The 57,068-nt window shown below is 68.9% G+C and carries 48 protein-coding genes, 1 tRNA gene and 1 pseudogene; 30 read left to right on the forward strand and 20 right to left on the reverse strand.

The genetic code is table 11. From position 1 onward, the window contains the following. Positions 1-213 precede the first annotated feature (213 nt). The 3 genes from V5F48_RS07210 to V5F48_RS07220 all read right to left on the reverse strand — a co-directional run bounded on the left by V5F48_RS07210 (position 214) and on the right by V5F48_RS07220 (position 1,827). The gene (locus V5F48_RS07210; RefSeq protein WP_394108312.1) at positions 214-501 is read right to left on the reverse strand and encodes a helix-turn-helix domain-containing protein; all 288 of its coding nucleotides are present in this window, start codon (positions 499-501) and stop codon (positions 214-216) included. A gap of 197 nt (positions 502-698) precedes the next feature. Next, complete coding sequence (locus V5F48_RS07215; protein ID WP_394258149.1) at positions 699-1,394, reverse strand: SDR family NAD(P)-dependent oxidoreductase; 696 nt, start codon at positions 1,392-1,394, stop codon at positions 699-701. A gap of 100 nt (positions 1,395-1,494) precedes the next feature. Further along, the gene (locus V5F48_RS07220; RefSeq protein WP_394258150.1) at positions 1,495-1,827 is read right to left on the reverse strand and encodes a Rieske 2Fe-2S domain-containing protein; all 333 of its coding nucleotides are present in this window, start codon (positions 1,825-1,827) and stop codon (positions 1,495-1,497) included. A gap of 180 nt (positions 1,828-2,007) precedes the next feature. Between V5F48_RS07220 and V5F48_RS07225 the strand changes: the two genes are divergently transcribed. Both V5F48_RS07225 and V5F48_RS07230 read left to right on the forward strand, forming a co-directional pair. Next, positions 2,008-2,826 (forward strand): indole-3-glycerol phosphate synthase TrpC, encoded by an 819-nt coding sequence (locus V5F48_RS07225; protein ID WP_394258151.1) that lies wholly within the window; start codon positions 2,008-2,010, stop codon positions 2,824-2,826. 277 nt (positions 2,827-3,103) lie between these two features. After that, positions 3,104-3,331 carry an FmdB family zinc ribbon protein gene (locus V5F48_RS07230; protein ID WP_394108316.1) on the forward strand — a complete coding sequence of 76 codons (228 nt, stop codon included), beginning with the start codon at positions 3,104-3,106 and terminating at the stop codon, positions 3,329-3,331. Positions 3,332-3,390: 59 nt separating this feature from the next. On the opposite strand, the gene V5F48_RS07235 is transcribed toward V5F48_RS07230, so the two are convergent. Next, positions 3,391-5,028 carry a PEP/pyruvate-binding domain-containing protein gene (locus V5F48_RS07235; protein WP_394258152.1) on the reverse strand — a complete coding sequence of 546 codons (1,638 nt, stop codon included), beginning with the start codon at positions 5,026-5,028 and terminating at the stop codon, positions 3,391-3,393. After that, positions 5,025-6,965 carry a hypothetical protein gene (locus tag V5F48_RS07240; protein ID WP_394258153.1) on the reverse strand — a complete coding sequence of 647 codons (1,941 nt, stop codon included), beginning with the start codon at positions 6,963-6,965 and terminating at the stop codon, positions 5,025-5,027. Before V5F48_RS07240 ends, V5F48_RS07235 begins: the two co-directional genes overlap by 4 nt. A 239-nt stretch (positions 6,966-7,204) precedes the next feature. Here V5F48_RS07240 and recQ point away from each other — a divergent pair, with 239 nt between their 5' ends. Further along, positions 7,205-9,028, forward strand: coding sequence for a DNA helicase RecQ (gene recQ / locus V5F48_RS07245; protein ID WP_394258154.1), 1,824 nt, complete (start codon positions 7,205-7,207; stop codon positions 9,026-9,028). A gap of 30 nt (positions 9,029-9,058) precedes the next feature. Here recQ and V5F48_RS07250 read toward each other — a convergent pair whose 3' ends face one another. Next, complete coding sequence (locus tag V5F48_RS07250; protein WP_394258155.1) at positions 9,059-9,547, reverse strand: CinA family protein; 489 nt, start codon at positions 9,545-9,547, stop codon at positions 9,059-9,061. Positions 9,548-9,782: 235 nt separating this feature from the next. Between V5F48_RS07250 and yajC the strand changes: the two genes are divergently transcribed. Genes yajC through V5F48_RS07275 form a run of 5 tightly spaced genes read left to right on the forward strand, consistent with a single transcriptional unit; the run spans position 9,783 to position 14,203 of the window. After that, positions 9,783-10,130, forward strand: coding sequence for a preprotein translocase subunit YajC (gene yajC, locus V5F48_RS07255; protein WP_138398576.1), 348 nt, complete (start codon positions 9,783-9,785; stop codon positions 10,128-10,130). 37 nt (positions 10,131-10,167) lie between these two features. Next, complete coding sequence (gene secD / locus V5F48_RS07260) at positions 10,168-11,775, forward strand: protein translocase subunit SecD (protein WP_394258156.1); 1,608 nt, start codon at positions 10,168-10,170, stop codon at positions 11,773-11,775. 13 nt (positions 11,776-11,788) lie between these two features. After that, positions 11,789-12,901 carry a protein translocase subunit SecF gene (secF, locus tag V5F48_RS07265; RefSeq protein ID WP_394258157.1) on the forward strand — a complete coding sequence of 371 codons (1,113 nt, stop codon included), beginning with the start codon at positions 11,789-11,791 and terminating at the stop codon, positions 12,899-12,901. 4 nt (positions 12,902-12,905) lie between these two features. Continuing rightward, on the forward strand, positions 12,906-13,286 hold the full coding sequence (locus tag V5F48_RS07270) for an Mth938-like domain-containing protein (protein ID WP_394108323.1): 381 nt from the start codon (positions 12,906-12,908) through the stop codon (positions 13,284-13,286). Between the two features lie 8 nt (positions 13,287-13,294). Further along, complete coding sequence (locus V5F48_RS07275) at positions 13,295-14,203, forward strand: phytoene/squalene synthase family protein (protein ID WP_394258158.1); 909 nt, start codon at positions 13,295-13,297, stop codon at positions 14,201-14,203. Between the two features lie 23 nt (positions 14,204-14,226). Here V5F48_RS07275 and V5F48_RS07280 read toward each other — a convergent pair whose 3' ends face one another. The 4 genes from V5F48_RS07280 to uvrA all read right to left on the reverse strand — a co-directional run bounded on the left by V5F48_RS07280 (position 14,227) and on the right by uvrA (position 20,875). Next, positions 14,227-15,330: a serine/threonine protein kinase gene (locus tag V5F48_RS07280; RefSeq protein ID WP_394258159.1), complete on the reverse strand. Its 1,104-nt coding sequence runs from the start codon at positions 15,328-15,330 to the stop codon at positions 14,227-14,229. A gap of 9 nt (positions 15,331-15,339) precedes the next feature. Continuing rightward, entirely contained in the window at positions 15,340-16,755 is a 1,416-nt protein-coding gene (gene trmFO, locus V5F48_RS07285; protein ID WP_394258160.1) for a methylenetetrahydrofolate--tRNA-(uracil(54)-C(5))-methyltransferase (FADH(2)-oxidizing) TrmFO, read from the reverse strand. A gap of 216 nt (positions 16,756-16,971) precedes the next feature. Beyond that, entirely contained in the window at positions 16,972-17,133 is a 162-nt protein-coding gene (locus V5F48_RS07290) for a DUF1127 domain-containing protein (protein ID WP_394108327.1), read from the reverse strand. Positions 17,134-17,719: 586 nt separating this feature from the next. Continuing rightward, positions 17,720-20,875 (reverse strand): excinuclease ABC subunit UvrA, encoded by a 3,156-nt coding sequence (gene uvrA, locus V5F48_RS07295; protein ID WP_394258161.1) that lies wholly within the window; start codon positions 20,873-20,875, stop codon positions 17,720-17,722. A gap of 551 nt (positions 20,876-21,426) precedes the next feature. Between uvrA and ssb the strand changes: the two genes are divergently transcribed. The 3 genes from ssb to V5F48_RS07310 all read left to right on the forward strand — a co-directional run bounded on the left by ssb (position 21,427) and on the right by V5F48_RS07310 (position 25,767). Further along, positions 21,427-21,972: a single-stranded DNA-binding protein gene (gene ssb / locus V5F48_RS07300; RefSeq protein ID WP_394108329.1), complete on the forward strand. Its 546-nt coding sequence runs from the start codon at positions 21,427-21,429 to the stop codon at positions 21,970-21,972. A 319-nt stretch (positions 21,973-22,291) separates the two neighbouring features. After that, complete coding sequence (gene gyrA / locus V5F48_RS07305) at positions 22,292-25,036, forward strand: DNA gyrase subunit A (protein ID WP_394258162.1); 2,745 nt, start codon at positions 22,292-22,294, stop codon at positions 25,034-25,036. A gap of 113 nt (positions 25,037-25,149) precedes the next feature. Beyond that, positions 25,150-25,767, forward strand: a complete 618-nt coding sequence (locus V5F48_RS07310) for a LysE family translocator (protein ID WP_394258163.1) — start codon at positions 25,150-25,152, stop codon at positions 25,765-25,767. A gap of 37 nt (positions 25,768-25,804) precedes the next feature. On the opposite strand, the gene glk is transcribed toward V5F48_RS07310, so the two are convergent. Continuing rightward, complete coding sequence (gene glk / locus V5F48_RS07315) at positions 25,805-26,773, reverse strand: glucokinase (RefSeq protein WP_394258164.1); 969 nt, start codon at positions 26,771-26,773, stop codon at positions 25,805-25,807. Positions 26,774-26,983: 210 nt separating this feature from the next. Here glk and V5F48_RS07320 point away from each other — a divergent pair, with 210 nt between their 5' ends. From V5F48_RS07320 to V5F48_RS07330, 3 genes are all read left to right on the forward strand, one after another. Beyond that, the gene (locus V5F48_RS07320; RefSeq protein ID WP_394030446.1) at positions 26,984-27,232 is read left to right on the forward strand and encodes a hypothetical protein; all 249 of its coding nucleotides are present in this window, start codon (positions 26,984-26,986) and stop codon (positions 27,230-27,232) included. A 115-nt stretch (positions 27,233-27,347) separates the two neighbouring features. After that, on the forward strand, positions 27,348-27,710 hold the full coding sequence (locus V5F48_RS07325; RefSeq protein WP_394258165.1) for a hypothetical protein: 363 nt from the start codon (positions 27,348-27,350) through the stop codon (positions 27,708-27,710). Next, the gene (locus tag V5F48_RS07330) at positions 27,707-28,237 is read left to right on the forward strand and encodes a hypothetical protein (RefSeq protein WP_394258166.1); all 531 of its coding nucleotides are present in this window, start codon (positions 27,707-27,709) and stop codon (positions 28,235-28,237) included. Before V5F48_RS07325 ends, V5F48_RS07330 begins: the two co-directional genes overlap by 4 nt. A gap of 44 nt (positions 28,238-28,281) precedes the next feature. Here V5F48_RS07330 and V5F48_RS07335 read toward each other — a convergent pair whose 3' ends face one another. The 3 genes from V5F48_RS07335 to V5F48_RS07345 are packed head-to-tail and all read right to left on the reverse strand — an operon-like array spanning position 28,282 to position 30,934. Beyond that, positions 28,282-28,788, reverse strand: coding sequence for a GDYXXLXY domain-containing protein (locus V5F48_RS07335; protein WP_394258167.1), 507 nt, complete (start codon positions 28,786-28,788; stop codon positions 28,282-28,284). Further along, positions 28,785-29,897 carry a DUF4401 domain-containing protein gene (locus V5F48_RS07340; RefSeq protein ID WP_394258168.1) on the reverse strand — a complete coding sequence of 371 codons (1,113 nt, stop codon included), beginning with the start codon at positions 29,895-29,897 and terminating at the stop codon, positions 28,785-28,787. The genes V5F48_RS07335 and V5F48_RS07340 overlap by 4 nt, the downstream gene beginning before the upstream one ends. Positions 29,898-29,908: 11 nt before the next feature. Next, on the reverse strand, positions 29,909-30,934 hold the full coding sequence (locus tag V5F48_RS07345) for a DUF2157 domain-containing protein (protein WP_394258169.1): 1,026 nt from the start codon (positions 30,932-30,934) through the stop codon (positions 29,909-29,911). Positions 30,935-31,009: 75 nt separating this feature from the next. Between V5F48_RS07345 and V5F48_RS07350 the strand changes: the two genes are divergently transcribed. The 5 genes from V5F48_RS07350 to V5F48_RS07370 all read left to right on the forward strand — a co-directional run bounded on the left by V5F48_RS07350 (position 31,010) and on the right by V5F48_RS07370 (position 39,879). After that, positions 31,010-31,585 (forward strand): hypothetical protein, encoded by a 576-nt coding sequence (locus tag V5F48_RS07350; RefSeq protein ID WP_394258170.1) that lies wholly within the window; start codon positions 31,010-31,012, stop codon positions 31,583-31,585. Positions 31,586-31,732: 147 nt separating this feature from the next. Next, positions 31,733-34,060, forward strand: a complete 2,328-nt coding sequence (locus tag V5F48_RS07355) for a caspase family protein (protein ID WP_394258171.1) — start codon at positions 31,733-31,735, stop codon at positions 34,058-34,060. Next, complete coding sequence (locus tag V5F48_RS07360) at positions 34,060-35,760, forward strand: CHAT domain-containing protein (protein ID WP_394258172.1); 1,701 nt, start codon at positions 34,060-34,062, stop codon at positions 35,758-35,760. The genes V5F48_RS07355 and V5F48_RS07360 overlap by 1 nt, the downstream gene beginning before the upstream one ends. Further along, positions 35,757-38,204 carry an ATP-binding protein gene (locus tag V5F48_RS07365; RefSeq protein WP_394258173.1) on the forward strand — a complete coding sequence of 816 codons (2,448 nt, stop codon included), beginning with the start codon at positions 35,757-35,759 and terminating at the stop codon, positions 38,202-38,204. Before V5F48_RS07360 ends, V5F48_RS07365 begins: the two co-directional genes overlap by 4 nt. 439 nt (positions 38,205-38,643) lie before the next feature. After that, positions 38,644-39,879, forward strand: a complete 1,236-nt coding sequence (locus tag V5F48_RS07370) for a serine protease (protein ID WP_394258174.1) — start codon at positions 38,644-38,646, stop codon at positions 39,877-39,879. Positions 39,880-39,882: 3 nt separating this feature from the next. On the opposite strand, the gene V5F48_RS07375 is transcribed toward V5F48_RS07370, so the two are convergent. From V5F48_RS07375 to V5F48_RS07385, 3 genes are read right to left on the reverse strand one after another with little or no spacing between them, the layout of a single operon-like run. Then, positions 39,883-42,024, reverse strand: coding sequence for a caspase family protein (locus tag V5F48_RS07375; RefSeq protein ID WP_394258175.1), 2,142 nt, complete (start codon positions 42,022-42,024; stop codon positions 39,883-39,885). Further along, positions 42,021-42,911: a hypothetical protein gene (locus V5F48_RS07380; protein WP_394258176.1), complete on the reverse strand. Its 891-nt coding sequence runs from the start codon at positions 42,909-42,911 to the stop codon at positions 42,021-42,023. The genes V5F48_RS07375 and V5F48_RS07380 overlap by 4 nt, the downstream gene beginning before the upstream one ends. 11 nt (positions 42,912-42,922) lie before the next feature. Further along, the gene (locus V5F48_RS07385) at positions 42,923-44,347 is read right to left on the reverse strand and encodes a CHASE2 domain-containing protein (protein WP_394258177.1); all 1,425 of its coding nucleotides are present in this window, start codon (positions 44,345-44,347) and stop codon (positions 42,923-42,925) included. 223 nt (positions 44,348-44,570) lie between these two features. On the opposite strand from V5F48_RS07385, the gene V5F48_RS07390 reads away from it, so the two are divergent. Next, entirely contained in the window at positions 44,571-44,948 is a 378-nt protein-coding gene (locus V5F48_RS07390; protein ID WP_394258178.1) for a hypothetical protein, read from the forward strand. A gap of 111 nt (positions 44,949-45,059) precedes the next feature. Here V5F48_RS07390 and V5F48_RS07395 read toward each other — a convergent pair. Further along, positions 45,060-45,149: transfer RNA gene (locus V5F48_RS07395), tRNA-Ser, on the reverse strand. 245 nt (positions 45,150-45,394) lie between these two features. Here V5F48_RS07395 and V5F48_RS07400 point away from each other — a divergent pair. The 7 genes from V5F48_RS07400 (at position 45,395) to V5F48_RS07430 (ending at position 52,594) form a co-directional block, all read left to right on the forward strand. Continuing rightward, complete coding sequence (locus V5F48_RS07400) at positions 45,395-46,348, forward strand: septal ring lytic transglycosylase RlpA family protein (protein WP_394258179.1); 954 nt, start codon at positions 45,395-45,397, stop codon at positions 46,346-46,348. A 225-nt stretch (positions 46,349-46,573) separates the two neighbouring features. Next, entirely contained in the window at positions 46,574-47,803 is a 1,230-nt protein-coding gene (locus tag V5F48_RS07405) for a D-alanyl-D-alanine carboxypeptidase family protein (protein WP_394258180.1), read from the forward strand. After that, positions 47,800-48,453 carry a dTMP kinase gene (gene tmk, locus V5F48_RS07410; protein ID WP_394258181.1) on the forward strand — a complete coding sequence of 218 codons (654 nt, stop codon included), beginning with the start codon at positions 47,800-47,802 and terminating at the stop codon, positions 48,451-48,453. The genes V5F48_RS07405 and tmk overlap by 4 nt, the downstream gene beginning before the upstream one ends. A gap of 55 nt (positions 48,454-48,508) precedes the next feature. Next, the gene (locus tag V5F48_RS07415) at positions 48,509-49,540 is read left to right on the forward strand and encodes a DNA polymerase III subunit delta' (RefSeq protein WP_394258182.1); all 1,032 of its coding nucleotides are present in this window, start codon (positions 48,509-48,511) and stop codon (positions 49,538-49,540) included. A 61-nt stretch (positions 49,541-49,601) separates the two neighbouring features. Then, entirely contained in the window at positions 49,602-51,158 is a 1,557-nt protein-coding gene (metG, locus tag V5F48_RS07420) for a methionine--tRNA ligase (RefSeq protein WP_394258183.1), read from the forward strand. Positions 51,159-51,340: 182 nt separating this feature from the next. After that, positions 51,341-51,847 (forward strand): hypothetical protein, encoded by a 507-nt coding sequence (locus tag V5F48_RS07425; protein WP_394258184.1) that lies wholly within the window; start codon positions 51,341-51,343, stop codon positions 51,845-51,847. A 204-nt stretch (positions 51,848-52,051) separates the two neighbouring features. After that, the gene (locus V5F48_RS07430; RefSeq protein ID WP_394258185.1) at positions 52,052-52,594 is read left to right on the forward strand and encodes a DUF2087 domain-containing protein; all 543 of its coding nucleotides are present in this window, start codon (positions 52,052-52,054) and stop codon (positions 52,592-52,594) included. A gap of 10 nt (positions 52,595-52,604) precedes the next feature. Here the strand turns inward: V5F48_RS07430 and V5F48_RS07435 are convergent, their stop codons facing one another. After that, complete coding sequence (locus V5F48_RS07435; RefSeq protein WP_394258186.1) at positions 52,605-53,186, reverse strand: biotin transporter BioY; 582 nt, start codon at positions 53,184-53,186, stop codon at positions 52,605-52,607. Between the two features lie 178 nt (positions 53,187-53,364). Here V5F48_RS07435 and V5F48_RS07440 point away from each other — a divergent pair, with 178 nt between their 5' ends. From V5F48_RS07440 to V5F48_RS07450, 3 genes and pseudogenes are all read left to right on the forward strand, one after another. Then, entirely contained in the window at positions 53,365-54,147 is a 783-nt protein-coding gene (locus V5F48_RS07440) for a TatD family hydrolase (RefSeq protein ID WP_394258187.1), read from the forward strand. 19 nt (positions 54,148-54,166) lie between these two features. Beyond that, the gene (locus V5F48_RS07445) at positions 54,167-54,706 is read left to right on the forward strand and encodes a CoA-binding protein (protein WP_394258188.1); all 540 of its coding nucleotides are present in this window, start codon (positions 54,167-54,169) and stop codon (positions 54,704-54,706) included. Between the two features lie 80 nt (positions 54,707-54,786). Then, positions 54,787-56,077, forward strand: a pseudogene (locus tag V5F48_RS07450) (O-acetylhomoserine aminocarboxypropyltransferase). Between the two features lie 10 nt (positions 56,078-56,087). Here V5F48_RS07450 and V5F48_RS07455 read toward each other — a convergent pair. After that, the gene (locus V5F48_RS07455; RefSeq protein WP_394258189.1) at positions 56,088-56,981 is read right to left on the reverse strand and encodes a LysR family transcriptional regulator; all 894 of its coding nucleotides are present in this window, start codon (positions 56,979-56,981) and stop codon (positions 56,088-56,090) included. Positions 56,982-57,068: the final 87 nt, after the last annotated feature.

Here is a 57,068-nt window from a genome sequence, read left to right on the forward strand (position 1 = left end):
AAGCTCTGCCCAGCCTCTCCGCGTGGATGGCCGGGTCAAGCCCGGCCATGACGGTGATAAAGCGCTTGCGAGGGCAACAGGCGCTCATGCGAGCGAATTTTCAAACAGGCTCTCAGGACCAGCTGCCGAGATAGGCGAGCGTGGCGATCACCAGGATGATCGCGACGAGAATCCAGTGCCGCGCGGCGACTTTGTGCAGGATCATGGCTTGGCTCAATCGTCGTTGGAGGCGTTGAGGTCTTCGGTGCGCAGGCCCTCGTCCTTCGGGGTGATCTGCACGCCGATGGCGCCGCCGTTGAGGAAGGCCACCCCCTCCGCCGCGAGCACGTTGCACAGGCGGGCACGGGTCGAGGCCAGTTCGTCCAGCACGCCCGAATCACGCTCCACCACCTTCACCGTCGGAGCGGTGACGCCGGCGCGGTCCGCCAGTTCGCTGCGCGGCCAGCCGAGCAGGGCCCGCGCGGCCTTGATCTGGCGTCCGCTCACCAAGGAATACGCCAAGTGTCCTCTCCCCCTTCACGCCGGCGCTTCGCAGGGTCCGCCGGCCACGCCCGTTCGGCGCGTGCTCTCGATCAAAAGAGACCCGGATGCGTCAGCAAACCCGGGATCTCCTGCAAGAGGGGGAAGATGGCACGCCCGCAGGCCGCTCACAACGCTCGGCAAGAGGGGGTGGCAAGAGGGGCTAGCGGGAAGGCCGATCAGAAGGTCTCGACCCAGGGGCGCAGTTCCATTTCCGAGGTCCAGGCGGAGCGATGCTGGCGGTGCACGGCCAGGTAGGTCTCGGCGATGGCGGCGGGATCGAGCCACTTGTCCGGCGGCCCGGCCTCCCCCTGCGTCGCCCAGGATGAGGCGATGCCGCCGTCGATGATGAAATGGGCCACGTGGATGCCGCGCGGTCCCAGTTCCCGGGCGAGGCCCTGGGCGAGGGCGCGCAGGGCGAACTTGGCCATGGCGAAGGGCACCGAGTGGGGCATCGCCTTCACGCTGGCGGTGGCGCCGGTGAAGAAGATGGACCCGGTGCCGCGCTGGAGCATGCGCCGCGCCGCCGCCTGCGCGGTGACAAAGCCGGCGAAGGCGCCGACCGCATAGGTGTCCATCACGTCGACGGGATCCAGCACCTCGATGGGGCCGCGATAGCGCATGGCGGCGTTGAAGACCACGAGGTCGGACGTCCCGAAGGTCCGGTCCACCTCGGCGAACATGGCTTCGACGGCCGGCGGGCTCTGCGCATCGGCGGAGATGGCATGCCCCCCGGTCTCCGCCACGAGGGGGGCGAGCTTCTCCACGTCGCGGGCGACGAGAACGACGCGAAAGCCGTCCTTGGCGAGACGACGGGCCAGGGCGGCGCTGAGGCCCTTGCCGGCGCCGACGATAACGGCGGTTTCCTCTGTCACGGCTCAAACTCCGGCTTGGACCGTTCCGCCCCGGAGCGGTACGCTCCCGGCAGAAGGACGGCCTCTGTCTCGATCAGGTCAGGGACTGCCCGGACCCCGCTCAGGGGGCCGCAAAGAGGGGCGTGACGCCCTCGGTGTCGATATAGACGACGCCGTCCTCCACCTTCACCGGATACTGGGCGAGCGGGCATTCCTTCGGCTCGATAGGATCGCCGCTGTTGAGGTCCCAGGTCCAGAAATGGAGCGGGCAGGTGATCACGGTGCCGTCGAACTCGGCCTCGTTGAGCGGCGTGTTGGAATGGGGGCAGACGCCTTGGAACGCCTTGATTTCCCCATCCTCGGGCCAGGCCAGGACGATGAGGTGGCTGTCGGCGATCACGAGCCGCATGCCACCTTCGGGCAGGGTTTCTGCTTTGCAGACGCGGGTGAACATCTCAAAAAATCTTTCGGGCGAACAATATCAACCACGATCGCTCATCATGGCGCCCGAGGGAAGAGGAAACCATGCCGCGCCCCAACCGCGACGGTGGCGAAGCGCGGCAAAATCTGGGAAGTTCAAGGGGCTTTTTTCGCGCCGGGGCGCCTTTGCCCCGTAGGAGACGGACGTTCCTTCATGATTTTGCCAGACCTCAGCCCGCTCAAGCCGTTCATCCTCCAGCGCCGCGACCAGCTCGCGAAGGCCAAGGTCCGCCGCTCCCTCGGCCAGATCCAGGGCAAGGTCGGCGACATGCCCATGACCCGCGGCTTCCAGGGCGCCCTTGCCGCCTCCTTCAAGACCAACGGCGCGCCGGGCATCATCGCCGAACTGAAGGGCGGTTCGCCGTTCGATCCCTCCTTCCGCACCATGGTGCCCTACAAGCCGCTGGCCGAGGATTTCGAGGCGGTCGGGGCGGCGGCGCTGTCGGTGGCGGTGGAGCGGCAGGCCTTCCGCGGCTCCTATTCGGACCTCGCCACGGTGCGCGACGCCGTGAATATCCCGCTGCTGGCGCAAGACATCATCTTCGACGTCTACCAGATCCTTGAGGCGCGGCTGGCCGGCGCCGATGCGGTGATGCTTTCCGCCGCCCTGCTCGGCCCGCAGCTTGCCGAATTCCGCGAGCGCGCGGCCTCCGTCGCCATGGATGCGCTGGTGCAGGTCCACACCCCGCAGGAGGTGGAAGCCGCGCTGGCCGCCGGGGCGGATTTCATCTGCGTCAGCAACCGCAACATCCACACCTTCGAGCTTAAGCCCGGCACCTGCGAGACGCTGATCCCGCTCATTCCCGCCAACAAGGCGCTGGTGGTGGCGGAAGGCGGCCTCGGCACCGCCGCCGACCGCGAGCGGCTCGGTGCCGCCGGGGCGAAGGCCCTGCTCATCGGCACGGCGCTGATGACGGACGCGGACCCCGCCGGCGTGCTGGAGCAGGTGCTGGGCATCGAGACCGAAGAGTGAAGCCATCGGCCCGGTCTGTGCGACCGGCGCCGTGCGGGTTTCGCTGAAGCGCGGCGCGGGCTGAACCAGGGTCCGGCGAACGAGGCTCGCCGGACCCTGGCTAGATCCGTCCTTGGCCAGATCTGGCCCGTTTCCTGCTTCTTGGACACAAGGCGCAGCCGCACCGGGCGACGACGGTGTGGCGCGCGACCGCGCGTCCTTGGTGTAATCGCACGTCAAATCAATGATTTGCGGGCGTTGTGCCGGACGTGAACGTGGCAGGAACGGAGGTTCGGCGGTGCCGCTCTACAACTTTCATTGTCCCGATTGCGACAAGGGTACCGAACTGCTCGTGGGCGCGTCGGAAACGCCCGTCTGCCCGTCCTGCGGCGGCCAGAAGATGGAACGGACCATCGGTCGCATCGCGCCCGACGGCAAGCTGGCCGCCGCCGCCAAGGTGTGGCGCGCCCAGGCGGCGCGGGAGGGGCACGCGAGCAATTTCAGCCCATCCGAACGCAAGCGCTAGCTAGCGCCGATCAGCCCGCACCGCGAACTGATCGGATCGCGCTCTCGGCTGAACGGCCGCTATCCCGCGCGCGCCGTCCAGCCCGCCACCGTGGCGAGGTCCGCCTCGGGACGGTCCACGACACTCTCGCGGCGGCCGACGAAGACCGTTCCTTCGTCGCCGTCCAGCGACAGCCAGTCCCCTTCCCGGACCTCAATGGATCCGAGGCGCGCGCTGCGGGCGTCGAGATCGATGGCGAGGGCTGAACACCCCACCACGCAGACCCGCCCGAGCTGACGGGCAACCACCGCCGCGTGGGCGGTGCGCCCGCCGACGCGGGTGAGCACGCCGGCCGCCAGTGCCATGCCGGCGATGTCGTCGGTCGCCACGTCCGGCCGCACGAGAATGACGGGCTCGCCGCCTTCCGACAGGCGCTTGGCAGCCTCGCCGTCGAAGGCGATCTGCCCGCTGACCGTGCCCGGCGAGGCGGCGACGCCCCGCGCGGCCACCTCCGCCGTCCCGGTGAAGTGCGTGGTCCCCACCTGCGACAGGTCGATGCCGTCGAGCAAGGCGAGGCCTTCCGCTTCGGTCCGCATCCCCTCGGCCACGAGGTCCACCGCGATTTTCAGCGCCGCGCGGGGCGTGCGCTTGGCGGAACGGGTCTGGAGGAAGAACAGGCGGCCGTCCTCGAAGGTGAATTCCACGTCCTGCACGTCGCGATAGGCCGATTCCAACGCGCCGACGCCATCGGCAAGCTGTGCCGCCACATCCGGCAGCATGGCCTGGAGCCGGCCGAGCCCCACCGGCTGGCGGCGGCCGGACACCACGTCCTCGCCCTGGGCCTCGAACAGCATGTCCGCATAAAGGCCCGGCGCACCGGTGGCGGGATCGCGGGAGAAGGCGACGCCGGAGCCCGAGCGGGCACTGGCATTGCCGAACACCATGGCCTGCACCGTCACCGCCGTGCCGGACAGGTCCTCCAGATGGTTGAGGCACCGATATTCCTGCGCCTTGGGCGCATCCCAGGAGCGGAACACGGCCTCGGCCGCCGCCCGCAGCTGGTCCATGGGCTCCTCGGGGACAGTGGCATCGAAGCGCTCGCGGGCGAGATCGAGATAGCGGCCGCCCAGCCGGTCCAGCGCCTCGGGATCCAGCTCCCGGTCGGATGCGACCTCCTCCGCCGCCAGGACGGCGCGCAGCACCTCTTCGAACGGGCCGCGCGGCAGGCCGGCCACCACCTCGCAATAGCCCTCGATGAAGCGGCGCCGGCAATCGGCCGCAAGCCGCGGATTGCCGTAAAGGCGCATGAGGCCGCGGGTGGTCGCGGCGGTCATGCCCACGTCCAGCACCGTCTCCAGCATGCCGGGCATGGACTTTTCCGCCCCCGACCGCACCGAGACGAGCAGCGGCCGCCGCCGGTCGCCGAAGCCGCGGGCGGTGACGCGTTCGAGATAGGCGATGCCCTGTTCCAGCAGGGCGCCGATGCGCTTTTCCGCGTGCGCCTTGCCGCACAGGGCGGTGGAGAGCACGAAGGCCGGCGGCACGTTGAGGCCGAGGGCGTTCATGCGCCAGAGCTGCGCCGCCTTGGAGCCGAAGGCGTGGGCGGAAAGGGGCGCGGTATCGCCGCCGGGACCGATGAAGCCGATGAGGGGTGAGGCCGCCCCGTGGGAGCCGTGGGGGTGGTCCGCCTCGGACAGGCGCGCGCTAAGGGTCGTCACGATCCCACCTCCTCCAGGACACAGGCTCGCAGCGCCAGGGCGGCGCGGGCGAGGTGGTCGGTGCCGGCCTCCATGGCGCGGGCGACCTCCATGGTCGCCACCAGCGCGGACGCCGGCACCGGTGCCGGTTCACCGAGGGCCGCCGCCAGAACCCGGCGATGGGCGGCATCGGCGCGGCGTTCGCCTTCCATCACCGCGTCGATGGCTTCAAGGGCATCGGTGATGTCCTCGCGCCGGCCGGCCGGTCCCTCGCAGGCGGCGGCCACGGCGCGGACCAGATCGCCGCAGCAGGCCATGGCCACGGTCACCAGCTCGCCGAGGGGCGCGGCGGTGTTCGTGGCCTCCCGCCGGGATTGGGTGCCGAGCAGGAAGGCGGCTTCCTCGAAAGCGTCGGTCGCTTCTTCCACCGATTCGGTGAGCGGCAGGAAGCGTCGGCCCCGGCCGAAGGGGCCGCTCGCCAGATCACGCGCCGCCAGCACCTGCCGGTCGGCCTTTTCCTCCAGCTTCTTGGCCCGCCGCTGGAAGGCGGCGCGGATGCCGACGTTCCCGTCTGCAGGCTCGTCGAGGGCTTCGGCCACTTCGGCGGCCAGCATGCGGGCAAGGCCGAGCTGTGTGAGCGCCAGGGCCAGCACTTCCTGCTCGGCCGAGCCGAAGCTGCGGGCCAGTTCCGCGCGGACCTCGTCCTTGATGAGCCGGACCGAGCGCTGGGCGCCGAGCCCCTCGCTGGTGAGGCGCAGCACCTCGCCCAGCAGCCGCGCCACCGCGCCGGCGCCCAGCACCCGGTCGAGGCGGGCGCCATAGGGCACTCGGCCCTCGGCACTGCGCCGGACCGCATCGAAGATCAGCTCCGCCCCGCCCAGCTCCAGGAAGGCCCGGTGGCCGAAACGGGCGCGCGCGGCATCGGTGAGGAGGCGGATGGCCGTGGCCTTGTCCACGAAGGTCTGGAGCGCCTTGCGCGCCTTGTTCCAGTCGATGAGGAAGACGAGGTGCGCGCCCACGGCGGTGAGGAAGGCATCGAGATCGGCCGCGTCGCGCGCCGCAAACCGCCCCGTCACCAGGAAGAAGCGCCCGCCGTCGGCAAGGCCTTCCACGCTGCGCTCGGCCAGCGGCGTCCAGGTGGCGGAAAAGTCCCGGAACAGGGAGATGAAGAATTTCGCCCGAGAGCGGTGCACGTCGGTGTAGGTGACGGTGGCGTTGAGCCCCTCCACCGCCACGATGATCACATGGGCATCGGTGGTGCCGATGTCGTTCTGCAGGATCAGGCGCGCGCCCGAGCGGCTGGCCGTGGTGTCAAGCCCGGGATGGCCGAAGGCGAGGCGGCGGGTGCGGTTGAGGCCGGCCATGAAGGCTTCGATGCGGCCATGGTCTTCCGCCAGCACGCCGAGCGCGCGGGCCCCGGCGATGGTCTCCGCGGCAATGGTTGCGGACAGCTGGTTGAGCGCCTTGTGCAGGTCCATGACGACAAGGTGGGCGCTGTCCTCGCCGCCGCGGCGCGCGGAGGTGAGGCGCACCAGGGCCGGCTCCTCCAGCACGTCACCGGCGATGCCGGCGAAGGCCGCATGCAAGGCGGCGAGGCGCCCGGAAAAGCCCGACGCCGCAGGACTGCGCGCCGCGTCGAGGGGCGCGGCCATGGCGGAGATGTCGTCAAGGATAGCGTCCATCAGCCGGCGGGCGCCGGGAATGGCGTAGCCGCCGCCCTCCACCAGCTGGGCGCCGGCGACGGTCGCATCAAGCCCGTCCTCGGCGGCGCCGGCGGCGCGGGCCTCCGCATCCATGGGACGGACCGGACGCAGCGGTGCCTTGGCGTGGGCCACGGCTTCCTGCAGCGCGGTCATGCGCAGCTTGGCGCGGTCGTTGGCCTGCAGCGCCGCCTCGATAAGGGCGGGAAGCAGCAATTCGCCTTCGCCAAGCTCTTCGACGATCTGGGATTTTCGCATGGCACCGCCTTCCCCTGCCGGATCGGGGTCCGGCGCGCGACTTGGGAATCCGGCTCGCATGGGGCGGCACGGCCGTTTCGGGCCGATGGAGCCGGATCGTCAACCCCGCTGACTACGACCTGATCGCAACAGTTCGAAGACAGTGCCGCGCAGCCTTGCCTGCCTCAAGCTGCGGCGCGGCAGCTGCGGCGCGGCCTTGGCCCGCATTGCCCGCACGGCCGACGGGTCTATAAGGCGCCATGCCCGCCTTTGAAGCTGCCCCCGATTCCGATCCGCTCCGCATCCTGCGCCAGGTCTTTGGCTACGAGGCCTTTCGCGGGCATCAGAAGGAGATCGTGGAGCACGTGGCCGCAGGGGGCGATGCCCTGGTGTTGATGCCCACGGGCGGCGGCAAGTCCCTGTGCTATCAGGTGCCGGCGCTGGTGCGGCCGGGCACCGCCATCGTCGTCTCGCCGCTCATCGCGCTGATGCACGACCAGGTGCAGGCCCTGCGCCAGCTGGGCGTGAAGGCGGCCATGCTCAATTCCTCGCTCGCCCCCGGCGAGGCGCGGCAGGTGGAGCGGGCGCTCGCCATGGGCGACCTCGATTTGCTCTATGTGGCGCCCGAGCGGCTCCTGACCGACAGCTTCCTCACCCTGCTGGACGGTGCGCGCATCGCCTTGTTCGCCATCGACGAGGCGCACTGCGTGTCCCAGTGGGGGCATGATTTCCGGCCCGAATACCGCCAGCTCACGATCCTGCACGAGCGCTTCCCCGGCGTGCCGCGGCTCGCGCTCACCGCCACGGCGGACGGCCCCACCCGCCGCGAGATCATGGAGCGGCTGGCGCTGGACGAGGGCAGGGTCTTCCTTTCCTCCTTCGACCGGCCCAACATCCGCTACCGCATCGAGCCGAAAGCCAATCCGAGGGCCCAGCTGCGGGCCTTCCTCGACGCGCACGCGGACGAGGCGGGCATCGTCTATTGCATGAGCCGGGCGAAGGTGGAGGCCACCGCCGAAATCCTCTCCACCGAAGGCCGCACCGCGCTGCCCTACCACGCCGGCCTCGATGCCGACACCCGCGCCCGCCACCAGGACCGCTTCCTGAAGGAGGAGGGGGTGGTGATGGTGGCCACCGTCGCCTTCGGCATGGGCATCGACAAGCCGGACGTGCGCTTCGTGGTCCATCTCGACCTGCCCAAAAGCATCGAGGCCTATTACCAGGAAACCGGCCGCGCCGGCCGCGACGGCCTGCCCTCCGAAGCCCTGCTGCTCTACGGCGTGGAGGACGTGGCCAAGCTGATCCAGTTCGTGGAATCGTCCGATTCGCCCGAGGCGAGGAAGCGCGTGGAGCGCGGCAAGCTCGATGCGCTGCTCGGCCTGTGCGAGACCGTCAGCTGCCGCCGTCAGGTGCTGCTGAAATATTTCGAGGAAGACCTCTCCGAGCCCTGCGGCAATTGCGACACCTGCCTGTCGCCGCCGCGCACCTTCGATGGGACCGAGGCGGCGCAGAAGCTGTTGTCCTGCGTCTACCGCACCGGCGAACGCTTTGGCGCCGGCCACGTCATCGACGTGCTCAAGGGCGAGGCCAACGAGAAGGTGCTGAAGTTCGGCCACGAGAAGCTCTCCACCTTCGGCATCGGCAAGGATTTCTCGCGGGACGAGTGGCGCGCCATCGTCCGCCAATTGGTGGCCATGGGCCATCTGTGGGTGGACGTGGAGGGCCACGGTAGCCTCGGCCTCACCGAGAAATGCCGCGCCGTGCTGCGCGGCGCCGAGAAGGTGGAACTGAAGGCGGAGGCGCGCCCCCGCCCGGCCCGCGTCACCGGCGGTTCGCGCGGGCCGGGGCCGGTGCTGTCGGACCCGGCGGACGAGGCCTTGTTCCGCAAGCTCAAGGCGCTGCGGCTGGAGATCGCCCGCGCCCAGGGCGTGCCGCCCTATGTGATCTTCCACGACACCACGCTGATGGCCCTGGCCGAGCTGAAGCCTGAGTCCATGAAGGCGCTGGGCATGATTTCCGGCATCGGCGAGGCCAAGCTCACGCGCTACGGCAGCCAGTTCCTCGGGGCCATCAAGGACGGGTAGGGGACCTGCGCAAATGCCCGCCTGTCCGCGTCAGGACGCCGCGCGGGCGAGGAGGTCCAGCGCTTCCAGCACGGAGAAGCGGCGAATCTCCCCGCGGCCGATTTCGCCGAAGCGCTTTTCAAGGTGCTCCACGGTGCCATCCTTGCGGGCGCAGGCGAAATGCACCAGGCCCACCGGCTTTTGCGCCGAGCCGCCGCCCGGCCCGGCGATGCCGGTGATGGCCACTGCCGCGTCCACGCCGGCCGCCTTCAGCGCACCCTGCGCCATGGCGCGGGCGGTTTCCTCGCTCACGGCGCCATGGGCGGCGAGGATCGCCTCGCTCACGCCGAGCATGGCCGTCTTGGCGGCGTTGGAATAGGTGACGAAGCCGCGGTCCACCACGTCGGAAGAGCCCGGCACCTCGGTCAGCGCCCCGGCCACAAGGCCGCCGGTGCAGGATTCCGCGGTGGCGAGGGTCAGGCCGCGGGCGCGAAAGGCTGCGAGCACGGCGACGGCGCGGCCATAGGTTTCCTCGTCCATGGGCTGGTCTCCTTCGCGCCGCACAGGCCGGCGCCTCGTCCCGGCAGGTGGTATCAGCCTATCTCGAGGCTGCGCGGCACGTCGGTCCGGCTTGCTGCGCGCCTCGCCTTTTCAACAGTTCCGTGATTGCCCCGGCCCCTCGTTTGCATTCGACGGGCCGGCCGCTATAGTCCCGCCGCCCTGCCGGAGCCCCGGTGCGGCACGGATTCCCACCACCGACTGAACGAGGACGCAAATGTTCATTACGCCCGCTTTCGCCCAAGGCGCCACGGGAGCCGGCGGCGGGGCCGACATGCTCATTCAGCTTGCTCCGTTCCTGCTCATCTTCGTGGTGATGTATTTCCTCATCCTGCGGCCGCAGCAGAAGCGCGCCAAGGCCCACCAGGAAATGGTCGGTGCCCTGCGTCGTGGCGACGTGATCGTCACCGCCGGCGGCCTCGTGGGCAAGGTGACCCGCGTGGTGGACGAGGCGGAGATCGAGCTTCAGATCGCCGACAACGTCCGCGTGCGTCAGCTGCGCACGCAGATCGCCACCGTCCGCGCCAAGGGCGAACCGGCCAAGGACGAAGCGCCCGCGGCGTGAGCTGCCGCCCGATTCCTTTTTGAGATAAACGCGCGACATGCTGCACTTCTCCCGCCTCAAGACCACGGCGATCCTCCTCACCATCGCCGTGGGACTCTTGTTCGCGCTGCCCAACGTCCTGCCCCAGAGCGCGCTGGCGTACCTGCCCACGTGGCTGGCCTCCAGCCGCGTGACGCTGGGGCTCGACCTTCAGGGCGGCTCGCACATCCTGCTCGAGGTGGATGGATCGGCGCTGCGCAAGGAGCGCACCGAGCAGGTGCGCGACGAGATCCGCCGCGTCCTGCGCGACCAGAAGATCGGCTATTCCAATCTCGCCTTGCGCGACACCTCGGTGAGCCTGCGCCTGCGCGATCCCGCCGACACCCAGAAGGCGGTCGCAGAATTGCGCAAGCTGGCGGCGCCGGTGACCAACGCGCTGTTCGGCAATTCCTCCGGCGAGATGGACCTGCTGGTCTCCTCCAGTGCCGATGGCGCCGTGACGGTGCAGCTGAGCGAGGCCGGCCTCAACGCCCGTATGCGCTCGGCGGTGGAGCAGTCCATCGAGATCATCCGCCGCCGTATCGACCAGCTCGGCACGGTGGAGCCCAATATCCAGCGCCAGGGCCTCGACCGCATCCTGGTGCAGGTGCCTGGCCTTCAGGACCCGCAGCGGCTGAAGAACCTTTTGGGCCAGACCGCCAAGCTCTCGTTCCGCATGGTGGACCAATCCATGTCGCCGCAGCAGGCGCAGGAAGGCCGCCCGCCACCGGAATCCGAAGTGCTGCAGGGCCAGGACGGCCAGCCCTATCTCGTCGAGAAGCAGGTGCGCGTCTCCGGTGAGGACCTGGTGGACGCCCAGCCGGGCTTCGACCAGAACACCCGCGAGCCCATCGTTTCGTTCCGCTTCAACAACAATGGCGCCCGGCGCTTCGCCGCCACCACCCAGGACGCGGTGGGCCGGCCGTTCGCCATCGTGCTCGACAATCAGGTGATTTCCGCACCGGTGATCCGCGAGCCCATCCTCGGCGGCTCGGGGCAGATCTCCGGTTCCTTCACCGTGCAGCAGGCCAACGACCTCGCCATCCTGCTGCGCGCCGGCGCGCTGCCCGCCCCGCTCCGGGTGGTGGAAGAGCGCACCGTGGGTCCGAGCCTGGGCGCTGATTCCATCCATGCCGGCAAGGTGGCCGCCTATGTGGCGACCGCGCTGGTGGCGGTGTTCATGGTCGCCGTCTACGGCCTGTTCGGCCTGTTTGCCCTGGTGGCGCTCGCCGTCCACATCATGCTCATGTTCGCGCTCCAGTCGGTGCTGGGGGCGACGCTGACCCTGCCCGGCATCGCCGGCGTGGTGCTCACCATCGGCATGGCGGTGGATTCCAACGTCGTCATCTTCGAGCGCATGCGCGACGAGGCGCGGGAAGGCCGCTCGGCCATTTCCGCCATCGACAAGGGGTTCGTGAACGCGCTCGGCACCATCCTTGATGCCAACATCACCTCCCTCGCCACCGCCGTCATCCTGTTCCTCATGGGCGGGTCCGGCCCCGTGCGCGGGTTCGCGGTCACCTATATCCTCGGCCTTCTGACCACCATGTTCACTGCCTATACCCTGACGCGGCTGATGATCGCCTATTGGGTGAAGTGGCGGCGGCCGGCAAAGCTGCCTATCTGAAGGTCCGCCGCACATGCCCTTGATCGATTACATTCCGGCGCAGACCAATATCCACTTCATGCGCCTGCGCCACTGGACGTTCCCGTTCTCGGCGGCGCTGTCCATTATCGCCGTTGTGCTGTTCGCCACCTATGGCTTCAACCTGGGCATCGATTTTCGGGGCGGCACCCTGATCGAGGCGCAGACCAGCCAGCAGGTGGCCGACATCGGCGCCCTGCGCGAGCACCTGACCGACCTCGACGTGGGCGACGTGCAGATCCAGGAATTCGGCTCGCCCCGCGATGTGCTGATCCGCGTCGGCGCGTTCGGCACCACCGACGAGGCCCAGCAGGCCATCATCACCAAGGTGCGTGACGTGCTGGGCACCGAATACACCGTGCGCCGCGTGGAAACCGTCGGCCCGAGCGTGTCCGGCGAACTGGTGCGCCAGTCCATCCTCGCCCTCGTGCTCGGCGCGGTGGCGGTGCTCGCCTATCTGTGGTTCCGCTTCGAATGGCAGTTCGCCGTGGGCGCCATCGTGACGACGATGCACGACATCTTCGTCACCCTGATGATCTATTCGGCCTTCGGCATCGATTTCGACCTCACGTCCATCGCCGCCATCCTCACCATCATGGGCTATTCGCTCAACGATACGGTGGTGGTGTACGACCGTATCCGCGAGATGCTGCGGCGCTACAAGAAGCTGCCGCTGCCGGAACTGCTCGACATCGCGGTGAACGCGACCTTCTCGCGGACCATCATCGTTTCCACCACCACCTTCTTCGCCACCCTCGCCCTCTATTTCTTCGGCGGCGAAGTGTTGCGCGGCTTCTCGTTGGCGATGACCGTGGGTGTGGTGATCGGCACCTATTCCACCATCTTCGTGGCCGCGCCCATCCTCATCCATCTGGGCCTGCGCTCCTCGACGGTCGCCGGCCCTGCCAAGAGCGAGCCGGAAGCGGTGCTGGGCGTGGACGAGGCGGCCAAGCTCGCCGAGGTGGAAGCCGAGGTCCTGGACGAGCCGGTGCCTCCGGCCCCGGCCAACGCTCCGGCCAGGACCGCCGGCAATAAGTCCGGCAAGGGTCCTGCGAAGGGCTCTGCCAAGGGCAGCAAGGGCCCGCCGGCCCGCCCAGCCAAGGCGTGATGCGGTGGCAAGCCCGGCCGGCGCGCCCTTCTTCCCCCGGCAGGTCACCATAGACGGCTATGGGGACAGCTTCTTCCACTTCGCCAGCATGTCCCATGCCGGCTCCATCCTCGCGCTGCCCTCGGGCATCCGCCCCTGGGCGCCGGCGCGAATGGCGGAGGTGGATCCGGCCGCGCTGGCACCGATCCTCGCCGAGGCAGGGGCCTTCGAGCTGTTGCTGCTGGGTACCGGCCGCGATCCCGCGCACCTGAAGGAGCCGCTGAAGCAGCTCCTGCGCGAGAAGGGCCTGCGCTTCGAGCTGATGCCCACCGCAAGCGCCGCCTCCACCTACAATGTGCTGCTCGGCGAGGGCCGCCGCGTCGGCGCGGCCCTCATCGCCGTCTGACCCCGGCCATGCCGGAGGACACCACGCCGGAGGAGATCGCGCCCGACGCCGCCGCGCTCGCCGCCTATGCGTATTGCGCCGAGCAGGTGCGGGCGCAGGACCGCGACCGCTTCCTCGCCGCCTTGTTCGCGCCCGAGGACAAGCGTCGCCACCTCTTCGCCCTCTATGCCTTCAACCTCGATGTGGCGCGTGTGCGCGAGGTGGTGCGGGAGGCGCTGCCGGGCGAAGTGCGTCTCGCCTGGTGGCGGGAGGTGATCGAGGGGCAGGGGCGGGGCGAGGTGGAAGGCCATCCCGTGGCCGCGGCCCTGCTCGACACGGCGGAGCGCTTCGCCTTGCCGCGCGCCAGCCTGACCGCGCTGGTGGATGCGCGCATCTTCGACCTCTACGACGATCCCATGCCCACGGTGGCGGACCTGGAGGGCTATGCCGGCGAGACCGCATCCGCGCTGCTCCAGCTGTCGGCGCTGGTGCTGTCGCCGCAGGCCTCCGCCGCGACCGGCGACCTTTCCGGACACGGCGGCGTCGCCATCGCCATGACCGGGCTCATGCGTGCCTTCCCCATCCATGCGGCGCGGGGCCAGTGCTACCTGCCCCTCGACCTTCTGGCCCGCCACGGGATCGGGCGGGACGAGGCCGTATCGGGCAAGGTCTCGCCCCCACTGCTGGCGGCGCTGGCCGAGTTTCGCGCCGAGGCGACGCGCCACCTTGCGGCGGCGCGGGCGGCTGCCGAACGGCTCGGTCCGTCAGTCACCATTGCTGCGCCCTATCTCCCGCTGGCCCTGGTGGCGGGCGATCTCAAGGCACTGGCGCGGGTGAACGACCCGTTCGGCGCCGTGGCCGGGCTGTCACCCTTCCGCCGCCAGTTCGCGCTTTGGCGCGGGGCGCGCCGTGCCGCGGCCGGCAAGGTCTGGTTCTGACCTTCTCTTGAGGCGCGTCCGCCTCACGCCGCCGGGCGGGTGATCCGATCCGTCAGGTTGAGTCGCCCGCGGGCGATCTCGGCCACCTGGAGCCGCACCGCCTCCGATCCCGCCAGCACGTCGAGCATCTCGATCTGGTTGCGGGCGATGAGCAGCAGCAGGTCGTCCCGCACCGCGCCGTCGGCGCCATGGGGCAGGGCCGCCACCAGCTGGAGCTGGTCGAGATGCGGCCGGTCTGGGAGCGCCTGCGCCAGATGCGCGCGCAGATCCTCCGCAGTCACCGCCCCGCGGGGGGCAACGAAGGCATAAAGCCCCACCTTGCCGCCCAGGGTCTGGAAATCGGCCATGTGCACCTCGGCCACGGCCGGGTGGGCGGCCAGCGCCGCCGCAATGCGCGGGGCCACCTGCGTCACCCGCGGGCCGCGCCCTTCGGTATCGGAATAGGACATGAGCCGCCGCGTGACGAAGCGGTAGACCTTCTTGCCCGTGGCCATCCACACCCGGGTGGGCAGGCTCTTGGTGGCCAGCACCTTCTTTTCGCGGGGGGTGAGCGCCTGCGGGCAATAGGTGCGCTTGTGCTTCAGCAGGTGGCGAATGTCCTCATAGGCCAGCACCCGGCCGATCTTCCAGCGCCGGCTGATGGGCAGGGCGAGCTGGAAATCCATGAGCCAGGCTTCGCCATCGGCCCCGCGCAGCCAGTTCTGCTGCTTGGCGAGGTCGTTGTGGACATAGCCGGCGGCATGCAGCGTATGCAGTGCCGCGCGGGCAGACTGGAAAAAGTGAAGGTCGCCCGTGGGCCGCGCGATCTGCAGCGGCGCGCCCTCCACCCAGCCGCGCACCAGGAAGCGGTGGCCCACGGCCAGCAACGGCGTGGTCACGCCGGTCCTGGTGACACGCTCCAGCGCATGGACCTCGAAGGCCGCGAGGCGCCGGGCCAGCGGCCCGAGCCAAAGCGACACCTCGTTCCAGCGCCGGCGCACGGCAGGCCAGTCCCGCCCGTCCCTGTCGGTCCACACGCCGCGCTCGACGGTGGAGAAGACGTCGCGCTTCAGCACCGTGTCCACGGCGAAGCGGGCCGGATCGGCGTGGTATTCCACGGGGGGCGGCGGGCTCGAAATGCGCGGCATCGGCGCCTCTTAAGCCGCCCGGGCCGGCGTGTCGAGCCAGGCCGCCATGTGGGCGAGGGCGCGGGCGGCCATGGCCTTCTTCTTGGCCAGGGTCTTCTCCGCGCCACGCAGGCGCTTGCCGGGCTCGCCGCGGGGGGCTTCCTCCAGCGGCGGGAACAGGCCGAAATTGATGTTCATGGGCTGGAACGAGCGCGGCGATCCAGCCTCCTCCGCCTCCACATGCCCGCCGGTGATGTGGGCGAGCAGCGCGCCATGGGCGGTGGTGAGCGGCGGCGGGACGATCATCTCGCCGTGCCGCTCGGCGGCGGCGAAGCGCCCGGCCATGAGGCCCACGGCCGCGCTTTCCACATAGCCCTCGCAGCCGGTGATCTGGCCGGCGAAGCGCAGGCGGGGGTCGGCCTTCAGCCGCAGCGTGCCGTCGAGCAGGCGGGGGGAGTTCAGATAGGTGTTGCGGTGCAGGCCGCCGAGCCGCGCGAACTCGGCATTCTCCAGCCCCGGAATGGCGCGGAAGACGCGGGCCTGCTCGCCATGGCGCAGCTTGGTCTGGAAACCCACCATATTGTAGAGCGTGCCCAGCTTGTTGTCCTGCCGCAGCTGGACGATGGCATAGGCCTTCACCGTCGGGTTATGCGGATTGGTAAGGCCCACGGGCTTCATGGGGCCGAACCGCAGGGTCTCGCGGCCGCGCTCGGCCATCACCTCGATGGGCAGGCAGCCGTCGAAATAGGGGGTCTTGGCCTCGAAGTCGCGCATGGGAGCCTTCTCGCCGGCGATGAGCGCATCCACGAAGGCGTGATACTGCGCCTCGTCCAGCGGGCAGTTGATGTAGTCCGCCCCGGTGCCGCCCGGTCCCGGCTTGTCGTAGCGCGACTGGAACCAGGCCTTGCCCATGTCGATCGAGTCGAAATGCACGATGGGCGCGATGGCGTCGAAGAAGGCCAGCGCCGTTTCCCCGGTCAGCGACAGGACCGCTTCGGCCAACGCCGGGGAGGTGAGGGGGCCGGTGGCAAGGATCACCTGGTCCCACTCGGCCGGCGGCAGGGTGGTGAGTTCCTCGCGCCGGATCTCGATGAGGGGGTGCTCTCCCAGCGCCTGAGTCACGGCGCGCGAGAAACCGTCCCGGTCCACCGCCAGAGCACCGCCGGCAGGCACCTGATTGCGGTCGGCCGCGGAAAGAATGAGCGAGCCGGCCTGCCGCATCTCGGCATGAAGCACGCCCACCGCATTGCCTTCCGGATCATCGGAGCGGAAGGAATTGGAGCAGACCAGCTCGGCGAGGCTGTCGGTGAGGTGGGCATCGGTGGTGCGCTGGGGCCGCATCTCGTGCAGCACCACCGGGACGCCGCGGGTCGCGAGCTGCCACGCCGCCTCGGATCCGGCGAGACCGCCGCCGACAACGTGGACGGGGTCGGCTGACTTGGGCATTGCTCCTCCGCTCCGCCGGGGAAGGGGGGCCTTGGGGCCGGGGGCGCGACGGGAGACGCCATGTGCCACAGGCGCGCCGCCAACTTCAACCCCTGCGGTCATCATCACCTGCGACGGCGGGTGGGCCGTGGAGCCGGACGGAAAACGAAAATGGCCCCGAAAGGGGCCACTATCGACGTCCGGCCCCGTGGGCCAGACTATATCGGCGTCGTCAGATCAAACGGCGCCGGAGGCGTGCCGGGCGAGAGAACGAATCTCGCTGCGCGACACGTTGATGTCCGCAAGGCTGCGATCGTCGAGCTTGGACAACTCAGTGACAGTGCGATTGTACGTCTGCCACCGGCGGAACTGGCGAGCCAGGAAACCCCAGAGCAACATTGGTCTTCTCCACATTGCGGAAGCTTCTCTTTTGCTTCCGCGACTTTCCCCCCCTAGATACGCCCTCTCGCTGCAACGCAGTAGGGTCGATCATGCATTGCAGCATTGCGGGGTGTGCATGGAGCATGGCCGGCTGAACTTTCCCGCAGGAAGGCCGAAACCGGCTGCGGGTGGCCTTACAGCGCATGTGCGCGGGACCGATGGGCAAAACATCCAAACACAGAGAAGCTTTATACCATCAGCCTCGGTCTTCGACCGATGCCAAGTGGGTACGCTCAAGTGCCGCGCGGGCTTGACCAATGGCCCATGAGGCAAGCGCGCGGGCCATTGGTAGTACATCTCGCGCTGTCTGCGATCGGTTCAGAGCGCAGCCGTTGACGAGGGCTTACCGGCGTCCGTGAGCTCGTCGCGGAATGGGAGGCCGCTCCGGATTTCAGCATGCGCGCCGCCGTGCTTGCACATCCGGCTTGTTCAGACGGGTCCCCGGCAAAGGCTGTAGGGCGGAATGTCCCGGCAATCGCCGGCCTGAAACACCGGGCCGCCCGGTCCTACGGGAGCGCGGCGCCGAGCCGCTTCCCAAAGGAAACTACTCCGCAGCCTGCCGACGCCGGCCACGGGCGCGGGGACCCGCCTTGGTCGGTGCTGCGCTGACCTCGACAATGGCCTCTGCGACCTTTGCCCCAGGTTGAGCATCTGCCCCCGGTTCAGCATCCGCCGGTTCCACGCCTGCCGGTGCGGATCTGGGATTCGTTTTACGGGCTCCAGCTTTCCGCAAGGGCACCTTTTCCGTCGATTGTGCCTTCACCGATGGCGCAATCGGGGCAGCCTTGGCCATGGGGCGACGCGCCAGGACTTCCGCGAGGAAGTGCCCGGTGTGGGAACGCGGGTGCTGCGCCACCTGCTCGGGCGTACCCGCCACCACGATCTCGCCGCCCCCGTCTCCCCCCTCCGGACCGAGATCGAGAATCCAGTCGGCGGTCTTGATGACCTCCAGATTGTGCTCGATCACCACCACGGTGTTGCCCTGCTCCACCAGTTCATGCAGCACTTCGAGCAGCTTTTTCACGTCGTGGAAGTGCAGGCCCGTGGTGGGCTCGTCGAGGATGTAGAGGGTGCGTCCGGTGGCGCGCTTGGACAGTTCCTTGGAGAGCTTCACGCGCTGCGCCTCACCGCCGGAGAGCGTGGTCGCCTGCTGGCCCACCTTGATGTAGTCGAGCCCCACGCGATGCAGCGTTTCCAGCTTTTCGCGAACAGAAGGCACTGCCTTGAAGAATTGTGCGCCCTCCTCCACAGTCATGTCCAGAACATCGGCAATGGACTTGTTCTTGAACGTGACATCAAGGGTTTCACGATTGTAGCGCTTGCCCTTGCAGATATCACAAGTGACATAGACATCCGGCAGGAAGTGCATCTCGATCTTGATGACGCCGTCGCCCTGACAGGCTTCGCATCGCCCCCCCTTCACGTTGAAGGAGAAGCGCCCGGCGCCGTAGCCCCGCGCCTTGGCCTCCGGCAGGCCGGAGAACCATTCGCGGATGGGCGTAAAGGCGCCGGTATAGGTGGCCGGGTTCGAGCGCGGGGTGCGGCCAATGGGGGATTGGTCGATGTCGATCACCTTGTCGAGGTGCTCCAGCCCCTCCAGCCGATCGAACGGGGCCGGGGCCTCGCTGGCGCCGTTCAGCCGCCGCGCCACCGCCTTGTAAAGCGTGTCGATGAGGAGGGTGGATTTGCCTCCCCCCGATACCCCGGTGATGCAGGTGAACACGCCGAGGGGGATTTCGGCCGTCACATTCTTCAAGTTATTGCCTCGTGCGCCCGACAGCCTGAGCATGCGCTTCGCATTGGGCTTGCGCCGCGCCGGCACGCCCACGGACAATTGGCCGGTGAGGTACTGGCCGGTGAGGGAATTGGGATCGGCCAGGATCTGCGCCGGGGTGCCCTGGGCGACGATGCGCCCGCCATGGATGCCCGCGCCAGGGCCGACATCAACCACATAGTCAGCGGCGAGGATGGCGTCCTCGTCGTGCTCCACGACGATCACGGTATTGCCCAGGTCGCGCAGGTGCTTCAGCGTGTCCAGAAGGCGCGCGTTGTCGCGCTGATGCAGGCCGATGGAAGGCTCGTCCAGCACATAGAGCACGCCGGACAGGCCAGAGCCGATCTGCGAGGCGAGGCGGATGCGCTGGCTCTCGCCGCCGGACAGGGTGCCGGCGGCGCGGGCGAGCGTGAGATATTCAAGCCCCACATCCAGGAGGAATATCAGCCGCTCGCGGATTTCCTTCAGAATCCGGCCGGCGATCTCGTTCTGCTTGTCGGTGAGTTCGCCCGGCAGGGCCTCGAACCACGCCGACGCCGCCCGCACCGAGAGTTCGCCCACCTTGCCGATATGCATGCCGGCCACCTTCACGGCAAGGGCCTCCGGCTTCAGGCGATAGCCTGAACAGGCCTTGCAGGGGACGGTGGAGAAATACTTGGAGATCTCCTCCCGTGCCCAGTCGCTGTCCGTCTCCTTCCAGCGCCGGTCCAGGTTGCGCACCACGCCCTCGAAGGTCTTGGACGTCTCATAGGCGCGCATGCCGTCGTCATAGGCAAAGGTGATCTTCTCGCCGCCCGAGCCGAACAGCAGCACATCCCTCGCCTGTTCCGGCAGGTCGGCAAAAGGCACATTGAGCTTGAAATGATAGTGCTTGGCCAGGGCGTCCAGCGTCTGGCCATAATAGGGCGAGGTGGATTTTGCCCACGGGGCGATGGCGCCCTGCTTCAGCGAGCGCATCCGGTCCGGCACCACGAGGTCTGGATCAATGGTCTGCTCGACGCCCAGGCCGTCGCAGGCCGGGCAGGCGCCGAACGGATTGTTGAAGGAGAACAGGCGCGGCTCGATCTCCGATATGGTGAAACCGGAAACCGGGCAGGCGAACTTCTCCGAGAACAGGATGCGCCGCGGCGCCCCCGCCTCGTCCTTCTCGTCGGCATATTCTGCCACCGCGATACCGTCGGCCAGGCCAAGCGCCGTCTCGAAGCTGTCGGCAAGACGCGCGGCGAGATCGGGACGCACTACGATGCGGTCCACCACCACGTCGATGTCGTGCTTGATCTTCTTGTCGAGGGTCGGCGCTTCCGCGATCTCGTGGAAGGTGCCGTCGATCTTCACCCGCTGGAAGCCCTTCTTCATCCACTCGGCGAGTTCCTTGCGGTACTCTCCCTTGCGGCCACGTACCACCGGCGCGAGCAGAAAGAGCCGCGTGCCCTCGGGAAGGGCCAGCGTGCGGTCCACCATCTGGGAGACGGTCTGGCTCTCGATGGGCAGCCCGGTAGCCGGGGAATAGGGTACGCCCGTTCGCGCCCACAGAAGGCGCATGTAATCGTAGATCTCGGTCACCGTGCCCACGGTGGAGCGCGGATTTTTGGACGTGGTCTTCTGCTCGATGGAAATGGCCGGTGAAAGACCATCGATCTGGTCCACGTCCGGCTTCTGCATCATCTCCAGGAACTGCCGGGCGTAGGCCGAGAGGCTTTCCACATACCGGCGCTGGCCTTCGGCATAGATGGTGTCGAAGGCCAGCGAACTCTTGCCCGAGCCCGAAAGCCCGGTGAACACCACGAGGCTGTCTCGCGGAATCTCGAGGTCCACGTTTTTCAGGTTGTGCTCGCGCGCGCCGCGCACCGTCAGGGTGCGGGCGTCCCGGCGGCCGGCGATATCAGGGGCGGAAGCCGCCCGCTTGGGAAATGCGCGATCTGACATGGAATTCCGGTGCCGCCGATGGGCGCAAAAGGATCAGGATAGAGCGGTGGTCACATGACCGAGGGCGTTGAAGGGCGATACACAGAGCGCGGCGTGAGCGATCACTAAAGGCTCCAGCTTACACCCTTCACCTGCCGCAACCCGGTCGCTGCGCCGATCCGGCGTGGCTGCAGAAAGCGCGTGGCCGGGCGAGCGGCCACCGATACCCGCCCGTACGGTGATGATATCCGATCGCAGCATTTTCGAATTCGCTCGTGGTTATAATCGAAGATGTAGGCAGTCGCGTGCAATGCGGTAGGGAACATATCAGGAACCAATTCGGTGGGCCAGCCAAAATGCAGACGCGCGCGCCACATCCTGTCGCAAGATCGCACTTGCGTCCCGTCGGCGAAATAGATAGGAACACATCATGAACATCAGGCAGCCATCCATCACGGCGCTCGCGTCGGCGCGGTTCATGATGGGGACAAGTCGGCTTTGGGCTGGCCCCCCGCGCTGCGGGCGCTAGGGTGCGGGCGGATGATTGGTGACCACGAGCGAGGAGCAGCGGGATGGCCGGCAGCGTCAACAAAGTGATCCTGGTTGGCAACCTCGGCCGGGATCCTGAGGTGAAGTCTTTCCAGAGTGGCAATCGCGTTTGCAACCTCACGGTCGCCACCTCCGAAAACTGGAGGGACAAGGCCTCTGGAGAGCGGCGGGAAAAGACCGAGTGGCACCGCGTCGTGATTATGTCTGACAATCTTGTGGGGATCGCCGAGCGCTATCTCAAAAAGGGGTCCAAGGTTTATCTCGAGGGCCAGCTCGAAACCCGCAAGTACGAGAAGGACGGGCGCGAGGTCTACACCACCGAGGTGGTGCTGCGGCCCTATCGTGGCGAGTTGACTTTGCTCGACGGGCGTGGCGAAGGGGCAGGCGCGGGTAGCGACGACTATGCCGGCGGCGCCGATTTTGGGTCGGCCAGCCCCATGGGCGGGAGCTTCGGCGGCGGATCGGGCGGCGGTCGCCGCGTGTCCGGCGGCTCATCGGCGGGTGCTTCGGGCGGCGCTTCCGGTGGGGGCCGCCCGGCGGCTGATCTCGACGATGAAATTCCGTTCTGAAGCCACCTGACACCCCGCTGCCGCACGGGAGCGAGCAGGGTTGTGGGGCGATCGAGGCTCGGTCCTGAAGCTTTCGTCCGACGGGCCGAACGCGGATGGTGGTGGCTTTACGGCTCGTCGCCGCGGTGCGTTGTCCGCCACTCCTGGAGGTGACATCGACGCAAAAGGGTCAAATTGTGGGTCAGTCGCGCAATAAGCCTTCGACAAGTCATTGACGTAAAAAGGGAAAAAAACATTGCGCGGCGGTGGTTTCGCTGGCGTCGCGGGGGTGAATCGGCTAGAAGGAAGCACCGCGTTCCACGATTGAGAGTGTTGACTTTTGGCCGATTCCGAGACGCCGAAACCCGGCGGCGAGCCGCCGTCCGATATCAGGCCCGTTTCCATCACGGAGGAGTTGTCGCGCTCCTACCTCGACTATGCGATGAGCGTCATCGTCGCCCGGGCGTTGCCCGACGTGCGCGACGGCCTGAAGCCGGTGCATCGGCGCATCCTGTTCTCCATGCACGAGAACGGGTACGAGTGGAACAAGTCCTATCGCAAGTCCGCCCGCGTGGTGGGCGACGTCATCGGCAAGTATCATCCGCACGGTGACCAGTCGGTCTATGATGCCCTGGTGCGCATGGCGCAGACATTCGCCATGCGCCTGCCGCTGGTGGACGGCCAGGGCAATTTCGGCTCGGTGGACGGCGATGCCCCGGCGGCCATGCGCTACACCGAGGTGCGCCTGGAGAAGGTGACCAACGCCCTTCTCGACGACCTCGACAAGGACACGGTCGACTACCAGGACAATTACGACAATTCCGAGCACGAGCCGACCGTCCTTCCGGCCAAGTTCCCGAACCTGCTGGTGAACGGCGCCGGCGGCATCGCGGTGGGCATGGCCACCAATATCCCGCCGCACAACCTCGGCGAGATCGTCGACACCACGGTCGCCTTGCTGGACGACCCGATGCTGGAGCCCGAGGCGCTGCTGGATCTGCTGCCCGGCCCGGATTTTCCCACCGGCGCGCTGATCCTCGGCCGCACCGGCATCCGCCAGGCCTATCTGACCGGGCGCGGCTCCATCCCGATGCGGGCCAAGGTCGCCATCGAGACCATTCGCAAGGAGCGCGAGGCGCTCATCGTCACCGAGATTCCCTATCAGGTGAACAAGGCGACGATGATCGAGAAGATGGCCGAACTGGTGCGCGACAAGCGCATCGAGGGCATCTCCGAGATCCGCGACGAGAGCGACCGGGACGGCATGCGCGTGGTCATCGAGATCAAGCGCGACGCCCAGGCCGATGTGGTATTGAACAACCTCTACCGGCTGACGCTGCTGCAGACCTCGTTCGGCGTGAATATGGTGGCGCTGTCCGGCGGCAAGCCGGGCGTGCTCACGCTCCACGACGTGCTCACCGCCTTCATCGCTTTCCGCGAGGAGGTCGTCAGCCGGCGTACCAAATTCCTGCTACGCAAGGCCCGCGACCGGGCCCATGTGTTGGTGGGCCTTGCCATCGCCGTGGCCAATATCGACGAGGTGATCCGCCTCATCCGCACTGCGCCGGACCCGGCGAGCGCCCGTGAGTCGCTGATGGCGCGGGACTGGCCGGCCAAGGACATGGCCCCCCTCATCGCGCTCATCGCCGATCCGCGCCACAAGCTTGGCCCGGACGACACCTACCGCCTGTCCTTCGAGCAGGCCCGCGCCATTCTCGACCTGCGCCTGCAGCGCCTCACCGCCTTGGGCCGCGATGAGATCGCCGAGGAACTGGACAAGCTGGCGGTGGAAATCGCCGACTATCTCGACATTCTCGCCAGCCGTCCGCGCATGCGCGCCATCATCCGGGCCGAGCTCATCGCCATCAAGGAAGAGTTCGGCACGCCGCGGCGCACGGAGATCGTGGAAGGCTTCGGCGATCTGGAGGACGAGGACCTCATCCAGCGCGAGGAGATGGTGGTGACCGTCTCTCACGCCGGCTACATCAAGCGCGTGCCGCTTTCCACCTACCGGGCGCAGCGGCGCGGCGGCAAGGGCCGCTCGGCCATGCAGACGCGGGACGAGGATTTCGTCACCCGCCTGTTCGTCGCCTCCACCCACGCGCCGGTGCTGTTCTTCTCCTCCAAGGGGCAGGTCTACAAGCTGAAGGTGTGGCGCCTGCCGCTGGCGGCGCCGCAGGCGCGCGGCAAGGCGCTCATCAATATCCTGCCGCTGGAGCAGGATGAGCGCATTACGTCGGTTGTGCTTCTGCCGGAGGATTCGGACGAGAACGAGCGGCTGCAGATCCTGTTCGCCACCACCGGCGGCACCGTGCGGCGCAATGCGCTGACCGATTTTGCGCAGGTGAACCGCAACGGCAAGATCGCCATGAAGCTCAACGAAGGCGAGGCCATCGCCGAAGTGGGGCTGTGCACGGAAGACGACGACGTGCTGCTGACCACGGCGGCCGGCGCCTGCATCCGCTTCCCGGTCACCGATGTGCGCGTGTTCAAGGGCCGCGACAGCGTGGGCGTGCGCGGCATCCGGCTGGAGGACGGCGACACCATCATCTCCATGGCCATCATCGGCCACGTGGACGCCTCGGCAGAGGATCGCCTCGCCTATATCAAGCGTCGTCGCGCGCTGGCGGGCGAAGCCACCGAGGCCGGCGAAGTGGAGGCCGAGGAGGGTGCCAGCGGCAATGGCCATCTCGGCCAGGACCGCTACGCCGAGATGGGGGCGAAGGAGCAGTTCATTCTCACCGTCTCGGAGAACGGCTACGGCAAGCGCACCTCGTCCTACGAGTATCGGGTGACCGGACGCGGCGGCAAGGGCATCGTCGCCATGGCGGTGAACGAGCGCAACGGCCGCCTCGTGGCCTCCTTCCCGGTGGAGGACCAGGACCAGATCATGCTGGTGACCGACGGCGGCCAGCTCATCCGCTGTCCGGTGGACGGCATCCGCATCGTCGGCCGCGCCAGCCAGGGCGTCATCGTATTCGACACGGCGGAGGGCGAGCGCGTCGTCTCCGTGGAGCATATCAGCGACGATGCCGGGGCCGAGAACGGCGACGGCGATGAGACGGGCGAGGTCTCCGAGGCGTAGAATCGGGAGTTGTTCCGGCATCGGGCGATGCCGGAACAATGCCGAGCTGGTATATTGACACCAGTACCTTGCCAAAGCGTCAGAGGGCGACGGGGCTGCCGGCGGATCGGGGAATGGCGATGATAGCGGCGGATAGCCTTGCCCTGTTCGTGCTGGCATGCGTTGCGCTTGCCGCGACGCCGGGGCCGAACGTGGCCCTCATCGTGGGTACCAGCCTCAAGCACGGCCGGCGCGCCGGCATTCTCACCGCCACCGGCGTCAATGTGGGGCTCATCGCCCAGCTTGCGCTTGTGGCGGCGGGCCTGGCCTATGTGGTGGAGACTTTCTCCCGCCATTTCGATCTGGTGCGCTATGCCGGCGCCGCCTATCTCGTCTGGCTCGCCGTGCTGCAATGGCGCGGGGCTGGGGCGGGACGGCAGGCGCCCACGCCATCGGCCCGCGCGGCTTTCGGGCGGGGGCTGGCGGTGGCCTTCGCCAATCCCAAGACGCTGCTGTTCCACGCGGCTTTTCTGCCCCAGTTCATCACCGACAAGGCCGATCCCGTGCCGCAGATCGCGCTGCTGGCGGCGGTGTTCGCAGGCATCGCCCTGGTGGGCGACGTGCTGTGGGCCGTGGTGGCCGACAAGGCCCGCGCCGCGCTCGCCGGCCGCTTCACCCGCATTGCGGATCGGGTCTCCGCCGGCATCCTCGTGGGCGGGGCCGCGCTGCTCCTGGCGGCGGGACGGCGCTGAGCCGGCCGGGCGCCCACGGCCCCGGCCCCGGCGATGCTCAGCGCGTATGCTGCTCCGCGAAGGCGGCGGCCGCGCCATAGAGCCCGGGCTGGGGATGGGTGATGAGGCGGACCGGGATGTCCTCCATCCGCTGCGCGAACCGGCCCTTGGCAGAAAAGCGGCTGGCGAAGCCGGACTGCGGGATGAGGTGCGCGATGCGCGGGGCGATGCCGCCGGCGATCACCACCGCCTTGGCGCCCTGCACCAGGGCGATATCGCCGGCCACCGCGCCGAAGCTCAGGCAGAACCGGTCGAGGGCGGCGGCGGCGAGGCCATCCTTACCCTCGGTCGCAAGCGCCCACAGGGCCTTGTCCTCCAACTGGTCGATCTGGCACCCCTCGATGGCGGCAAGCGCCTCGTAGATGTTGACGAGGCCCGGACCGGAGACGATCCGCTCTACCGACACGCGCGGATAGCGCTGGCGCAGGCGATGCAAAATGGCCTCTTCCAGGGAATCCAGCGGGGCGAAATCGATATGGCCGCCCTCGCATTCGATGACGTGGTAGCGGCCGCCCTGGCGCAGCACATGGGCGACGCCGAGCCCCGTACCGGGGCCGATGATGCTGATGACCCCGTTCTCGGGCAGCGGCCGGTCTGATCCGGCGAAATGCGCGAAGCCCTCCTCGCCGATCTGCGCCACCGCATGGCCGATGGCGCCGAAATCATTCACCAGCGTCCAGGTGTCCACGTTGAGCTTTTCCGGGATCAGGTGCTTGTGGATGACCCAGGGATTGTTGGTGAGCTTCAGCACGTCGCCTTCCACCGGGCAGGCGATGGCGATGGCGGCTGCACGCGGCAGGGGCCTCCCCACGGTCTCGGCAAAGGCCTGCCAGGCGAGCTGGAAGCTGGCATGGTCGGCGGCATGGGTGACCACCGGCGCCCCGAGGGACACCACCCTTCCATCCGCGACCTCTGCGTGGGCGAAGCGGGCATGGGTGCCCCCGATATCGACAGCGACGATCTCCACGCCCGGTGTCCTTTCGCGATGACCGGCGGCCCACGCGCGGGCTTCCGGTGCACGGTCTACACCGCGCGGGGGCGGCGCGGCATTCCCATGGCTGATGTACACGGGAGCGGAGCGGATGGCACCCCGTTCGCGGGAGGTTCGGGCGTAATAGTTCTTGCTTTGTTCTGATGTCTGGGGCAGCCTCCAGCCCTCACATGGGGAGAAGCAGCCGTGGCGAAGAAGACGTTCTACGTGGTCCAGCCGTTCGAGCTGGGCAAGCGCGGCGCCCTGAAGGCCGGCGCGGCCGTGGAAGCCCGCACGGCGGCAGACGCCGAACGGATCGCGCGCCGGATGGCGATCGTGAACGCCGGCGCCATCGCCTTCTCGCGGGACGTGGATCCCGAATCGGACGATGCCGATCCACCGGTTCTCATCGCGAGCTTCGGCCAGGTGCCGGACAGCACCCTGGAAGCGGCATAGGCCGGACTGAAGGTCCTTCCCGATAAACCAACGGGTCAGGCCAAGCTCGCCTTGGCACAGAGAGCCGATTGCTGCCATGACGCGCGCGCCCAAGCCCAAGCCTATCGCGAAGCCCATGCCCATCAAGATCATGGCGGATTACGGCTGCCACCCGCTGTGGTGGGACAGCGCAAACGCGGTCTGGACGGACTGGGACGGACAGGTCGGCGATATCGATCCGGTCTCTCTCGGCGTCTCCCAAACCTTGGCAGCGGAGCTTCAGGCGTGGGCCGAACGATACGATGCCCTGCTGAACCGGGACGATCCCGCAAGCACATTTGTCTCGCCGGAAGATCATGCCGCCTTCGACGCCGCCGGTCGTTCTCTGGCGCGATGCCTGGCGCAGGAGCTTGGTCCAAGAGCCATTGTCAGATATTGGCGCGATCCCGTTGAGGCCGCGCCTTCTGAGGCTGATCGAACCGTGAGCCGATCCACATGACCTTCATCGTCGAAACCATCCTGAGACTCCTTGGCCTGTTCTATGTGCTGAGCGGTGTGCTGGTGGTGCGCTCGCTCGCGGTTTCGGCGATGGCAGACGGCGCCTATGCGGCACTCATGGGCGCGCCTGCGCATCCGGCGGAGCGCGCGCGGGAAATCTGGCTTGCCGCCGGCTCCGTGCTGATCGGGGCGGGAGGGCTCGCCCTGGTCCTGCTTCTCGACGTGGCGGTGGTGCTGTTCGTGCTGGGGGCGCTCCAGCAAATGGTCTATCTCGTCATCGTCGCCCCGCGCTTCCTCGATCCCCATGACGCACCGAATGCGGCGGGGCGGGCGAAAACTTGGCAGGCCGCATTCTTCTACCTCGCGGTGACCGTGCTCGTGGCGGCGGCAGCGAAGGCGGGCCTGCTGCGCCCATGGCAGGATATGCCCGCCTGGCTCCTTGCTGCGGCGGGCGTGGCGGTGGTCCTCGGCGCGGCCTGGACGGTCCGGGCGCTCGGCATGCGGGGCTCGGTCGGCGAGGCGGATTAGGCCGCACGATGGCACAACGGCTCGGGGCGCTCCGGCCTGCGCCGTCAGTGCGGCTCGATCTTGCGGGCGTCGGCGTCGGCAAGGCCGACCAGCAGGTGGCGCCCGCTCGCGTCGACGCGGAACAGGCCATACTTCGCCTGCGCATAAAGGTCAGCCTGGCCCTCCTGGAACAGGAAGGAGTGGGGCTCCACCGTCACCCCGTCGCCGGACCCGGCGCGGCGCACCCAGAAGGCTATTTCGCCTTGGCCGGGGGCGCCGGTGCTGCCGAGGCGGCGGAAGCGCCCCACCCGTCGCTCATCGAGGCCGAGGATGATGGTTCCGGCCGGGGCGTCGAGCCTGATTTCCTGCCGCTCCAGCGCAAACGAGAGCCGCATGTAGTCGCCCTGGATCAGCGAGCGCGGATCGACCGGGGCGAGGTCCAGGAGAACCACGTCGCCCGCCGCCATCAGCGCCTCGAAATCCCGGACGCTCCAGCCGAGCGTGGCGAGCACCGCGAGGCCGGCGGCAAGGAACAGCGCGCGCCGCGTCGCCTGCCTCGTCTGCGGCCTCATGGCGTCTGCTCCCGATTCCAGCCGGCCCAGCCGATGACTGCCCGCCCGGCGAGCAGCAGCAGCCCGCTGCCGACCAGCGTGGCGGACTTCTCCAGAAACGTCATGTCCCGACCATAATACCAGAGGACGAGGAAAACCGGCAGCGCCAGCACGCCCACCACCCGCAGCGGGACGTCGTGGAGGGCGTGGCCGACGATGAGCACCAGCAATGCGAAGCTGATGCCGGGCGCGCCGGCGAAGCCCAGCAGGACCACCCCCACCGTTGCCGCGGCCAGCGGCGGCTGGGCAAGCTTGCCCACCCCACCCGCGGCCCAGGCGATGGTGCCGACCAGCGACAGGGTCAGCACCCCCTCGATGACGCGCGGATCGAGCGGCCGCTGGTTCGCCCACAGCCCGGCGTCGCGCCCCGAGGCGAGGATGCACACGATGGTCCCCATGGTGGCGAGGGTGGCGATCCCGATCGGCCGCAGCGCCTGCGGGACCCGGTGGGTGAGGAGGAGAAGCCCCGCCACCGCCGTCGCCGCCGTGAACAGGGCGGCGACGGCCAGGCTCGGATCACGGCCGAAGCTCCCGCGCCCCAGGATCTCCAGCAGCGCCGCGGCGGCAACCGCATAGGGCGACAGGGTGCGGTCCAGCGAGGAGGCGGACACCGGATAGGTGGCGACGGTTACCGCCAGGAGGGCGGCGGTCGGCACCCAGGGCGTGTGCGCGCCCGCCAGAAAGACAATGCCGGCGACGCTCATCACCTTGCCGAGCGCCATGGCGGTGAAGGCCGTCTGGGCGAGGATGTCCCGGCCGATGCCCTGTGCGGTTCGCGGCAGGGCGAGGGACAGGCCGATGCCCGCCGCGAGGAAAGCCAAGCCCCAGCCCAGAAGGCTGCTGCCGCTGTTGAGCGAGATGATGTCGGCGACCACGAGGAAGGCGAGGAAAAACAGCGTCGCCAGCAGGGTCCCGACGGCGGAGAGGATCTTCAGGTGTAGCGGCGGGTGCTCTTCTGCGGCTGCCGCGCACACTGCCTCGACCACCGCCCCATGGGCCTCCGGCGGCAGCGCGCCGGAAACCTGCCAGGAGGTGATGAGCGTTTCGGCATCGATTGAGGGCCGGGTCATGGAGGAAGGGTTCATGGCCGGGCCGCCATCCGCCGCGAGACCGCCCTGAGCCATGCGACGGCGGCGGCGAACAAGGCGAGGGTGGCGAGCCCCATCGCGAAAAAAGTCCCCAAATGGGCGTGCCCGCTGCCGCTCGCGAGCAGCCGGAACAAGGCGAAATCGGCGATGGCGCACCCCGCGAGGGTCACCGCCGCCAGCATGACCACGTCGGGGATCACATATCGATACAGCGCGCCCATGGCCGCAAGGGTGAACACGACCAGAGCCGTGGCGGTCCATTCGGCGGGGCTGAAGCCGCTGCCTTTGTCGATCAGGACGAACGCCAGCTGGGTCGCGGCCGCGAGGGCCGGAAGGGCGAGATAGAACCGCGTCCAGCGCGCCGCCGGCCAGGCGAAGCCCCGAGACGCCAGCGCTTCCCGTGCGCCCAGCGCGAGGCCGAAGAGCGCCATCAGGCTGAGGTTGCGGCCGATGTGCAAGGCCGCGTCCGCCGGTTGCGTCTGGTCCCACCAGGTGACGACGGTCACGGCGGCGACGGCGATCCACACCGCCCAGGTGGCCGCGGAACAGGCCAGCAGCGCGAAGGCGAGGGTCAGGCCCGCCCAGGCGGCAAACAGGGTCCAGGCATCGGCGCCGGTCTGGTAGATCTGGCCCGCCACGGCAAGGAACACGCCCACCAGCGTCACCGCCGCCGCCGCGGCCGGCTCGAAGCCTTGCTGCCCGAAACCGGGGAAGACGGCGAGGCAGGCGGCGGCGATGAGCGCGGCGATGGCCCCGAGCTTGGCCAGCGGCGGGATCTCGTTCCAGTTGAAGGCGAAGAAATAGACGATGCCGGACAGCACCAGCGCCGCCCCCACGGCGCCGATGAGCCGCCCGGCCCACAGGCCCCAGCGGCGCGGCGGCTCGATCAAGGCGAGGGCCTCGTCGCGCGCTGCGGCGGAGATGAGCCCCCGGGCGGCCAGCCGGTCCACGCCAGGGCGATCCATCCGGATCCCTGCGAGCGCCACCGGCCCGGCGCCCCTGTCCTCGTTCGTCCCCATGTCGGTCTCGACGCTCCGGTCTTGCCGTTCCCGTCCCCTGCGCTAACTTCGCGCCAAAATCCAACGAGGTCGATCATGATCCGCACCGCCTGCACCGCCTTCTTTCTGATCAGTGCTGCGGGGCCGGCAGCGGCGTTGGATTGTCCGCTGGAGCGGGCCGTCTATACGCCGCTGGATGCGGATGACGACTGGAGCGCGCCGGAGGGCATTGCCAACACCTGGGAGATCACCCATCCGCGCAAGGAGGGCACGTCCTCCGACCGGCCGTGGGTGATTCGCCTCGCCGAGAACCGCCAGAAGCTGACCGCGACGTTTGGCGTCGCCGATCCGCCCGGCTTCAGCGCCACCCATGTCTTCATGCTGGCACCGCCGGGCAGTGCGGAGAGTGGCCAGGACGGGAGCAAGGACGGGAGCAAGAGCGGCGGCAAGCGCAAGGGTTTCAACGCGACCAAGGCGCCGTCCGCGCTGCTCTATTATTTCGGCGACGACCTGAAGCGGGTCGATCCCTCGGGCGAGGGCGAGGGCATGCCGAAGGCCCCGCCGCTGCTCCAGCTTCCCGGCCTGTCCAAGGCCTTCTGGACCTGGAAGCGCGACGGCCGGCGCTTCGTGCCGCCGGATGGGCTGTGGAAGCTCACCGGCTGCCGGGACTGAGACCGGAGCCGTTGGCATGAGCGGTCGCGCCACGCGAAATCCCGTGCGCTCCCAATCTCTTCCGAACCGTAAGGCTACGGCCTATAGTCGTGCAAAAGAGGGGGAAAGACCGGCCATGGGCGGTTCGCTGACAAGTCGAGGCGCCGTTTGATCGGGCGCGCGGTGGCGAACGGCGGGCGCAACCGGCGTGGGAGGGACAGGCTTGCCGGCCTCCTCATCCCGGCCTACCTCCTTGCCTACCTCCTCGTCCTTGCTGCATGGCTTGTGCTGCCGGCCCCGGCCTCGGCGCGGAACCTTGCCTTGCTGGTGGGCGTCGCCGATTACGACGAGCCGAAGATCCGCGCCCTCGCCGGGCCGCGCAACGATGTGATCCTGCTGTGGCGGTATCTCACCCGCCATGCCTTCGACGCCGACGACATCGAGGTTCTGGCCGAGAGGCTGCCGGAGGCCGCCGCCACGCCGCGCCCCCGGGCCGCGCCGGTGCGTGCCGCCATACTGGAAGGTCTCGCCCGTCTCGCGGACCGGGCCGGACCCGGCGACTTCGTGCTGTTCCACTTCTCCGGTCACGGCACCACCCAGCCGGAAGTCGCCGCCGACGGCGCCCAGCCCGAGGCCGGAGGCCTTGACCAGGTTCTGTTGCCCAAGGATTCCGGCCTCTACGATCCGGTGGCGAAGACCATCCGCAACGCCATCGTCGACAATGAGCTTGGCGCCGCGCTCGACCGCATCCGGGCCAAGGGCGCCACCGTATGGGTCGTCATCGATGCCTGCCATGCCGGCACGGTCACGCGCTCGGCCGAAGCCACGCGGGGTATGGAGTCCTCGACCCTCGGGGTGATGCCCGCGGGCGCGAGGCCGTCGTCGGCACCTGTGCCAGCACGCGCGCCCGAGCGCAGCGGGACGCTGCGGGGTCTCGACGGGTCGTCCCCCGGCGGCGCGGGTGCCCTGATCGCCTTCTTCGCGGTCGATTCCTGGACCCCCGCAATCGAGCGGGCCTATCCGGCACCGGCGGAAGGGCTCGCCGGAAAAACGCTCGCCGGCGACGGCCCGCAGGCCACATTCGGCGTGTTCACCTGGCATTTGCTGCGCGCGCTTGAAACCGGGCGGGCGCGCAGCTTCCGCGACCTCGCCCGCCTGGTTTCCCTCGATATCGCGGCGGCGGCGCGCGTGGCCCACGCCCCCCTGCCGGTGTTCGAGGGCGACCTCGACCACGGCGTGCTCGGCGCCCAGCCGGGAGCGGTTCCGCGCTTCGCCGCGCAGCGCGAGGGCGCCGATCTGGTGATCGAGGCCGGGGCCCTGCAGGGTTTCGACGAAGGCTCGGAGATCGCCCTGTTCGACGGCCCGCTGCCGGATGCGCGCCGGCTCGGCATGGTTCGGCTCGCGACCGCCACGGCCAGCGTGAGCCGGGCGCCACAGGCCGACCTGCCGGCGCCACCGGGCGGCCGCACCGACAGCGGCGGCGGCATCTGGGCACAGATGGAGCGCCCCGGCGTCGCCTTCCGCTTCCGCGTGGCGGGCATCGACCATCCTGACGTGGTAAGCGTGATCGACCTCGCTTTCCAACCCCGCGAGGGCGTGCCGGCGATCGGCATCGAGCAGGTTGCGCCGGGCCAGCCCGCGGACCTGCGCCTGTTCCTCGCCGACGGGCAGATCTGGCTGGTGCCGGACGGCGGCCTGCTGGTGCGCGATCGTGAGGCCTACGGCCGCAGCGCCGCGATCCCGGTCGCGACCCCGGCCGCGCTGCTGGCTCAGCAGCTCCGGGCCGCCGTGTGGGCCTATGCGCGCGCCGCCAATCTGGTGCGTCTCGCCAGCGTCGCCGAACGGGGCGCGGCCGAAGGATCGGGGGACATCGACATCAGCCTCGACCGGATCCGCGAGACCGATCCCGAGCGGCTGGCCGATCCGCGGCGCAGTTGCGGTCAGGTCTCGCGCGCCTCGCCCCCTCTGCCGGTGGACAGCGGCACAGCCGCGGCCGTCGCCCATTGCGACACGGTGCGCCTGACCATCGCCAACCGCTCCGAACGCGATGTGGATATCGCCATCTTCTTCCTCGATCCGCTGGCGGGCATCGACGTACCCGTGCGGGACTGGCGCCAGAACGGCTGCATCACCACGCTGCCGGCAAGGGCCTCGGGGCCGATGGTGTTGCGCACCACGTTGCGCACCTGGGGCAGGAACGGGCCATCGCAGATCGGCCTGCACCGCATCCTCGTCTTCGCCCTGCCGCGCAGCGGCGGCATCCCGCCCTCGCTTTGCCACCTGCTGCAGCGCGATGTGGAAGCAGCGGCGGCGGGTGCCGCAGCCATGCGCGGCGGTGCCGGCCACCGCGCCTTCGTTGATCTGCTGGGACGGGCGGCGCTGGTCGATGCCAGCCTGCGCGCGGCCAACCCGTTCGAGGAGGAGGCCGGCGAAGCAAGCGCGGTGGTGGTGCGGCAGTTCACGCTCGACCTGCTCCCGCCGGAGGCGAGCCGCTGATGCGCCGGGCTGGCCGCCTCGCCCTGCTTGCCCTCGGCGTACTGGGCATTCTGCTGTCGCGCACGGTGCCCGGAACGGCGCAGGAGGCCTTGCCGCCTCCGGCGCAACTGCGCGACGAGGCCTTCCAGTCCGCCCAGAGCGCCATGCTCACCTCGGCCAGCATGGCGCTCGCCCAGCTCGGGGTGCGTTTCGCCGCCGGCTCGGACGACCTGGCTCGCCTCGTGCGGCAGCGGCAGGATCTCGTCGCGGCATGGAAGAGCGCCGACCGGGCGCTCGTGCAGGTGCTTGGAGCAGCGGGCAAGGGCGATGAACCGGTGGTGGAGGCCCGGCGCGCGGAGGTTGACGCGCTCCAGGCGCGCATCGCCGAAAGCGACCGCGACATGGCTGCGCGCTTCCCCGCCTATGCCGAACTCTCGCAGCCCCAGCCGGTGCCGATCGCCGCGGCGCAGGCCCTGCTGCGGGAGGACGAGGCGCTGGTGCTGGTCTTCGTCGCCACCCGCGAGACCTTCGTCTTCGGGGTGACGCGCGATGCTGCGGACTGGCATCGGGTGCCGGTCGAGCGCGAGGCCCTGATCGCGCAGGTGAAGTCCCTGCGCGGCGGGCTCGATCCGGGCGCTGTGGCGGTGATGCGCTCGGCGCTGCGCGATTTCGGCGACACCGATGTGGAGGGCGCCGATAGCGGCATGCGGGTGCGCTTCAGCCGTGCCGCCGCCCATGACCTCTTCCGGCGGATACTGGCGCCGCTCGACGGCGTGCTGGCAAATCGCGCGCGCGTCTTCGTCGTCGCCGAGCGCCCGTTCGATTCACTGCCCTTCGCGCTTCTGGTGACCGAGCCGCCCACCGGGGACGATGCCGACCCCTCCGCGCTGCGCGACACGTCGTGGCTGATCAAGCGGCAGGGCATCGTGACGCTGCCTTCGGTGTCGAGCCTCAAGTCGCTGCGGGCGGCCGCCGCCGGGCCGCCGGCCCCGCTGCCGTTCCGCGGCTATGGCGCGCCGCAGCTCGACGGTCGCCGCTCCCCGGCCCAGGTGGCGAGCAACGCCGCGGACACCGCAGGCACGCTGCTGCGCGGCGGCAAGGTCAATCTGGAAACCGTCCGCAGCCTGGCGCCTCTGCCCCAGACGGAAGGCGAACTGCGCCGGCTGGCCCAGACGCTGGGCGCGGCCCCGGAAACCGTGCAGGTCGGCGCCGCCGCCACCAAGAGCGCGGTCCAGGCGGCCGACCTCTCCCCTTATCGCGTGCTTGCCTTCGCCACCCACGGCCTGCTGGCGGGCGATATCCCCGGCCTGTCGGAACCTGCCCTCGTCTTCACCCCGCCGGAGGCCGACGGCCCGGACGACGGCCTGCTCACCGCCTCCGAAGCGGCACGGCTGAACCTGTCCGCCGACTGGGTGATCCTGTCCGCCTGCAACACCGCCGGCGGCGACGGCACGCCGGGCGCCGACGGCCTGTCGGGCCTCGCCCGAGCCTTCTTCTATGCCGGAGCCCGCACCTTGCTGGTCTCGCATTGGCCGGTGCGGGACGATGCGGCCGCGCGGCTGACGACCGGAACCCTGGCGACGCTGCGGGCCGAGCCCGGCCTGTCCAAGGCGGAGGCGTTCCGCCGCGCCACCCTCGCGCTGATCGCCGATCCCTCGGACCCCACGCTGGCGCATCCGGCGATCTGGGCGCCCTTCGTCATGGTGGGGGAAGGCCGGTGAAACAGCGTGCGCTGATGGGCTTGGTGGTTCACCTGATGGTGCTGCCCGCCGGCGGCCCGGTGTGGTCGCAGACCACAGGTGCGGCCGCCGCGCAGGCGACGCACGAAGCCGCCGACACGGCGCGGCGGCGGGCGGATATCCGCGACCGTCTGGCGACTGCGCAAAGCCTGATCGAGGATAACAAGGCAAAGGCGGCCATGGCCCTGCTGCTGCCGCTGCGCGAGTCCCTGGAGGACGAGGGCGATCCAAATCTCCTGCTCGCCCTCTACGATCTGACGGGATATGCCGGCGCCCGGCTGAAGGATCGCGCCGCGGAAATACGCGGCAATGTCCATTCGGTTCTGTTGAACTATCTCATGGCGCCGTTGAACGCCCCCGATACGGTCATCGCTGAACTGACGCTTGCCGAAACCTATCGCCGCCACGATATCGGCGCGCTGCAATTCTACGTGCTGATGAACGTGCTGGCGGCGGGAAAGCCCCCACGGGGCGGTGGCGCGCTTTCCGACGATCTGGAGGAAGCGCAGGCCATGGCCGAGGCCCTCATGGGGCAGCGCCTGCAAGCCGAGGACCGGCCGGAGCTGGCGCTCTTCTTCTTCCGCCGGGCCCAGGCCCTGGCCCGCAAGGGACGGATGGACAAGGTCAATGCCGGGAAACTCGATACGGTCATCGGCGCGCTGGAGCCATCGGTGGCCGAGCGGGCCGGCAGCCCGCTTCCCGGACCGGACGATTGCAAGGGCACCGCCGCGCCCGATGCGGCCCGCATGGCGGGGTGCCGGCAGGCGGCGGACCGCGCCATCGTCACCGGTGATGCCGCCCTAGCAGACGCGATCCTGTCCAATCTCCTGGACGACGTGCCGTCGGGTTCGCTGCGCGAGGAACGCTACGATGCCGCGCGCGACCTGCTCCTGCTGCGTCAGTTGAACCGCGAGGATCACGATCGGGACCTGCTGGCGAGCGCCGACCTCGTCGCCAACTATCTCGCCAGTATCGGCGAAGCGACGGCGGCCGCTCTCATCGGGGCGCGCACCGCCCGCACCCAGATCGACCTTGCCACCTATGACCCGCGCGTCGTCCAGATGTGCGGCCATATCGCCCGGCGGGCCTTGCGAAACGGCTCCATCGAGCTGGCGCGCCGCATGCTGGCGCTGCAGCGCGCCGCCACCTTGGCCGGCATGGCCGAGCCCGACGCACCTCTTTCCACCGCTGCGCCGGGCATTCTGGAGCGGCGGCTGACTGCCGCCCTCCTGCAGATCGAAAACGCCCGGATCGCTGCGACCGCCAACGCGCCACGCCTCGCTGCAGCCGAATGGGCCGATGTCGATCGCCAGGTCGCCACCCTCGCCCTCGACGATTTCGAGCGGATCGAACAGCTCACCGTGATCCATTATGCGGGCTTGAAGGACTACGTCTTCCCCACCTATGCCGCCGCCGTGGAATTCGTCGGGCGCCTAGCGCGCCGGCTGCCCGGGCAGGACCCCCGCCACGACGAGGCGATCATGGGCTGGATCAGCGCCGTCGAGGCCTGGTGGGGCGACAGCGCCCGCGCTGACGTGATGGCGGACGAGGCGATCCGCAATATCCGCGCGGCGCCGGAGGGGCGGACCCCGGCGCTCGCCCGCCTGCTGACGCTGCGCGCCGGCATCGTGGAAACCTCGAACCCGGCCCTCACGGGGCGCTTGACGCGCGAGGCCTATGAAATCGTCGCCAGCCAGCCCGGTCGCGAATCGGACCGCATCGAACTGCTGCTCGACATGGCCTCGGACCAGACCGACAAGGGCCTGGCGCTGGCGCTCGTCGCCGAGGCGCAGAAGCTGCGGGAGGCGGCCGGTACCGTAAACCTGCCGACGCAGGTGCGGCTCGACCTGAGGCGCTCCTTCATGGCCTTCGATGACGGCGACCGGACCCTGGCCCTGCGCCTGGGGGAAGGGGCCGTTGCCAGCCTCGTTGCGGCGGGCAAGGCGGACAATTGGGCCATCGTCGAGCCGGCCCGCAACCTTGCCGGCCTCTATGCCGCCCTCGGCCGCATGGACGACGCGCGCAAGACCTATGAAACCTACGTCTTCCCCGCCAGCGATCCCGTCCTTGTGGGCGAGGAGAAGGCGATCTCCGACCAGCTCGGGCTCGCCAACCTGGAATCCTATTACGGCCCCGACGAAAAGACCGTCCGAACCCTGTCGTCGCTGCTTGATCGCGCGCGCCGGCGGGTGAAGGCCGACCGCGATCTGGGGCGGCGCATCCTGCGCGCACAGGCGTTCGCCTATCTCGGCATGGGCGACGGGGCAAAGGCGCGCGCGGCCGCCCTCGACGCGTTGCGGACCCCCAAGCCGCCGGCGACCGATACCATGAGCGCGCAGGAAGACCGCAAGCTGCTGGAGACGCTGGTGGGGGCGGATTGGCTCGGCAGCCGTTCGGCGGAGAAGCCCGATGCCGACGGGCGATGAGCTTATCGCCCGTTGGAACAAGCCAATGCGGCGCCCTGGCGATACGTCCTGGGCACCGCTCGAAGACCGGGGCGGAGGTATGGCTTGGATCCGACCGGATTGCCATGCAAGCCAATGGGCGCATGCTCCGGCGGGGGCATTTGACGTTCCCGGAATGTCTGACATTCTCGCAACGTCATGGGTCGGGGAGCCGAATGAAGCCAGCATTCATCGTGGTGCCCGGCGCGCACTGACACCGTCCGCGGAGACCGTGGGCGGCGTTGCCGCAGACGCCCGCTTCCGAGACCCAAGTCCCATCCGGAACGGATCGGCCTCCCGATCCGTTCAGCTCTGCCACTCTTAATCTCTGCCCCGCTCAGCCCGGAGACCATGAATGCCAGAGGCAAGCACTCCGGCGACTCGGCCCGGAAATCCCCACCGTCGTCACAGAGTGCCTCACATGATGCTCCAGTTGCTTCGACCGCTTGTCCACAGGCCGACGCTCCGTTTCGTCGCGCTCTCGGCGTGTCTGTCCGGCGGCGCCTTCGCCGCCCAGGCTCAGGTGCCGGGAGAGCAGCTGCGCCTTGAGCCGGCGCCTGCCGCGGTGGGCGCGCGCCCGTCCACACTGCCGGCATCGGACGATATCGGCACCGCCGATCGGCCCTTCCGGCCCGCCAGCAATGCGCGGGCGCTGCCCTACGACGCCGCCGGCATGGCGCTCAAGAAGGGCGGGATCCTCAAGAGCGGCGCCAACGAGAAGATCGTCGGCGGACAGCAGGCGGCGCCGGGCTCCTATCCGTTCCAGGCCGGGATCGTCCGCGTGGCCGGCACCAACGGCAACGTCACGAGTTTCGCCCCCATGTGCGGGGGAACGGTGCTGACCTCGCGCTGGATCCTGTCGGCCGCGCATTGTTTCGTCGAGGGCCAGGGTGGCAAGGTCGACGGACTGCGCAGCACCAAGAACCTGTTCGTTCACGTCGGCAATACCAGCCTCATCGCCGATGAGGACGCGCGCGACTGGATCCCCATCAAGCGCATCATTGCCCATCCGAAATATGTGACCGGCACCAACGTCAATGACATCGCCCTGGTCGAGCTTGAGCGCGCGCCCCGGCGCAACGTCAAGGTGGAGCAGGTCACGGTGGTGACCCAGGCCTCCGAGCCCGCCGAGCTTCCGAACGAGGCCAGGCTGCACATCATCGGCTGGGGCACGACCTCCGAGGGCGGCAGCCCGTCGCCCAACCTGATGGAAACCACACTCAATGCCGTGGATCGCAACACGTGCAACCGCGTGCTCACCTCGGCGCTGGTGAACTCGCCGGACGCACGCAAGGCGATCGAGGATCTCAGCTACGTGTTCAACCTGTCGCCTGCGGGGCGCAGGGCGCTGGAGCAGCAGCTTCCCCAGATCGGCGGCGTGGTGACGCCACAGATGTTCTGCGCCGGCGCCGCCGTGGACGGGGTGGATACGTGCCAGGGCGACTCGGGTGGCCCGATCCTCAGCCGCAAGGCGGACGGTTCCTTCGTCCAGGTGGGCATTGTCAGCTTCGGCATCGGCTGCGGCCATGCCGAGTTGCCCGGCGTCTATACCCGGCTAGCCCTCTATACAGACTGGATGAGGAAGACCATCGCCACGCCAGCCCCCCCGGCGGCGGCGGCACCGCAAGGACCCGCCAAGCCGCAGAAGCGCCCCTGAACCTCAGGGCTTCACGGGCTGGCTGATGGGCCAGAAGGCAAGGGACAGGCTGGCGCTTTCGAGCGGCAGCCGTCCGCCCCGCGTCGCACCCTCGATCAGGTCATCGAGCCCCCCCGTCTCGCCGCCGCGGGTGGCCTGGCCGCTCGCATCATTGAACCCGGTCAGGGCGCACAGCGCGGGCAGGTCCGTTTCGCCTTCCACGAAGGGCACGCCCATGACGAAGACCCCGTTGGTGGTGGTCGGCGCACGTCCGGGCACGATGGACCGGGGGTGATAGGGCACCTCGAACACCAGCCGCCGACCGGGCTCCAGCCGGTCCGAGACGGTGAGCCCCATGGGGCAGGTCGGCCGCCGCGCGATCATGTTCCACCCGTCGTCGAGGAAGAAGATTGCCGCCAGGACCGGACGCGTGCTGCGGTTTTCAACCGCAACCTGCACCTTGTCGCAGAGCTTGACGATGGCATCTTCGCCGACGGTCTCCGCATTGGCCTTGAACGCGCATTGCCGCGTCGATGGATCAAGCCCGAAGCGCCGGACCTTGATCGCCACGTCCAGGTCGGCGTTGGCGCTGGTGGCCGCGGCGAGGGCCTGAAGCCGCGAGAGCTGGCGGGCGCGCAGCACGGCGCGGGCAATGGCGGCGGCGGCCGTGTCCGGGCTCGCGTCGGGCGGGATCACCGCCAGCGGCCCGGCCTCCACCGCCAGCGGGTCGAGGCCGTCCGGCATGAAGCGCATGCCGTCGGCTGTCATCCAGGCCACCAGGGTGGGGGCGATATCGTCAAGCCTGGCACGCGCCTTCAGCGGGCCGGCCAGCGCGGCTTCAAGCCCCTTGCCCATGCGCGCCTGTGCCGCCGCGTCCGGCGTGCCGGCGCCGGGCCACGGGCGAGGGTGAGAGATGCCGAATGCTGCCGGGGGCGCGGGGCGCGCCAGCCGCGCGTAGGCGGCCTGCCTGAGGGCAGGGGCATTCGCCACCGTGGGGCACAGGTTAGTCGTGGGCACGCAGCCGGGCTTGACTGCCGCGAGCGTGGCGCGGGTCGCCTCCACGTCTTCAACCATGGCGTAGCCCGTGGGCTTTTCGACGGTGGGCGCGGCGCTGTCGTAGAGCGCCACGACGGCGCCGGCCTCCAGCCCCTCGATCTGTCCGGCATGCAGCACGCCTTTACTCACCCGCCAGAACGCGCCGGCGGAGGCGACGGCCGCGCCGGGCAGTGCCCCATCCATGCCGTCGCCCTCGAAACTCGGCGTCTGCCGCGCCTGGAAGGCGGCGTCGGCGCGCAGCAGGCGGCCGGTTTCGACCATCATCTGGCGATAGGTGAGCGCGGGAGAGCGCTTGAGCACGTCGGTGAGGGCGGTGGTGAAGATCGAGCCCCAGACGCGCTTGTCCATCGGCGCCCCCGGCGGCAGCGCCACCTCCCGTGCCGTCTCGTTCGGCTGCGAGGCGTAGAAGGCCGTCAGCCTGCCCGAGCCGGGCGGCAGGGCCGGCGCCATGTCTGCGAGCACCGTGGTCTTCTCGGGCGCCATGGCCGTGGAGGCAGCCAGGCCGATGTCCTCCAGCTCGATCTTCTTGTCGTGGACCCCGTCGCCGATCGCCCGCGAGGCCGACCCGGAGAAGCAGCTGTCGAGAATGAACCAGACATCGGCCCCGCGGGCGCGGATGGCATCGAGGCGTTCGCCGAAATCCGGCCCGGCAATGACGTTGTCGAACCGGTTGCGCGGCCCGCCCGGCCCCGGTGGCGCGGCATCGCGGGGGAGGAACACCTGGTCAAGGCCATCCACCTTGAGGCTGGTGCGCGAGGGTTGGCGGGAGCCGTGGCCGGAGGCATAGAAGATGACGAGGTCGCCCGTCTCCGCCTCCCGTGCGAGGCGCTCCATGCCGGTGAGGATGGCCGCGCGCGTCGGCGCGCCGGACGAGCCTTCCACTCCATCGGCCAGCACCGCAAGGTCGGCTTCCGCGATGCCGCGCGCCTGCAGCGCCAACCGCATGCGGCGCACATCATTGGCCGGCGCCTTCAACTGCTTGTCCGCGGGAAAGCCCGGATAATCGGAGACGCCGACCAGCAGGGCGCGTGTCTTCGCCATTGCCGCGGAGGGCGCCACGGCGCAGCCGAGGACGAAGAGCGCGACCAGCAGGGCGCGGCGCACGCTCATCGCGACGGCCTCTTGCCTTCGGCGAGGCGGAGCAGCAAGGCCTCGGCGGCGCCGTAGTCTCCCGCCTCCGCGGCAATGGCGGCGGCGTGCAGGTCCCATTCGGCAGGCTTGCGGTCGAGCAGCCAGAGCGCGGTTGCCACCTGGCCGAAGGCCGGCGTCGGCGCGCCATCGCTGATCCATGCCGGGACGGCGGGCGGCGCCGGGTCCGCGATAAGGTCCATATGCACCTGCGCGCCCTCTGCGTCGCTCACCGAGAGCCGCAGGGGGCCGGATGCCGCGCGCGGGAGCGCCACAGACGCCGAGCGCCCGCTGGCCCGCGTCGCAGCCAGCACGGCGTCGCCTTCGGCCCGCTGGCGGACCTCGACGGTGTAGGGCTTCACGCCGCCCTGCCAGCCGATCCACAGTCGCGTCCCGGGAACCACGCGCTGGGTGACGCTTCGGCCGATCTGGAGCCGCAAAGCCCCCTCGTTGCGCCCCATGAGGTTGACGGTCCGCGCCTCCGGCCGCGCCCGGAAAAGCTCCCCGACCATGGCCGCGAATGCGCTGAAGCGCCCGCCGGCCGGAAGCTCGCCCTTGACCGGGTGCGGCGAGTGCGCCGCATCCACGCGCATGTGGCGATCATTCACCGTCTCGATGGCGACCCAGGTGTCGGGTGTGCGCACCACCACCTGGTCGCCATCGAACAGGGCGCCGCCGATCTGGACCGGGACCTCCTGCCCCTCGCGCAGGATATGGGCGGCCTCGTCGGGCTCGGCGGCAGGCGTTTCGATGCCGACGACATAGCCCGCCGGCGTGCGCATGGCGCCGTCCCCGGCCGGCGCCGGAAGGCTCGCGGCAGCCATCAGGGCGAAGGCCAGCACCCCACGGCGCACCCATGTAAGCAGCATGGCTGTCCTCCTCACGCGACGTCCTCCGTGCCTTGCGCTGCGCGCGGCTTGCCCGGCTTCAGCAGCGCGCGCCATCCCCGGGTGCGCCAGTCCTTGCCAAGGGTGAAAAGGCCGTCAAGGGTCGACAGGAACGCCACCATGCCGAGGGCCGCCAGCACGATGTCGCCGGCGGTGGAGGGGGCGAAGATGCGGCCGAGCGCCAGCAGCGAGCCCAGCACCGCGACGGCGACGACGACGCTGGCTGCGAGCGCCCGCAGCCGCGAGGTGATCGCCATCAGGGCACCGAACAGCGCCAGCGCGATCAGCGTCGCGCCGGCAGCGCCGAGCGGTTGCCCCGACAGCACGGCAGGCGCAGTCGCGACGGCGTTGGCAACGATCAGCGCTCCGGGAAGGAAGCCGATCGGGGTGAGATGTCCGTCCATGCTTTCGGCATGGCTGGCGCCGATGATGACGAACCGGTCGCGCAGCAGGTCGTCGGCCACCGCGCGCGCAGCGACGACGGTCCCGGCCGGGGTCATCAGCGCGCGCGCCGATACGCGGCGGAACAGGGGCACGTTGCGGCCGTCGCGCCGGATGAATTGCGGCGCGGCCAGATCGGGTCCGTCGGCGATCAGGAACGGGATTGCCGCCCGCTGGTCGGGATTGCGCGGCCAGGTGGGGTTAGGGATCGGGGAAGGGGCAGGGGAAGGGGAAGGGGCAGGCGAAGCGGCGGCGGCCGTGCCGGCACCGCAGATCGCGCGGGTGCGGGCGGCCGCGAAGGCCTGGATATCGGACAGGGGCCGCGGCTGCGCGCTGGCCACCGCGGCTGCGAAGAGCTGCGGCGAGGGCAGGGTGCGCCCACCGTCCGGCGCGCAGAAGGTCTGGCTCAGCTCCCACCGCCGAACCACGCGATCCTCGTCGATGCGGCTGATGCTCGTTGCCCAGAGGATGTTCGCCCGCCCGCGCACGGCGGCATCGAGGATGGAGGGCTGCTCGGCAAGGGTCTCCTCGCGGTTGCCGGCCGGCTCCGCCGGCCCCAGCCGGCGTGCGAGCGCGAGCGGCGGCGCATCCCCCGGATAGGCCGAGACGAAGGCGAGCAGGGCCTGGTCCCCCGCCGGCATTCCCGGCTGCGAGGTATCCATGTCGAGGAAGATGCCACTCGCTCCCTTGGCCGCCGCCAGCGCCACCAGCCCGGCGACCATATCGCGGGGGGCGCGCTGGGGATGCCCGAGCCGCGCCATCGCCGCCGCATCGATGTCGATCAGCGTCACCGGAACGGCATCGCGGGTGGCGCCGGACAAGACCGCCGACCAGCGCACGATCCTGTCCCTGTCGCCCAGATTGGCGCTGAACCCGGCGATCTGGTCCGCCAGGCCGAAAAACGAAAAGCAGCCGACCACACTGGCAATGATCACCGGCTTGGCGAGCAGGCCGATCAACCGGGACGGACGTTTCACGAAAGGATCCACCTCGGTATGAACGCTACGCCACGACCCCGCCGTGAAGTTGCCAATGGACGATAGTCTTCTGAAATTACAGCTCCGGTGGCGCCTTGGAAAGAGTGCCGTCGGGCCGGGGGAATTGTCTGCTGGCCGGCCATCGCCGATGGTTCCATCCGGTCTGTTCAATCGGGCCGGCGATGCAGGCTGTAGGCAAACGGCCACTCAGGAACAGATGAGCATGTCCGGAAAAACCCTGAAGCGCGACAAGTGGGTCCGCATCATGTGCGACTATTCCGCTGATGGCGTGTGGGACTATCGAGGTGCGGCCTGCAATGCTGCCGACCTTCCGGTTTCATCGGAAACGCTCGCCATGCTGCGTGGATGGCAGGCGTGGTATGAGCACGCGGCTGGTTCGAGCATGTCACACGTGTTTAACGATGCCGCGCACGCTGCATTCGGCCTGTTCGTCGCACGATGCGTGAAGCGTGAACTGCCTGACTGGACGGTGATCTACCTCGACGACAGCAAGCCGAGAAACGGTTGGCAGCCGGGCGAACCTCGCGACCATTTCGAATATGAGATCATCCTGGCGTCGGACGGGAGCTTTCTGCCATGAGCGCAAAACCCTGACGTTGCCTCCGGCTTCCAGGCCCCCGGTCATTCCCGCCCACATCAGGAAGGTTGCGGGAAACCCGGCGCAAACGCAGTGCCCATTCGAGGACTGAAATGGCGGAAGGGGTGGGATTCGAACCCACGGTGGGCTTCCACCCACGGCGGTTTTCAAGACCGCTGCCTTAAACCACTCGGCCACCCTTCCGAATGCGCATGGGGGCATTGAGGCCCCGTGCCGAGTCCGGCTGAAGCCCTCATCTAGCCCACCCGCCGGCACCCGTCGAGACCTCCCCCAGGGAGGTGTTGCGTTAACCATGGCCGCGGCTTCGCCCCATTTTCGCCGTCATTAGCCCTGCTTTTGGCGAAGAATGCGGTTGTCCGGCTCAAGGATGGCGCGCGCCTTGAAGACATCCCGGCCGGGTTTCGGCGCAAGCAGGAGACCGGGCATCGATGAAGAGGGGACCGTCGTTGCACTTCCTTCCGCGCATTCCGGCTGCCTTGCAGACGTCCTGTTCGCCTGTGGCAGGCGCGGCAACAGCGGCAAAGGCCGGAAGCGGTGCGGGAGCGAAAGTCGCGGCGGCGCTCGCCGGCTGCCTCGCCATCGCGGGCTGCGGCTCCATCGATACCCTCGGCAGCAAGATCGATCCCCTCTACGGCGTCTCGGCCAGCCCCCGTGTGGTGGCGGAGGGCGATCCGGTGCCCCGCGGCGGCGGCGGCTACAAGGTGGGCAAGCCCTATACGGTGGCCGGGCGCACCTATGTGCCGGCGGAAAATCCCAACTACTCAGACGAAGGCCTCGCCTCCTGGTACGGCAAGGATTTCCACGGGCGAAAGACCGCCAACGGCGAGATTTTCGACATGGGCTCCATCTCGGCGGCCCACAAGACGCTGCCCATGCCGTCCTATGTGCGCGTGACCAACCTTGCCAACAAACGCTCCATCATCGTGCGCGTGAACAATCGCGGGCCCTATGTGGGCGGCCGCGTGATCGACGTGTCCTATCGCGCGGCCGAGCTGCTCGGCTTCGCCAAGTTCGGCGTCGCCCGGGTGCGGGTCGATTACATGGGCCGCGCGCCCATCGACGAGGATGACGACGTCAAGCTGGCCTCCACCCTGCGCCAGGATGGCACCCTGGCGGACCTGAAGGCCACATCGCCGGTCATGGTGGCGTCTGCCCGGCCCTTCGTGCCGGAGGTTCCGTCGGTTCGCGCGGTGCCGGCCTCTACCCCGCCCAGCGCCGAGGCGCCGGTGCCCCCATCGCGGCCTTATGACCTCGGCACATCCGGAAGCCCGGCCTCGAATGCGGGCTCGATCGCAGTGGCGAGCGCATCGGGCTGGTCCTCCGGCGCGGCCCCGGTCAGCGGGCTGGGCTTTGCCGGCGTGCCCGCCGAAGGCGCGCGCTGAACTGCTTTTCCCCTTGCGCTGCGCGTCAGGGCTTTACCCGTCTGTCGACCTTGGATGATCATCGCGGCGCATGGTCGGCTGCGCGGCTGAGTCTCGGCCGGGCGCGTCCGGGGTGGGAAGTCTTGGGTGGGAAGTCTTGGGTGGGAAATCTTGGGCGGCACGTCTTGGGCAGTAAATCTTGCCCGCGGTGGCCGTGGCCGATCCGGGTTAGCCAGGTGGATCAACATGCTGCGGAAGCGTCGCTTCGTCCTTCGTCTCGCGGCCGTCGCCATGGTTGCCGTCGCCATGGTTGCCGCCGCGATGGTTGCCGCCACGGGTCGCGCGCACGCGGCTGACGGATTCCAGACCCAGGCGCCCTCCGCCATCCTCGTGGACTACGAGACCGGAACGATCCTGTTCGAGAAGGATGCGGACCGCCGCATCGCCCCCGGCACCCTCGCCAAGGTGATGACCGCGGACGTGGTGTTCTCCCAGCTCAAGGCCGGCAAGATCGCCCTCGACACGCCATTCACGGTGAGTGTCAACGCCTGGCGCCGCGGCGGCGGCCCCTCGGGCCTCGCGGCCATGTTCGCCGAGGTGAACAAGCCGGCCCCTGTGGGCGAACTGCTCGCCGGCATGCTGGTGGTCTCGGGCAATGATGCGGCCATCGCGCTGGCAGAGGGCATCGGCGGCACCGAGGTCGAATTCTCCCAGATGATGACGGAACGGGCCAGGGCCATCGGCATGACCAATTCCGAGTTCCGCAATGCCACGGGCTTCGCCGATCCGGGCCAGTTTTCCACCGCGCGCGACCTGTCCGTGCTGGCCCAGCACATCATCCGCACCTATCCCGATTATTATCCCGTGTTCGCGCGGCCCGGCATCGAGTGGAGCCGCATCAAGCAACGCAACCGCAACGTGCTGCTCGATGCGGGCATCGGCGCGGACGGGCTCCAGATCGGCTGGCTGAAGGATGTCGGCTACCATGCCCTCGGCTCGACGGTGCAGAACGGCCAGCGGCTCGTGGTGGTGGTGCTGGCGGCGCGGTCCGAAAAGGAACGGCTGGACGAGACCCGCAAGCTGGTGGATTGGGGCTTCCAGTCGTTTCGCCAACGGGTGATCTTCGCCGCCGACCAGGAGGTGGGCCGCGCCCAGGTGTTCGGCGGCGCCTCGGGCAGCGTCGGCCTCGTGGGGGGACGGCCAGTGACCGTGCTCACTCCGCGATCGGGCAATGAGCGCATCAGCGCCCGCGTGGTCTATATGGGTCCGCTGCGCGCGCCGGTGACCAAGGGCACGCAGGTGGGCCGGCTCGAAGTGACGCGCGGCCAGACCAAGGTGCTGGACATGCCGCTCTATACCCAGGAGGACGTGCCGGTGGGCTCGCTGGTGGATCGCGCCCTCGACGGCGGCCTAACCCTGATGGGCGACAGCGTGCGCGATCTTGCCAAGCGCGCGCTGGCGAAGCTCCACAAATGACCAACGGACGCTTCATCACGCTGGAAGGCGGGGAGGGGACCGGCAAGTCCACCCAGGCCCGTCGCCTCGCGGCGCATCTGCGCACCCTTGGCCACGACGTGGTGGAAACCCGCGAGCCCGGCGGCTCGCCGGGGGCGGAGGCGGTGCGCCATGTGCTGCTGTCGGGGGCGGCGGAACCGTTGGGCCCGGTGGCCGAGGCGCTGCTGTTCGCCGCCGCGCGGGCCGACCATGTGCAAGCGCTGATCCGCCCGGCGCTGGCGGCGGGCAAGATCGTGATCTGCGATCGCTTCATCGACTCCACCCGGGTCTATCAGGGCGCCGTGGGTCAGGTGGAGCCCCATCTCCTTGACGCGCTGGAGGAGATGGCGACGGGCGGCACCCGGCCGGACCTCACCCTGATCCTGGACGTGCCGCCGGAAACCGGCCTCGCGCGTGCCGCCGCGCGCGGCAAGGGCGATCCCGACCGGTTCGAGAAGGAAGGCGCGGCGTATCATGCGGCCGTGCGCGAGGCTTTTGTCGCCCGCGCGGCAGGGGCGCCCACGCGCTGTGTGCTGGTGGACGCCACGCCGGACCCGGACGCGGTGGCGGCGGAAATTGCCGGCATCGTCGCGGCTCGCCTGCGCCTTCACGCCACGGCCGAGGCGTCGTGATGGCGCCGGCCCTTAGCCAGATCCCGAAGAACCGCGTCCCCAAGAACCGCGTCTTATGAGCGAGATCGTCTCCGGCGATATCCTGCCCGGCGCGCCCCATCCCAGGGATCAGGCGCGGCTGTTCGGCCATGGCGTGGTGGAAGCCGACCTGATCGGCGATTTCCGCGCCGGCCGGCTGCCCCATGCCCTGCTCATCGGCGGACCGGAGGGGATCGGCAAGGCGACGCTGGCCTATCGCCTCGCCCGCATGGTGCTGTCCGGCGGCCCGCAGGCCGGCGGTCACTCGCTGGATCTGCCGGTCACTCATCCCGTGTTCCGGCAGGTGGCATCCCAGAGCCATCCGGACCTGCTGGTGCTGCACCGGGTGCCGGAGGCGGGGGAGGAGAAGATCCCCACCGTCATTCCGGCCGAAATGGTGCGGCGGGTGCGCAGCTTCTTCGGCGCCACGGCGGCGGCCGGGGGCTGGCGCGTCTGCATCGTGGACGCGGTGGACGAACTCAACGCGTTCGGCGCCAATGCGCTTTTGAAGACGCTGGAGGAGCCGCCGCCCAAGGCGTTGTTCCTGCTCATTTCCCACGCGCCGGGCCGGGTACTGCCCACCATCCGCTCGCGCACCCGCCTGCTGCGGATGCGCCCGCTCGACAGTGCGGACGTGCTCGCCGCCCTCGATCACCTGAAGGAGGAGATGGCGGACCTCGACGCCGCCACCCTGCCGTCCGCCGCCGAGGCCAGCGGCGGCAGCGTGCGCCGGGCCATCGTGCTGGCACGGGGGGAGGGGATGGAGGTGCGCGTCGCCACCCTGAAGGCGCTGGAACAGCTCCCCCGTCCCCGTCCGGAGGACCTCCACGCGCTGGGCGCCCGCCTCCAGGGCGACCGCGCCGACGGGCTCGACCTCTTCATCGAGGCGGTGAGCGACTATGTGGCGGCCCGTGCGACGCAAGGCGAAGAGCCGCGCCACCGCCTTGTCCGCCTCGGCGAGGTATGGGAGAAGGTGCGGCGCAGCGCGCGCGAGGCGGATGTCTTCAATCTCGATCGCAAGGCGCTGGTGTTCCGTGTCTTTGCCGATCTCGCCGAAGCCGTGCGCTGACAAGCCGCCGCGACGCGCGGGGCCGGAGCCCTTTTCCGAGCCAGCCTGTTCCGAGCGCCCGATGTCCGCCAAGCCCCCCTTCTACATCACCACTGCCATTGCCTATCCCAACGGCGTGCCCCACATGGGCCATGCCTACGAGGCGATCGCGACCGACTGCATCGCGCGCTTCAAGAGGCTCGACGGCTACGACGTGCGCTTCCTGACGGGCACGGACGAGCACGGCATCAAGATGCTCCAGACCGCCCAGAAGGCCGGCCTCACCCCGCGCGAGCTGCTGGCGCGCAACGTGCCGCGCTTCGAGGCCATGGTGGAGGCATTCGACCTCTCCATCGACGATTTCATCCGCACCACCCAGGAGCGGCATTACGCCTCCAGCCAGGCCATCTGGGCGAAGATGGCCGCCAACGGCGACATCTATAAATCCACCTATGCCGGCTGGTATTCGGTGCGTGACGAGGCCTATTACGCAGAGGACGAGACCCAGCTGAACGAGCAGGGCGTCCGCCTCGGCCCCCAGGGCACGCCGGTGGAGTGGGTGGAGGAGGAGAGCTATTTCTTCCGCCTCTCTGCCTATCAGGACCGGCTTCTGGCCTATTATGCGGAAAATCCCGGCTTCATCATGCCGGAGGCCCGGCGCAACGAGGTGGTGAGCTTCGTGTCCGGTGGATTGCAGGACCTCTCCATCTCCCGCACCACCTTCGACTGGGGCATTCCGGTGCCCGGCGACGACAAGCACATCATGTATGTGTGGGTGGACGCGCTCACCAACTACATCACGGCGCTCGGCTATCCGGATACGCAGGCGGAGCTGTTCAAAAGGTTCTGGCCGGCGAACGTACATGTGATCGGCAAGGACATCATCCGCTTCCATGCGGTCTACTGGCCGGCCTTCCTGTGGTCGGCGGGGCTGGAGGCGCCGAAACGCGTGTTCGGCCACGGCTTCCTGTTCAACCGCGGGGAGAAGATGTCGAAGTCCGTGGGCAACGTGATCGACCCGTTCGATCTTGCCCAAACCTACGGCGTGGACGCCATCCGCTATTTCTTCCTGCGGGAGGTGTCGTTCGGACAGGATGGCTCCTACAGCCACGAGGCCATCGTGGCGCGCATGAATGCGGACCTTGCCAACGATCTCGGCAACCTCGCCCAGCGCTCCTTGTCCATGATCGCCAAGAACCTCGACGGCGTGGTGCCGCAGCCCGGCCCGCTGTCGCCGGAGGACGAGGCCATCCTCGCCCTGGCTGACGGCATGCTGGAGAAGAGCCGCGAGGCCATGGACGGCCAGGCCATCCACCACTATCTCGCCGCGGTGTGGAACGTGGTGGCCGAGGCCAACCGCTATTTCGCCGCCCAGGCGCCATGGGCCCTGTGCAAGACCGATCCCGCCCGCATGGCGACCGTGCTGTGGGTGACGGCGGAGCTGATCCGCGAGGTGGGCATCCTGGTGCAGCCGGTGATGCCGCAGAGCGCCGCCAAGCTGCTCGACCTCGTGGTGGTGCCGGCGGACGAGCGCGGCTTCGACCGGCTGGGCGCCGCCCACCGGCTGCCCGCCGGCCGCGTCCTGCCTGCGCCGGTGGGCGTGTTCCCGCGCTATGTGGAGCCGGAAACGGCGTCGTGAGCGCAAAACCGCGCGACGGGATGGATGCCGGACCCTAAAGTGTCCTATACGGGACCCTGATCGTGCCGATGCGATCGGGATCCATTTCGCTCATGCGCCGCATGGACTTAACCTTGGTCAGGCATTTTCATCACCAGGCGCGCCGAAAGCGCGCGGCAGTGGAGGCAGCGGGAGCCGTGCGGATGACGGGCGGAAAAGGGATCTCGGCGGTGGCCCTCGTGCTGCTTCTCGCGGGCTGTGGCGGCGAGCGGTACGACCGCGCTCCGCCACAGGCGTCCCTGGACCCCATCCCCCCGATGATGCCCGCCGAGCAGGCGCCCTTGCCGGAAGGCCCGGCGGTTCCCCGCATCGAGGTGAAGCTTCCGAACGCCGATCCGACCCTGGTGCGCGCGCGCATTTCCACCTCACGCCGGGCGCGGCAATACAACATCACCGTGGACCAGCCGGCCCAGCTGGTTGCCGAGAAGCGCCTGACGCCGGACGAGGCCCTGAAGCGCACCAACGGCCAGAGCCAGGACGCCGCCTTCCGGCTCGACTACATCTTCAACACCTCCGGTGGCACGGTCACCGTCTCGCTCGAAGCCTCCATCGTCTCCAATCCGGGACGGCCGGGCGAGTCGGTGCATCCCATCACCATGCCGGCCAGCGATGCCGACGCGCTCAAGCAGGAAATCTCGGCGTCCGGCTGAGGAGGTCGGGCTGACCGCGGCCGACGCCCCTTGCCGGGGCGGGGCAGGTGCGTGTACAAGCGCCCCCGGTCGGCAGTTCACCGAGGCGTCGCTGCCCCGAAAGGGGAGCTAAACCTGCCATTTTCCGTCGGCAGACACTTATCCCGTGCCGCGTCGTAAGCCAGCGACCAACGACTGAAAACCTCGGCACCTGAGGGATAGGTCATGTCCAGAACCGCATTTCCATTCGCGACACACGATGTTGCCGGGCTTGCCCGCGCGCTGGGTCGCGAGCTTGCCGCCAGCGAGAAGACGCCCGGCCACGTCGAGCTTTTAAACATGCTGGCGCGCTCCGCCGGCTATCGCAATTTCCAGCATTTCCGCGCCAACCATGCCGCCGAGGCGCGCCTCGCCAGCCAGCCGGCTCCCCCCGAGCCGGTGGACCTGAAGCGGGTCGAGCATGCCGCCAAGCACTTCGACGGCACCGGCCGGCTGGCGCGCTGGCCAGCCAAGGACAGCCGCCGCAGCCTGTGCCTGTGGGTGCTGTGGTCACGCATTCCGGCAGGCGAGACCTTCAACGAGGCGCAAGTGAACGCTTTGCTGCGGGACTGGCATCTGTTCGATGATCCGGCGCTGCTGCGCCGTTGCCTGTTCGACACCGGCCGCCTCTGGCGCACACCGGACGGTCGACGCTACCGGCGCATCGAGCAGCGACCGCCGGAGGAGGCGCTCACCCTCATCCGGCATCTGGGCCGGCGGCCCCACTGAAGGGTGCGCCTCAGCGCGGCCGCCCGGTCCCCGAGAGGCGCTCGACGAGGATGACGGTGGCAAGCGCCGCCACCGTCTTCACCACGGCGCCGGGAATGAAGGGCAGGAAGCCCTTTTCCAGCGCCGCCGCCGCCCCGACCTTGGTGGCGAGCCAGCCGGCGCCGACCACCATCAGCAGCAGATGGCCGAGGGCCAGAACCCCGAACAGGGGCAATGGCTTCAGCCGCGCCCAGTTTTCCTGCAACCAGCCCACCAGTAGCGCCGTGAGCAGGAAGCCGACGATGAAGCCACCCGACGGCCCGGTGAGCATCCCAAGCCCGCTGCGTCCGCCGGAAAACACCGGCAGGCCCATGAGCCCGGCAAACAGGTAGATCGCCACGGTCAAGCCGCCGAACTGCCACCCCATGAGCGCGGCAAGGGTGATCAGCACATAGCTCTGCAACGTGATGGGCACCGGCTGGATGGGGATGGAGACCTGCGCGCTCCAGGAAAGCAGCGCGACGCCCACGACAAGCGCGGCCACCGCCCAGGCGGCGGAATAATCGGCGAGCCGGGCGAGGGCGGGGCGGAAGGCGGGGGCAGGCGATGGCATGATCGGGACCCGTTGCGGCAACGCCCGCACAAAGGCCGAAGCCGCGCGCTCCGTCAACGCCGGAAGCCGTGGGTATCAAGCGCGCGGCGCCTGAGCGAGGCCCCTCGCATCACTCGCCCCACCTCGACGCGGCGGGGGGATGCGCTTATGTGAAGCCGACCTTTCGAATGTGAATGCCATGCTCGTCGACAGCCATTGCCATCTCGATTTTCCCGATTTCGCCGCCGAACTGCCAGACGTGGTGGGCCGCGCCGGTGCGGCCGGGGTATCCCATCTCGTCACCATCTCCACGCGGGTGCGGCAGTTTCCGCAGATCCTCGCCATCGCCGAGCGATTCGATCAGGTCTCCTGCTCGGTCGGCACCCATCCGCATCAGGCGGCGGAAGAACTGGACGTGACGCTGGGCGAGATCGTGGCCCTTTCCCGCCATCCCAAGGTGGTGGCCATCGGCGAGGCGGGGCTCGACTATCACTACGACACCAGCCCCCGCGCCGCACAGGAGCAGGGCTTCCGCACCCATATCGCGGCGGCGCGGGAGACCGGCCTGCCCCTGGTCATCCACGCCCGCGAGGCGGACGAAGATGTGGCGGCCATCCTGGAGGAGGAGAGCGCGAAGGGCGCCTTCCCCTTCCTGCTCCACTGCTTCACGGCGGGGCCGGACCTGGCGCGCCGGGCGCTGGCGCTGGGGGGATACATCTCGTTTTCCGGCGTGGTGACCTTCAAGAAGAGCGAGGATTTGCGCGCCATCGCGGCCAGCGTCCCGGCCGACCGCATCCTGGTGGAGACCGATTCGCCCTTCCTCGCGCCGACGCCCTACCGCGGCAAGCGCAACGAGCCCTCCTTCGTGCGCGAGACCGCCAAGGTGCTGGCGCAGGCGCGGGGCGAGGCGTTCGAGGACTTTGCGCAGGCCACCACGCGGAATTTCTTCACTTTGTTCTCCAAGGCGAAAAGCCAGCCCTGACTTCAAGAGGACGCGCCCGGTGAACCACGACCGCTACGACGATACCTATATCCGCGCCATCCTGTCCGAGGTGCGGACCATCGCCATCGTGGGTGCCAGCGCCAATGCGGCCCGGCCGTCCTATTTCGTCATGAAATACCTGTCCGAGCGCGGCTATCGCGTGTTCCCGGTCAATCCGGGGCAGGCGGGCAAGACGGTGGCGGGCCTCACCTTCGTCGCCACGCTGGCCGACGTGCCCGAGCCCATCGACATGGTGGACGTGTTCCGCGCGCCGGAGCATGTGCCGGCGGTGGTGGCCGAGGTTCTCAAGCTCGATCCGCTGCCCAAGGTGCTGTGGACCCAGCTCGGCGTGCGCAACGACGAGGCCGCCGCCAAGGCCGAGGCCGCGGGGCTCAAGGTGGTGATGAACCGCTGCCCCAAGATCGAATACGGCCGCCTCTCCGGCGAGATCGGCTGGACCGGGGTGAATTCCCGCACCATCTCTTCCCGCAAGCCGCTGCGCCTGGGGCAGGGCGTGCAGCGGCTTTCCATCGCACCGCGCGGACCTAAAAGTTCATAAAAATAGTCGATTTACTGTATTAAATAAAAATCCACGCCGACTATCACGGATCGGCGTCATGCCACTGGGAGACAGCGCTTATGACCGACGAGACCAGCGCGCCGCACGAGCCGGGCTTTGCCACCCTCGCCATCCATGCCGGGGCGCAGCCGGACCCCACCACGGGCGCACGGGCGACCCCCATCTACCAGACCACCTCCTTCGTCTTCGACGACGTGGACCACGCCGCGGCCCTGTTCGGCCTCCAGACCTTCGGCAACATCTATTCCCGCATCACCAATCCCACCAATGCGGTGCTGGAAGAGCGGGTGGCGGCGCTGGAAGGCGGCGCTGGCGGTGGCCTCGGGCCATGCGGCGCAGCACCTCGTGTTCCATACGCTGCTGACGCCGGGGGATGAATTCATCGCCTCCCGCAAGCTCTACGGCGGCTCCATCAACCAGTTCAACCACGCCTTCAAGAGCTTCGGCTGGAACGTGGTGTGGGCCGATCCGGACGACATCTCCTCCTTCGAGAAGGCGGTGACGGCGAAGACCAAGGCCATCTTCACCGAGAGCATCGCCAATCCGGGCGGCGTGGTCACCGATATCGCCGCCATCTCGGCGGTGGCGAAGAAGGCGGGCGTGCCGCTCATCGTCGACAACACGCTGGCGACGCCCTACCTGTGGCAGCCCATCAAGCACGGCGCCGACATCGTCGTGCATTCGGCCACCAAGTTCCTGGGCGGACACGGCAATTCCATCGGTGGCGTGATCGTGGACGCGGGCACCTTCGACTGGTCCGCCACCGACCGCTATCCGTTCCTGTCCAAGCCGCGGCCGGAATATTCCGGCATGGTGCTGCACGAGACCTTCGGCAATTTCGCCTTCGCCATCGCCGCCCGGGTGCTGGGCCTGCGCGATCTGGGCCCGGCGCTTTCGCCCTTCAACGCCTTCCTCATCCTGACCGGCATCGAGACGCTGGGGCTGCGCATGCAGCGGCACAGCGAGAATGCACAGAAGGTGGCCGAATATCTCGCCGCCCATCCCAAGGTGGAATGGGTGAGCTATCCCGGCCTTGCGAGCGACCGCTACCATGCCCTGGCCAAGCAGTATCTGCCCAAGGGGGCCGGTGCGGTCTTCACCTTCGGCCTCAAGGGCGGCTACGAGGCGGGCGTGAAGCTGGTGTCGAGCGTGGAGCTGTTCTCCCACCTTGCCAATATCGGCGACACGCGCTCCCTCATCATCCACCCGGCCTCCACCACCCATCGCCAGCTGACGGACGAGGCCAAGGTGGTGGCCGGCGCCGGGCCGCAGGTGGTGCGCCTGTCGGTGGGCATCGAGGACGTGGCCGACATCATCGGCGACCTGGAACAGGCGCTGGCGAAGGTCTGAGGGGGCACTCTCAGCCGGAGCCTTCGGCGCCATAGACCTCGCGCGTCAGCTCCAGCCACGCGCGCGCGGCGTGGGACAGGTAGCTGCCCTGCCGCCAGACGATGGCCATCTGCCATTGCGTCCCCGGCTCGTCGAGCCGGGTGAGGGCGACGGAGGGCGTTGCCCGTTGCTCGGCGATGGTGCGGGGCAGGAAGGCGATGCCGAGGCCCGCCCCCGCCAGTTCCACGATGAAATCGATCTGGCCACTGCGCGCCGCCACCTGCGGGGCGAAGCCGTTGCGGGCGCAAGCGTCCTCCAGCACCTGATTGAGGGCGAAGCCGCCCTCGAACAGGATGAAGGGGGAGGACGCCAGCGCCGCAATGCCGGTGCTTTCCGCCCCGGCCAGCGGGTGCGCCTTCGGCAGCACCGCCATGAGGGGTTCGCGCCGCACCGGTTGCGCCTCGAAGACGTCACGCACCGGAATGAGCGAGCCGGCGAGTTCCACCTCGCCTTCCAGCAGCATCTCCTCCAGCCGCTTCGAGCCGTGCTCGGTGAGGCGGATCTCGATGCCCGGGTAGCGCGCGCGGAAGATGGCGAACAGCGGCGCGAAGAGGGTGCTGGCGCCCAGCGGCGGCAGACCGAGGCGCAGGCTGCCGCGCCTCAAGCCGCGAAGGTCGTCCAGCTCGGCCACCAGGCCCTCGCGCTCCGCCAGCAAGGTGAGGGCGCGGCGATAGACGATCTCGCCCGCCGCCGTGAGCTGGCTGCGATGGCCGATGCGGTCGAGCAAGGGCACGCCCAGTTCGTCTTCCAGCTGCTTCACCGCCTTGGAGACGGTGGGCTGGGTGGAAAACAGCGCCTTGGCGGCCGGAGAGAAGCCTCCCTGGCGCACCACCTCGACGAAGACCCGGAGCGTGCGGAGTTCCATTCCTATTCCAATATGGAATGGACTTAATTCAGTCAATTCATTTTCATCATACTGCATTGCATACTATGTTGCCGGCAATGGCACTTC

Source organism: Xanthobacter autotrophicus ATCC 700552 (assembly GCF_043194565.1).
In the GTDB taxonomy this organism is placed as follows: domain Bacteria; phylum Pseudomonadota; class Alphaproteobacteria; order Rhizobiales; family Xanthobacteraceae; genus Xanthobacter; species Xanthobacter autotrophicus_F.

Bases quoted from the DNA above. Each gene is read 5' to 3' on its own strand.
- V5F48_RS07220 (WP_394258150.1), bottom strand. From the start codon at position 1,827: ATGTTCACCCGCGTCTGCAAAGCAGAAACCCTGCCCGAAGGTGGCATG.
- V5F48_RS07225 (WP_394258151.1), top strand. From the start codon at position 2,008: ATGATTTTGCCAGACCTCAGCCCGCTCAAGCCGTTCATCCTCCAGCGC.
- V5F48_RS07240 (WP_394258153.1), bottom strand. From the start codon at position 6,965: ATGCGAAAATCCCAGATCGTCGAAGAGCTTGGCGAAGGCGAATTGCTG.
- recQ (WP_394258154.1), top strand. From the start codon at position 7,205: ATGCCCGCCTTTGAAGCTGCCCCCGATTCCGATCCGCTCCGCATCCTG.
- V5F48_RS07250 (WP_394258155.1), bottom strand. From the start codon at position 9,547: ATGGACGAGGAAACCTATGGCCGCGCCGTCGCCGTGCTCGCAGCCTTT.
- yajC (WP_138398576.1), top strand. From the start codon at position 9,783: ATGTTCATTACGCCCGCTTTCGCCCAAGGCGCCACGGGAGCCGGCGGC.
- secD (WP_394258156.1), top strand. From the start codon at position 10,168: ATGCTGCACTTCTCCCGCCTCAAGACCACGGCGATCCTCCTCACCATC.
- secF (WP_394258157.1), top strand. From the start codon at position 11,789: ATGCCCTTGATCGATTACATTCCGGCGCAGACCAATATCCACTTCATG.
- V5F48_RS07275 (WP_394258158.1), top strand. From the start codon at position 13,295: ATGCCGGAGGACACCACGCCGGAGGAGATCGCGCCCGACGCCGCCGCG.
- V5F48_RS07280 (WP_394258159.1), bottom strand. From the start codon at position 15,330: ATGCCGCGCATTTCGAGCCCGCCGCCCCCCGTGGAATACCACGCCGAT.
- trmFO (WP_394258160.1), bottom strand. From the start codon at position 16,755: ATGCCCAAGTCAGCCGACCCCGTCCACGTTGTCGGCGGCGGTCTCGCC.
- V5F48_RS07290 (WP_394108327.1), bottom strand. From the start codon at position 17,133: ATGTTGCTCTGGGGTTTCCTGGCTCGCCAGTTCCGCCGGTGGCAGACG.
- uvrA (WP_394258161.1), bottom strand. From the start codon at position 20,875: ATGTCAGATCGCGCATTTCCCAAGCGGGCGGCTTCCGCCCCTGATATC.
- ssb (WP_394108329.1), top strand. From the start codon at position 21,427: ATGGCCGGCAGCGTCAACAAAGTGATCCTGGTTGGCAACCTCGGCCGG.
- V5F48_RS07310 (WP_394258163.1), top strand. From the start codon at position 25,150: ATGGCGATGATAGCGGCGGATAGCCTTGCCCTGTTCGTGCTGGCATGC.
- V5F48_RS07325 (WP_394258165.1), top strand. From the start codon at position 27,348: ATGCCCATCAAGATCATGGCGGATTACGGCTGCCACCCGCTGTGGTGG.
- V5F48_RS07330 (WP_394258166.1), top strand. From the start codon at position 27,707: ATGACCTTCATCGTCGAAACCATCCTGAGACTCCTTGGCCTGTTCTAT.
- V5F48_RS07335 (WP_394258167.1), bottom strand. From the start codon at position 28,788: ATGAGGCCGCAGACGAGGCAGGCGACGCGGCGCGCGCTGTTCCTTGCC.
- V5F48_RS07340 (WP_394258168.1), bottom strand. From the start codon at position 29,897: ATGACCCGGCCCTCAATCGATGCCGAAACGCTCATCACCTCCTGGCAG.
- V5F48_RS07345 (WP_394258169.1), bottom strand. From the start codon at position 30,934: ATGGGGACGAACGAGGACAGGGGCGCCGGGCCGGTGGCGCTCGCAGGG.
- V5F48_RS07350 (WP_394258170.1), top strand. From the start codon at position 31,010: ATGATCCGCACCGCCTGCACCGCCTTCTTTCTGATCAGTGCTGCGGGG.
- V5F48_RS07360 (WP_394258172.1), top strand. From the start codon at position 34,060: ATGCGCCGGGCTGGCCGCCTCGCCCTGCTTGCCCTCGGCGTACTGGGC.
- V5F48_RS07370 (WP_394258174.1), top strand. From the start codon at position 38,644: ATGATGCTCCAGTTGCTTCGACCGCTTGTCCACAGGCCGACGCTCCGT.
- V5F48_RS07375 (WP_394258175.1), bottom strand. From the start codon at position 42,024: ATGAGCGTGCGCCGCGCCCTGCTGGTCGCGCTCTTCGTCCTCGGCTGC.
- V5F48_RS07380 (WP_394258176.1), bottom strand. From the start codon at position 42,911: ATGCTGCTTACATGGGTGCGCCGTGGGGTGCTGGCCTTCGCCCTGATG.
- V5F48_RS07390 (WP_394258178.1), top strand. From the start codon at position 44,571: ATGTCCGGAAAAACCCTGAAGCGCGACAAGTGGGTCCGCATCATGTGC.
- V5F48_RS07400 (WP_394258179.1), top strand. From the start codon at position 45,395: ATGAAGAGGGGACCGTCGTTGCACTTCCTTCCGCGCATTCCGGCTGCC.
- V5F48_RS07405 (WP_394258180.1), top strand. From the start codon at position 46,574: ATGCTGCGGAAGCGTCGCTTCGTCCTTCGTCTCGCGGCCGTCGCCATG.
- tmk (WP_394258181.1), top strand. From the start codon at position 47,800: ATGACCAACGGACGCTTCATCACGCTGGAAGGCGGGGAGGGGACCGGC.
- V5F48_RS07415 (WP_394258182.1), top strand. From the start codon at position 48,509: ATGAGCGAGATCGTCTCCGGCGATATCCTGCCCGGCGCGCCCCATCCC.
- metG (WP_394258183.1), top strand. From the start codon at position 49,602: ATGTCCGCCAAGCCCCCCTTCTACATCACCACTGCCATTGCCTATCCC.
- V5F48_RS07425 (WP_394258184.1), top strand. From the start codon at position 51,341: ATGACGGGCGGAAAAGGGATCTCGGCGGTGGCCCTCGTGCTGCTTCTC.
- V5F48_RS07430 (WP_394258185.1), top strand. From the start codon at position 52,052: ATGTCCAGAACCGCATTTCCATTCGCGACACACGATGTTGCCGGGCTT.
- V5F48_RS07435 (WP_394258186.1), bottom strand. From the start codon at position 53,186: ATGCCATCGCCTGCCCCCGCCTTCCGCCCCGCCCTCGCCCGGCTCGCC.
- V5F48_RS07440 (WP_394258187.1), top strand. From the start codon at position 53,365: ATGCTCGTCGACAGCCATTGCCATCTCGATTTTCCCGATTTCGCCGCC.
- V5F48_RS07455 (WP_394258189.1), bottom strand. From the start codon at position 56,981: ATGGAACTCCGCACGCTCCGGGTCTTCGTCGAGGTGGTGCGCCAGGGA.